The organism is Mesorhizobium sp. P2_A12 (genome assembly GCF_056405075.1).
The window spans coordinates 1-50,353 of the sequence record NZ_JBFUCU010000031.1; the positions used below are offsets into that span (position 1 = coordinate 1).

34 protein-coding genes are annotated in these 50,353 nt (G+C 59.7%); 19 read left to right on the forward strand and 15 right to left on the reverse strand.

What is annotated here, in order from left to right:
- From AC1DZU_RS33000 to AC1DZU_RS33010, 3 genes are all read right to left on the reverse strand, one after another.
- The coding region (locus AC1DZU_RS33000; RefSeq protein ID WP_477291310.1) for a hypothetical protein at positions 1 to 869 on the reverse strand (869 nt) is incomplete at its 3' end.
- Between the two features lie 41 nt (positions 870 to 910).
- Positions 911 to 1,483, reverse strand: a complete 573-nt coding sequence (locus tag AC1DZU_RS33005; RefSeq protein ID WP_477291312.1) for a hypothetical protein — start codon at positions 1,481 to 1,483, stop codon at positions 911 to 913.
- 308 nt (positions 1,484 to 1,791) lie between these two features.
- Complete coding sequence (locus AC1DZU_RS33010) at positions 1,792 to 2,502, reverse strand: response regulator transcription factor (protein WP_477291314.1); 711 nt, start codon at positions 2,500 to 2,502, stop codon at positions 1,792 to 1,794.
- A gap of 279 nt (positions 2,503 to 2,781) precedes the next feature.
- On the opposite strand from AC1DZU_RS33010, the gene AC1DZU_RS33015 reads away from it, so the two are divergent.
- Positions 2,782 to 4,950 (forward strand): adenylate/guanylate cyclase domain-containing protein, encoded by a 2,169-nt coding sequence (locus AC1DZU_RS33015; RefSeq protein WP_477291316.1) that lies wholly within the window; start codon positions 2,782 to 2,784, stop codon positions 4,948 to 4,950.
- Positions 4,951 to 5,128: 178 nt separating this feature from the next.
- Entirely contained in the window at positions 5,129 to 5,533 is a 405-nt protein-coding gene (locus AC1DZU_RS33020) for a LysR family transcriptional regulator (protein WP_477291318.1), read from the forward strand.
- A 90-nt stretch (positions 5,534 to 5,623) separates the two neighbouring features.
- On the opposite strand, the gene AC1DZU_RS33025 is transcribed toward AC1DZU_RS33020, so the two are convergent.
- From AC1DZU_RS33025 to AC1DZU_RS33035, 3 genes are all read right to left on the reverse strand, one after another.
- A complete protein-coding gene (locus AC1DZU_RS33025) occupies positions 5,624 to 6,907 on the reverse strand; it encodes an adenylate/guanylate cyclase domain-containing protein (protein WP_477291320.1) in 1,284 nt (427 codons plus the stop codon).
- 66 nt (positions 6,908 to 6,973) lie between these two features.
- Positions 6,974 to 8,323 carry a tetratricopeptide repeat protein gene (locus AC1DZU_RS33030; RefSeq protein WP_477291321.1) on the reverse strand — a complete coding sequence of 450 codons (1,350 nt, stop codon included), beginning with the start codon at positions 8,321 to 8,323 and terminating at the stop codon, positions 6,974 to 6,976.
- 259 nt (positions 8,324 to 8,582) lie between these two features.
- Positions 8,583 to 10,364, reverse strand: a complete 1,782-nt coding sequence (locus tag AC1DZU_RS33035; RefSeq protein WP_477291323.1) for a B12-binding domain-containing radical SAM protein — start codon at positions 10,362 to 10,364, stop codon at positions 8,583 to 8,585.
- 1,263 nt (positions 10,365 to 11,627) lie between these two features.
- Between AC1DZU_RS33035 and AC1DZU_RS33040 the strand changes: the two genes are divergently transcribed.
- Positions 11,628 to 12,782: a sulfite oxidase gene (locus AC1DZU_RS33040; protein ID WP_477291371.1), complete on the forward strand. Its 1,155-nt coding sequence runs from the start codon at positions 11,628 to 11,630 to the stop codon at positions 12,780 to 12,782.
- A 515-nt stretch (positions 12,783 to 13,297) separates the two neighbouring features.
- The gene (locus AC1DZU_RS33045) at positions 13,298 to 14,341 is read left to right on the forward strand and encodes an MBL fold metallo-hydrolase (RefSeq protein WP_477291325.1); all 1,044 of its coding nucleotides are present in this window, start codon (positions 13,298 to 13,300) and stop codon (positions 14,339 to 14,341) included.
- Between the two features lie 15 nt (positions 14,342 to 14,356).
- Here the strand turns inward: AC1DZU_RS33045 and AC1DZU_RS33050 are convergent, their stop codons facing one another.
- Positions 14,357 to 15,304, reverse strand: coding sequence for a LysR family transcriptional regulator (locus tag AC1DZU_RS33050; RefSeq protein ID WP_477291327.1), 948 nt, complete (start codon positions 15,302 to 15,304; stop codon positions 14,357 to 14,359).
- Between the two features lie 158 nt (positions 15,305 to 15,462).
- Here AC1DZU_RS33050 and AC1DZU_RS33055 point away from each other — a divergent pair, with 158 nt between their 5' ends.
- The 5 genes from AC1DZU_RS33055 to AC1DZU_RS33075 all read left to right on the forward strand — a co-directional run bounded on the left by AC1DZU_RS33055 (position 15,463) and on the right by AC1DZU_RS33075 (position 19,819).
- Entirely contained in the window at positions 15,463 to 16,209 is a 747-nt protein-coding gene (locus AC1DZU_RS33055) for an RraA family protein (protein WP_477291329.1), read from the forward strand.
- The gene (locus AC1DZU_RS33060; RefSeq protein ID WP_477291331.1) at positions 16,202 to 17,212 is read left to right on the forward strand and encodes a D-2-hydroxyacid dehydrogenase family protein; all 1,011 of its coding nucleotides are present in this window, start codon (positions 16,202 to 16,204) and stop codon (positions 17,210 to 17,212) included. Before AC1DZU_RS33055 ends, AC1DZU_RS33060 begins: the two co-directional genes overlap by 8 nt.
- A gap of 1 nt (position 17,213) precedes the next feature.
- Positions 17,214 to 18,002: an SDR family oxidoreductase gene (locus AC1DZU_RS33065; protein WP_477291333.1), complete on the forward strand. Its 789-nt coding sequence runs from the start codon at positions 17,214 to 17,216 to the stop codon at positions 18,000 to 18,002.
- Positions 18,003 to 18,039: 37 nt separating this feature from the next.
- Entirely contained in the window at positions 18,040 to 19,350 is a 1,311-nt protein-coding gene (locus AC1DZU_RS33070; RefSeq protein ID WP_477291335.1) for an MFS transporter, read from the forward strand.
- Between the two features lie 82 nt (positions 19,351 to 19,432).
- Positions 19,433 to 19,819, forward strand: coding sequence for a RidA family protein (locus AC1DZU_RS33075; protein ID WP_477291337.1), 387 nt, complete (start codon positions 19,433 to 19,435; stop codon positions 19,817 to 19,819).
- 21 nt (positions 19,820 to 19,840) lie between these two features.
- On the opposite strand, the gene AC1DZU_RS33080 is transcribed toward AC1DZU_RS33075, so the two are convergent.
- On the reverse strand, positions 19,841 to 20,356 hold the full coding sequence (locus AC1DZU_RS33080) for a MarR family winged helix-turn-helix transcriptional regulator (protein ID WP_477291339.1): 516 nt from the start codon (positions 20,354 to 20,356) through the stop codon (positions 19,841 to 19,843).
- 91 nt (positions 20,357 to 20,447) lie between these two features.
- On the opposite strand from AC1DZU_RS33080, the gene AC1DZU_RS33085 reads away from it, so the two are divergent.
- A complete protein-coding gene (locus AC1DZU_RS33085; RefSeq protein WP_477291341.1) occupies positions 20,448 to 21,911 on the forward strand; it encodes an MFS transporter in 1,464 nt (487 codons plus the stop codon).
- 417 nt (positions 21,912 to 22,328) lie between these two features.
- On the opposite strand, the gene AC1DZU_RS33090 is transcribed toward AC1DZU_RS33085, so the two are convergent.
- The 3 genes from AC1DZU_RS33090 to AC1DZU_RS33100 are packed head-to-tail and all read right to left on the reverse strand — an operon-like array spanning position 22,329 to position 25,142.
- Positions 22,329 to 23,144, reverse strand: a complete 816-nt coding sequence (locus AC1DZU_RS33090) for an oxidoreductase (RefSeq protein ID WP_477291343.1) — start codon at positions 23,142 to 23,144, stop codon at positions 22,329 to 22,331.
- A 5-nt stretch (positions 23,145 to 23,149) separates the two neighbouring features.
- Entirely contained in the window at positions 23,150 to 24,517 is a 1,368-nt protein-coding gene (fabF, locus tag AC1DZU_RS33095) for a beta-ketoacyl-ACP synthase II (protein ID WP_477291345.1), read from the reverse strand.
- A 46-nt stretch (positions 24,518 to 24,563) separates the two neighbouring features.
- On the reverse strand, positions 24,564 to 25,142 hold the full coding sequence (locus AC1DZU_RS33100) for a TetR/AcrR family transcriptional regulator (RefSeq protein WP_477291373.1): 579 nt from the start codon (positions 25,140 to 25,142) through the stop codon (positions 24,564 to 24,566).
- A gap of 130 nt (positions 25,143 to 25,272) precedes the next feature.
- On the opposite strand from AC1DZU_RS33100, the gene AC1DZU_RS33105 reads away from it, so the two are divergent.
- Both AC1DZU_RS33105 and AC1DZU_RS33110 read left to right on the forward strand, forming a co-directional pair.
- The gene (locus AC1DZU_RS33105; RefSeq protein ID WP_477291347.1) at positions 25,273 to 26,337 is read left to right on the forward strand and encodes an efflux RND transporter periplasmic adaptor subunit; all 1,065 of its coding nucleotides are present in this window, start codon (positions 25,273 to 25,275) and stop codon (positions 26,335 to 26,337) included.
- Entirely contained in the window at positions 26,337 to 29,447 is a 3,111-nt protein-coding gene (locus tag AC1DZU_RS33110; protein ID WP_477291349.1) for an efflux RND transporter permease subunit, read from the forward strand. The genes AC1DZU_RS33105 and AC1DZU_RS33110 overlap by 1 nt, the downstream gene beginning before the upstream one ends.
- Before the next feature lie 177 nt (positions 29,448 to 29,624).
- On the opposite strand, the gene AC1DZU_RS33115 is transcribed toward AC1DZU_RS33110, so the two are convergent.
- On the reverse strand, positions 29,625 to 34,871 hold the full coding sequence (locus AC1DZU_RS33115) for an nSTAND1 domain-containing NTPase (protein WP_477291351.1): 5,247 nt from the start codon (positions 34,869 to 34,871) through the stop codon (positions 29,625 to 29,627).
- A gap of 586 nt (positions 34,872 to 35,457) precedes the next feature.
- On the opposite strand from AC1DZU_RS33115, the gene AC1DZU_RS33120 reads away from it, so the two are divergent.
- Positions 35,458 to 36,069: a glycoside hydrolase family 19 protein gene (locus AC1DZU_RS33120; protein ID WP_477291353.1), complete on the forward strand. Its 612-nt coding sequence runs from the start codon at positions 35,458 to 35,460 to the stop codon at positions 36,067 to 36,069.
- 226 nt (positions 36,070 to 36,295) lie between these two features.
- Here the strand turns inward: AC1DZU_RS33120 and AC1DZU_RS33125 are convergent, their stop codons facing one another.
- Positions 36,296 to 37,204 (reverse strand): DUF4231 domain-containing protein, encoded by a 909-nt coding sequence (locus tag AC1DZU_RS33125; protein WP_477291355.1) that lies wholly within the window; start codon positions 37,202 to 37,204, stop codon positions 36,296 to 36,298.
- Positions 37,205 to 37,541: 337 nt separating this feature from the next.
- Between AC1DZU_RS33125 and AC1DZU_RS33130 the strand changes: the two genes are divergently transcribed.
- Genes AC1DZU_RS33130 through AC1DZU_RS33140 form a run of 3 tightly spaced genes read left to right on the forward strand, consistent with a single transcriptional unit; the run spans position 37,542 to position 41,300 of the window.
- Entirely contained in the window at positions 37,542 to 37,766 is a 225-nt protein-coding gene (locus AC1DZU_RS33130; protein ID WP_477291357.1) for a TIR domain-containing protein, read from the forward strand.
- A gap of 47 nt (positions 37,767 to 37,813) precedes the next feature.
- Positions 37,814 to 39,691 (forward strand): NB-ARC domain-containing protein, encoded by a 1,878-nt coding sequence (locus tag AC1DZU_RS33135; protein WP_477291359.1) that lies wholly within the window; start codon positions 37,814 to 37,816, stop codon positions 39,689 to 39,691.
- Positions 39,692 to 39,743: 52 nt separating this feature from the next.
- The gene (locus tag AC1DZU_RS33140) at positions 39,744 to 41,300 is read left to right on the forward strand and encodes a WD40 repeat domain-containing protein (protein ID WP_477291375.1); all 1,557 of its coding nucleotides are present in this window, start codon (positions 39,744 to 39,746) and stop codon (positions 41,298 to 41,300) included.
- A 313-nt stretch (positions 41,301 to 41,613) separates the two neighbouring features.
- Here AC1DZU_RS33140 and AC1DZU_RS33145 read toward each other — a convergent pair whose 3' ends face one another.
- Positions 41,614 to 42,459 carry a hypothetical protein gene (locus tag AC1DZU_RS33145; protein WP_477291361.1) on the reverse strand — a complete coding sequence of 282 codons (846 nt, stop codon included), beginning with the start codon at positions 42,457 to 42,459 and terminating at the stop codon, positions 41,614 to 41,616.
- 35 nt (positions 42,460 to 42,494) lie between these two features.
- Positions 42,495 to 44,255 carry a toll/interleukin-1 receptor domain-containing protein gene (locus AC1DZU_RS33150; RefSeq protein WP_477291363.1) on the reverse strand — a complete coding sequence of 587 codons (1,761 nt, stop codon included), beginning with the start codon at positions 44,253 to 44,255 and terminating at the stop codon, positions 42,495 to 42,497.
- 389 nt (positions 44,256 to 44,644) lie between these two features.
- Here AC1DZU_RS33150 and AC1DZU_RS33155 point away from each other — a divergent pair, with 389 nt between their 5' ends.
- The 3 genes from AC1DZU_RS33155 to AC1DZU_RS33165 all read left to right on the forward strand — a co-directional run bounded on the left by AC1DZU_RS33155 (position 44,645) and on the right by AC1DZU_RS33165 (position 50,227).
- Complete coding sequence (locus AC1DZU_RS33155; protein WP_477291365.1) at positions 44,645 to 44,818, forward strand: hypothetical protein; 174 nt, start codon at positions 44,645 to 44,647, stop codon at positions 44,816 to 44,818.
- 169 nt (positions 44,819 to 44,987) lie between these two features.
- Positions 44,988 to 49,337, forward strand: a complete 4,350-nt coding sequence (locus AC1DZU_RS33160) for a toll/interleukin-1 receptor domain-containing protein (protein WP_477291367.1) — start codon at positions 44,988 to 44,990, stop codon at positions 49,335 to 49,337.
- Positions 49,338 to 49,642: 305 nt separating this feature from the next.
- Positions 49,643 to 50,227: a hypothetical protein gene (locus tag AC1DZU_RS33165; protein WP_477291369.1), complete on the forward strand. Its 585-nt coding sequence runs from the start codon at positions 49,643 to 49,645 to the stop codon at positions 50,225 to 50,227.
- Positions 50,228 to 50,353 lie beyond the last annotated feature (126 nt).

Here is a 50,353-nt window from a genome sequence, read left to right on the forward strand (position 1 = left end):
TTTTGCGCAAAGCCAGTTGGGCTCAGATCGGTGCTGACATTGGTGACACCGGCAAACAGCCCCACCACCCCCGCCGCGGTCGTGTCGTTCGCATCCGCCTGGACGCCCGCGGTCTCGTCATGCGCCACCGTGGGAGCGCCCTGGACGATGCCCGCCGTCGGGCCGTCGTCTTCGATCACGATCTGCTGGCCGACGAACTCCGAGGCGGAGTTGGATGTCACGATGCCGAAGCCGCCGATGTCGAAAGTGTTGTTGTCGTTGCCGGGATCGCTATCCGCGTTGCTGATGTTTTCGATCAGCACCCGATTATGGGTTCCGCTTGTCGTCCACTGCACCGTGTCGCCGCTGCTTAGGCCTGTGATGATCAAGTCGCCGTTGGCGTCGATCGAGGCGGCCGGAGTATATTGCGTATTGCCTGTCTTGACGACGACGTTGGTCAGCGCGAACGACGTGATGGCGACGTGCGTGTCGTTGGTGAGTCCGTCGACGAAATTCACTCCAGACTCCGCGGCTGTGGTGAAGGCAGAGATCTTGACGGTCACGGGTCCGATGCCCGGATTGGTCTGGTTGACGGTGAAGGATGCTCCCGTCGCACTGACGACATTCTGGAAGTCGATGTTGGCTTCGACATCGGCCTCGTTCTGGTCCAGATTCGGCACGAGGACGTTCGTGTTCGTGCCCGAGACGTAGGTGATGTACGCTCCCTCGGTGGGGTTGATCGCGTTGCCGTTGACGCCGAACGAGGTGGTGCTGCCGGCCTGGCTGATATTGAGTACATCCTTGGTCGAGATGTTTCCGCCCTGGGACTGGTTCAAGGGATCTTTCCCTATCACCACGATCTGGGTGGAGTTTGGATCGCCGAAGGTCATGAACAGGTTGCTGCCGGAGGGCGCTCCGGCAAAGCCGAAGTTCAGCGTCTCGCTCGCCGCGAGCTTGAGGGTGTTGCCGAGATCGACCGCGTCATCCGGTTGGGGTTGCCGCCATGGGAGATCGGAACATAGGTGACGATGTTGAAGGTCACCTGGTCGCTGGTCCCGCTGGCGTTCATCACGTCCTGCTTGAAGACGACAAAGGCGATCGCGTCCAGATTGTTGACAATGCCGTTGCCATCGCTGTCATAGCGACCGATCACGGTGTTGTTCCCATCGGCGAAGAGCAGAATATCCTTGCCGCCGAGGGTGTTGAGCCCGCTATCGTCGCCATTGAGGGTGCCGCCGTTGCCGTCGGTGAACGTAGTGCCGACGAGCTGGGAGCCGGCGGTGGCGTTGACGGTGACTGAATTTGTCTTGGTCGCGACGCCGATGCTGGTCGGGAACGCGGAATTCAGGCCGAGAGTCGACTCGAGATAGGTCCGGAACGAGGCCGGCAAAGCGGAGTACGCGACATCGGTATCCGTAAAGGCATCGTCGACGTTGTCGCCGGTTTGCAGCCCGGTGGTCTGGTCGTTGACGGCCTCGTCGTTGAGAATAAAGCTGATGGTCATTGCTGTGCTCCCCTATCGCATGATGGGGGCCCAGCCCCCAGATGCCGGATGCCGCCACCCAAGTGCATCCACTGGCCCACTGAATTTGCGGCCTTCAATCCTTCAATGTGCCGCCAATGAAGAGGGCGCGTCCATTCCCGGTTCGATAGTGTTATGGTGAATGCCCGTACCTGATCGAACGGTATATATCCTTCGATAGATCAGGCCGGCGTGGGCGCTGCCGACGATCGCGACGGCATCGAGGCCGATGCCGTCAGGCGGCTTTCGTTTTGTAGCCGCACCCTGTCGATGCCAGCGGAAAGCGATGATCAGAGCAGACCGGTTCCTGGACGCTCGGCGCCCTTGCCATGCGCCACCCAGGCCAGTTCAGCCCGGCCGTCGAGATGCAGCTTCTCGTAGACATGATGCAGGTGCATCTTCACCGTGCCTTCGGATACATGCAGCTGTTGCGCGATGGTCTTGTTGCGCAATCCGCGCGAGACGAGATCGGCGATTTCGGTCTCCCGCCCGGTGAGCCTGGACGTCGGCTGGTGCTGCGGTTCTGGCATCAGCAGTTGCTGGACGATCTTGTTGTCGATCCATTTCTTGCCTGCCGCCACCGCATTCACGCATTCGAGAAGATAGCGATGGCTGATCCCGTCCAGAAGCAGGCCGTCGCCGTCGAGCGCCTGGATCTCCTTGATGTCGAGCCTGCCGTTCGGCTGCACGATGAAGATTATGCCGAGAGCGCTGTCGCAGGCCTTCAGTCGGGAGGAAATACCGGCCATGCGCGGGTCCGCAATATCCAGGCCGACGATGACGATATCGGGCCGATGGCGCTCCACATTGGGGACAATGTCGACAGGGCGGCGGCACTGGGCGACGACATCGTGCCCAGCCTTCCGCAGAACCCATTCCAGACCGGCGAGATACACCCCCCGCGGGTCCGCGACAACCAAGGTCGACATGCGAACACCGTCCGGAAAAAACGCAACCAACTTACCCAATACCCGTAAATCAGGAAACCAGAGCTTAGGCATGTTGTCAAGTAAACACTAATATACCTTCGGCTATAATATAAACCCGAGGCTGTCAGGCGATCGTCGCGGACATGGCCACGGGCCATAGACCAGGCTGACGCCGCAGGATGGTGCGGCAAGTGCATTCCGACGACGATGGGGGTCCGAGGTCGTGGACGCTATGCTCGCAACCGCTGACACAACTCCCCATGAGTTCGCAGCGCAGCTCATGTCTGGAGAGGTCGGTCGTTTCAATTCAGTATGACCAGGTCTATACTCCATGGGGGACAGGCCAGATCGATGGACCGCAAGCTTTCCGCCATTCTCGCCGCCGATGTTGTGGGCTATTCCACCCAGATGGAACGCGACGAGGCCGGCACGTTCGAGCGCCTTCGTGCTGGACGCAAGGAACTGTTCGAGCCCGAGATTGCCCGCCACCACGGCCACATCTTCAAGCTGTTAGGCGATGGACTGCTGGCCGAATTCGGCAGCGTCGTCGACGCGGTCGAATGTGCCGTGTCGTTGCAGCGCGGCCTGGTGGAACGCAACGCCGCCGTTTCCGAAGACCATCGGATTCGCGTCAGGATCGGGATCAATCTCGGCGAGGTGATTGTCGAGGGCGAGGACCGGTATGGCGAGGGCGTCAACGTCGCTGCCAGGCTTCAACAGCTAGCGGAACCTGGCGGCATCTGCGTCTCAGGAAAGGTCGCCAAAGAGGTCGAGAAGAAGTTGGCTTTCGGCTTTGAGCCGATGGGCGAACAGAAGCTGAAGAACATCGCCGAACTGGTTCAGGCATACCGGGTGCTGCTCGATCCCGCAGTGGCGGGAAAGCCTAGGGATGATGTCAATCGACACCCACGTTTCTGGCGCAATCTGGCCGTCTCTGTTGGGGTCTTTGTGGTCGCGGTCGGCCTTGCAGCAGCCTGGTGGCGACCGTGGGAGCCGACGATTCGGCCCGTCGCTTTGGAGGCCAGCGCGAAGGCCGATGCCCGGCCGTCCCTCGTCGTGCTTCCATTTGACAATCTCAGCGACGACAAGGCGCAAGGCTATCTGGCAGACGGTTTCACCGAAGACCTGACCACAGAACTTGCACGCATACCGGGCCTGTTCGTCGTGTCGCGAAACGCGGCTTCCGCCTACAAGGGCAAGGAGACTAAACCCGCAGAGATCGCCGCAGCGCTTGGCGTCCGGTACATACTGGAGGGCTCTATACGTCGGGTCGGCGACGACATGCGTATCAACGCTCAATTGGTCGACGGCTCGACCACCGGTCATCTCTGGGCGGAACGTTTCGACGGCCAGTGGGCGGATGTCTTTGCGCTGCAGGACAAGGTCGTCGCCAGCATCGCAGGCGCGCTCAAGCTCCGTCTCGTCAGCGCCCAAGGTAAGGCAGACTTCGCGGGAGGCACGCGCAATCCCGCAGCCTACGAAGCTTACCTCCAGGGCATGGAAATCTACAATCGTCGCAATACTCCAGACGAGTTTGCACAGGCGGTGAAGTTTTTCCAGCAGGCGCTGGAACTCGATCCGAATTTCGGCGCGGCGGCCGCCTCGCTCGCATGGGCCTATTGGGACATGGACGGGCCGCGGGGTAAAGCATTAGTCGTTTCGGACATCGGTGCGCTGTACAACGTCTACAAGTATCTGGGGGAGGCGGCCAAGCATCCTTCGCCGTCCTACTATCAGCTCGTCGCCAGTTTGCTGGTTCGCGAGCACCGGTCCGACGAGGCAGTCGCGGTTATGTTCAAGGCAGTGGCGCTCGACCCGAGCGATCCCCTGAACTATGTCGGGCTGGCAGAAGCCCTGAATTTCAATGGCAGGCCGGACGAGGCGCGCGATTATCTCGTCGCCGCCAACCGTGTCGATCCAGGCGGCAATGACCATCGGCACTACCAGGCCGGGCTGGCTGAATTTGGCCAGGGTCGTTTCGAGGAAGCCGTCGACTACCTTGAAAGGATCGATCTCCAATCACCCGATCCATGGCCGAAATTCTACGGCCTGCAGGTGTTGGTTTCGGCCTACGCACATCTCGGGCGCAGCGACCAGGTCGCGGCCTATAGCGACAGGCTAAGGAACGTCATGCTGGAACGAAAGGATGGAGGGGCAAATCAGCTGGTCACGCAGAGGTATTTTGTGTTCAAGAACCCGGCTGACATCGGGCGTCTGCTGGACGGCCTGGACAAGGCCGGTCTGCCGGAGTTGCCGGAACAGGTCGATCTGGATGCGAAGGACCGGCTTAGCGGTTCGGAGATCAGGTCGCTCATCCTCGGTCGTGACCTGCGCGGGGGAGGCGCATGGATAGACAAAGGAACCAGCTGGGTGCAGCAGAACTTCCTATGCGACGCCATTCCGAAAGTTCAGACAACCTGCGGCGCGATCTTCCGCAATCCTGCCGGGACGCCGGAGCGACACAACGAGTACACGGCAGTCTTCCGTTTCGATCGTTTTGAGTTTTCGACCGTCAAATAAGACCGCCCGGGACCTGCCGGCGAATATCAGAGCGGTTCGCGATTTGCTCCTACAGGCCAAAGGTCGCGTTCAAGTCACCCCTGTGCCTGCAATGGCATCGTTCGTCGGCATCGTTCGTCCGGCGCGTTGGAAACGATGTTAGTGTGCATGCGAGGCATAATGAAAACGGGAAGGTCTCATGAGTTTCGATGATATGGACCTCAATTTGCTCAGAGTGTTCGATGTGATGATGCGTGAAAGGAGCGTAACGCGCGCAGCCAGCGAATTGGGCAGAACTCAATCAGCTGTAAGTCATTCCCTATCAAAGCTTCGGTATCTCTTGAAGGATGAACTGTTTACGAGAGATGGTGGCGAGATGCGGCCAACTCCTCGGGCAGTGGGAGCGGACGGGGTCGCGTTGGGTTGCGCGGGCATGGCCGAGTTTGCGTCCGCCCTTCAGCGCAAGCACGATATTCCCGTGGTGGACGGAGTCGGCGCTGCAGTCGGTCTTGCGGAGACCCTGATACGTTGCGGCCTCGCGCCTTCCAAACGTGGCGTGTGGGCCATGCCGGCGCGCGCGAAGGGGCTGGACAGGTTCGAATGACCCTGAGCGAGTCCTCGCAAGGCGTGCGTCCAACCGGGAATATGACCGCGTGCTCAACGCCGATGTCAAAGGCATGGCTCCCAGCCGCGTTCAGGCACCTGACCTCCCGTTGAGAAAAAAGAGCGGCATCGGCCCCTTTCCCTTGACGTCGACTATGCCGCGCTCCTCGAAGCGATAGCGCCCGCCCAGGAGGCTCATGACCTCCGACGTGATTTGGATGCGCCCCGGCAGTCCCAAGGACTCCATCCGCGCGGCCACGTTGATAGTATCTCCCCAAACGTCGTAAAATGGCTTTCTGCGCCCGATCACACCGGCGATCGCTGGTCCGGCATGGAAGCCTATGCGCACCGACACGTCCTCCCCGAACTCCTCGGTCAACCTTTCTGCTGCCTTAATCATGTCGAGCGCCATGTCCGCAACAGCGGACGTGTGATCGCCGCCGCTTACCGGCAGCCCTCCGGCCACCATGTAGGAATCGCCGATCGTCTTGATCTTCTCGAGACCGTGCTTTTCCGCGAGAGCATCGAACTCGCCGAACACGCGCTCAAGGAACCTGACGGTAGCGTCCGGCTTGCGGGTCGCCGTGCGCGGCGTAAAGTCGACGACGTCAGCGAAAAGCACAGTGATCAAGTCGAACTCGTCTGCGATGACGCGGTCAGGCTGGGCCTTCAGCCTGGCCGCGATCGAACGCGGCAACAGGCTCTGGAGAAGCATCTCCGAACGCGCATGCTCGCGTTCCAGCGCGGCCTCGGCGCGCTCCGTCGCACGGAATGACGCGAACGTGAACAACGCGAGAACCGTTTGAAGCGCGGCCATCACAAGGATGAAAATGCTGTCGCTGTAGTCGAGGTCCAGCGGTTCCCTGAACGGGATGCGCAGTTGGGGCAGCAGAGGCCTTTCCACTACGGCGTACATGGGAACGGTAAACTCGACCGTCAGGAAAACGGCGAGGCACGCAACGCTGACGGCCGCCATCCCCCACGGTCGCCGCGTTCCGTACAGGACCGGCATCACGGGGCCAATGCTCAGCAGGAAATAATGCAGCCCGGCGTACCTTCCGATCTGAATCGGAAGAGCGGTCGCAAAAACGAAAACGATGAGTACGAACAGGCTGGCAGCAAGCCCGTAGTGACGCTTGGTCAGCAGTGCCACAATAGCGAACGCGACCGCTAACGACAGCTCCCAAACACGGAAGCGCAGCATGGCGCCGTAGGGATTGAAGCTGGTCTCGTGAATGAAGAAGAGCAGGGCAATGAGCGACGTGCCTGCCGAAACGATGGCCAGCACCTGCGCACGTCTGGCAGAAAGCGAATCTCCAAGGTCAGGAAGAAGGCCGGCTAGCTTGGCAAGCAAGGCTCGGAGCGGCGCGAGCATAGCGGCTCCGTGAGCTGCTGGCCTACTAATTTTCCCCCACTCCTGCAAACGGTGCCAGGTCGCCATCTATCGAAAGCTCATCTTCCTTAGCCAGACAGCGATTTCGGCCTTGTCCTCGGGCATCGCGCGGCCGGTTCTGTAGAGCCAATCGAGATTGCCCTGCGACCATTGGTTGCCCGCCTTAATGGCCTTGCGATACCACTCGGCCGCTGCGGCGTTGTCGAGCGGCACGCCAAATCCGCTTTCGTACATCCAGCCGATATCGTTCATCGCCAGCAGGCTCCCATTGGCCGCCGCCTTGCGGTACCAGAACTGCGCCTTGTCGTAGTCGATTTCGGTGTTCACCCCATTCAGGTAGCGCCGCCCCAGTTCCGCCTGAGCGTCCGTGTAGTCCTGCTCCGCCGCCTTGGTCAGCCAGTAGATGGCCTTGCTATCGTCCTGCGGCACTCCGTTGCCGTCGGAATAGATGAGGCCAAGGTCGGACTGCGCGACGTCGTAGCCTTGCTCCGCCGCTTTGACCAACCACTGCGCGCCTGTCTCCTGGTCAGACTCGACGCCCACGCCTCGATAGTACGTGACAGCCAACCTGTGCTGCCCCACAGGGTCGCCCTGGGCGGACGACTTCCTGAACCAGACGAACGCCTGCGCTTCATCTTTGGGCAGCCATTCCCCCTCCTGCAAAATGTCTCCGAGGTCCGCTTGCGCTCTGGAATTCCCGCCCTCGGCTGCTTTCCGCAGCCATTCCATGGCTTTCGGTACGTTCTTGGAGGTACCCGCGCCGTGGAAATAAGCCAGGCTTAGGTTCTGTTGGCCGTCGCGGTCCCCGAGTTCCGCAGATTTCGAGAACCATGTGAAGGCTGTCGGCTGATCTTTGGCGACGCCTCGTCCTTCGCGGTACATCCAACCCACGCCATTCTCGGCTTCGGCAACACCCTGTTCTGCCATGGCCTTCATGAGGCGGAAGGCAGCCGCCTCATCCTTCTCCATGCCGATACCTTCGAACCGGGCCCAGACAAGCTCGGTGCGAGCGGCGGAACTCCCTCCGTCCGCCGCCTTTGTCATCCAATGCAGGTAGAGCGCTTCGTCCTTCGGCGTACCCAGGCCCTTGAGATAACAATTGGCGAGATTCTGTTGTCCGTAAAGATACCCCTTCTCGGCAGACTGCCGAAACAGCTCGATCGCTTTCGCAAAATCCTGCTCGACGCCAAGTCCGTATCGATAGGAATGCCCCAAACGGTTCAATGCTGCGGGATCGCCCTGTTTGGCCAGGGGTTCAATGAGTCCGTCCGCACCAGCGTAGTCGCCGCTATCCCAAAGCGTCTGGGCATCCTCTAGCGGTCCGGCAGGGCCGCTGAAGGAAAGCAAGCTAGCTACCATCGCGAGTCCAAAAGCAAGGAACAGCTTCGCAGTCTTCATCTTGCGAAATCCCCTTCGGGCCGAAGAATCTTAGGATATTTGCAAACGAACCGGAAAGGCCAAAGAGAATGGCGGCCTCGACTTGAGGATGGTCGCTTCTCGCACCGAGATGCGGAGGTTTGCGAGGCGCGCTGGCGTATCAACTTCGAAGCCACATGCAACCTGTCCTCGATCCCCTCGAAATATCGCCCTGGCTCGCCATGCCCTACAGCAAAAGGCGATCCGGCGGGTCATCGACGTTCCTCACCAAGCCTTGCTGTCAGGCGGCATGACGGCCCCTCGTCAATCCCGCGACCTTCTTGGTGTGCGTTACTGCTGCGTCGCCGCCAGTCGTCTTTGTGAAAAGATCAAGTGTCTCGTCGCCGTCATCACCGACCGGCATGAGCGCCTGATCCATGTAATCCTTTGATGCAGAATTTCGCGAGATCGCACGTGCCGCTACCATAAGACGCACAATTGTGTTGGCGAGCACGGCGTGTTTCCGAAGAGTTTCCCATATGAATCGAGGCCAGAAGTACCAAGGGTTTTCGCGGGGCATGCCGGGGCGCCGCTCCGACGGCCGCTTGAGACGCAGAAGACCAGTTTGCAACGGATGCACCTTCTCGAGAGGGACTACGGTTGCGAACGTCACGAGGAGCTTGACCAGACTGCCGAGTGGAACGCCAGTCGCGACCGCACGGCGCAACAGCGTACGCATATGCTTGGGCGTGTAGTAGAGCGACCATGCTTCCTGGTAGATGCTCTCCCATTCCTGGCTGGTCATTCTCGGATGTGCTGTGCAGACATGCTCAAGGTCGTAGACGTTGAGATCGGAGTCCATCTCGACCCGCTTCCTCCAAAGGCTCTGATGGTCCTCCGATCCCGGCAGCGGCGTCAGGTTAAAAAACTCTATTATGTCGAGAGGGAGCTCTTCCTGTATGATCGCGATATCGCGTCTGATCGTCTCGGGCGTGTCCGACGGAAAGCCGAGAATATAGCCCGCCAAAGTCATGATGCCCTGTGCCTTCCAGGCGAGCAGCATCTTACGGTATTCGGTAATCTTGTTCTGCCGCTTTTTGGCCGCAGCGAGATTGTCCGGATTGACGTTCTCCAAGCCAATGAAGACGCGCGTAACACCAGCTCGCTTCGCCTTCTCCACGAAGTTCTCGATCTTGTGGCACAGCGTGTCCACTTGGATCATGAGGCCGAGAGGGATGCCGTCCTTCTCACGCAACGAGATAAGGCGGTCGAAAATCGCTTCCCATTCCCTGTTGCGCGCGAAATTGTCGTCAGTGATGAAGAACTTGTGGACCCCCTGCGTCCAGTTCATCCGCACCAGCTTCTCCACATCATCTGCGGAGCGGAAGCGTGATTTTCGACCTTGCACGTTGATGATGGTGCAGAACGAGCATTGATAGGGGCAGCCGCGACCCGCATCGAAACTCGTGCTGAGGCCCATAGTGTGTTCGACGTACTGTTTGGGAAGGAACGGTACCGGCGAGCCCTCAATGCCGGGCATGTCCTTCAGGAAATCGTATAGCGGCGCCAGCTGGCCTGATGCTGCGTCGCGCAGTACCGCTTCGAATCTGCCTTCGGCCTCGCCTGCAAACATGGAAATGCCCATTTCTCGGCAAGCGTCGAGTTCGACCGCGCGCCCGTCCAGCATGGCCAGGCATCCCGAGACATGGAAGCCGCCCATCGCGACGGCCATTTTCGCGTCGCGGAAGGGTCGAGCAATATCGAGCGCGCGGGGATACTGATTCGACTGGACGCCAATCAGAGCGATCATTCCGAAATTGTCGTGCTGCCGGAGCTTCGCCAACAGCGCCGGAATATCGACCCGCGTGTTGGTCTCGTCGATCGCCATGATGTCGATGGCAACGTCTGAACCGAGGATTTCGCGATCCGCACAATCGGCGGCGATGCCATAGACAGCGGCGAGCGAATTCGACGGAATCATCGCTCGCCACCAGCGAATGACGTATCCGTCGTCGTCGTAGTGCGATGGCTTTATCAGGATGAGCTGGAAGCGTCGGCCCCCAGCTTTTGGAGAAGCGGACAAAACACATATCCTCACGATCAAAGCCGAAAGTAACACACAGGATTACGCCTGTCGCGTTGCGAGGTCACAATTACTAAGGGGCGGGCCGATGTTGCCGCTTCAACTCACAGGTGAAGAGGGCGCAGGCCGTGTCGCACCACGGCGCAATCTCCACCGAAGAGCCAGCACCTAATGCAGGCCCAACATAAGTACAGTGTTGCGCTTGGCCTTCGTGCCATCTTGCCTAAGTACGGATCCAGCAAGCGTCTTTACACCTTTCAAGGTCGCCTTGGCTGTGGTCATGACCTTCCCGGTAACTGGGGAATTCTTGCTGCCAGATGGTTTTTTCGAAGCCGTTGGCTTCGCTGATGCCGTTGCTTTCGCCTTGGGTGCAGCAAGCTTTGCCTCGAGGCAGCCGAATGCAAGAACTACTTCGAAAACGCCGGTTACGCTTCCGTCAAAACGTGAAAGGCTCTAACGTAGCGCTTTGGGGCCATTCGCGGAATGTGCAACGGCTGACGTTATGAATGTCTCCTTTACCCGGTCTCAACCCCGTAGGCTGCCTGTCCGCTTCCGGCCCAAACGCGACGTCTGAGTAGTGACTTGGCGATGTCCGTAGGTGGGCAATCCGGACCTAACGTGCGACGGCTAGTTGTGGTCCTTTTTGACAGGCGAGCGAACCGCAAACTGCCCGCAGCAAGGCCGGCGCTAAGGCATTGATATTGCTGTTGCCAAAACCTGGGGATTTTTGGTCCTACTCCCCAGCTTCGGAGAAAGATGGGCATTCGGAGAGCCGTTTGGGCGGGAACGTTGTTTCCGCTCCGCCCGGCTTTCGGCCACACATCCCGGAAACGCTGGGCCTTCGGGAACGCATGGGCGCATCGGAGAATTGTTTGGAATTTGAGGATGGTAGAGGGGGAGCAACTGAGATCCAACCTTACTCGCACTGGTTCCGCGCAAGCTGGCGTCCGCATCATTGTCTTCGCTCTTGAAACCAGGTGCTACCGAGCTCCGACTTTTTGCAGGACCGGGAATCCAGCAGGAATGCCGCAAAGCCACTATCCCGTCCAAGTTGTGGACACTTCAATTTCAAAGGCGCACTCTCCAAGGACGAAACCCAAGCAGAGTTTCGTCCAATGCCTCACATGCTTGAGAAGCCTCACTGATCGCCTGACCTGTCCGGACATCCGGATGGGCAGTCGTTCAATAGCGCCTGTCCGTGATCAGGCTACGGCCCAAAAGGCACGCTGCAGCCCGTTCCGGATCAACTGGGAGGGAAACAGCATGCCTCATCTTCAACGCAGAGAACTTATTCAAGGGAGCGCGGCTCTTGCCGCAATCGCCGCCCTTCATGCCTCGCGGGCTTACGCTTTTCCGACACGGCCCGGCGAGGAAGTCGTCAAATGGCTCGATCAACTGCCACCGAACCCGGTGCCAGAGGTCATCAAGAATCAGATTGTCTGGGAGGACCTCGATTCGTGGGTGACACCCAATGACAAGTTCTTTTCAATCGCGCATTTCAACAGGCCGGTCATCGACGCAGGCACGTGGAAGCTCGAAATCGCCGGCCTGGTCAAAAAGCCGATGGCCCTGACGCTTGTCGATATCAAGGCCCGGCCGCGCGAGGAAGTCACCTTCACAATCGAATGTTCGGGCAATACCGGCCTGCCGTTTTTCAACGGCGGAATCGGCAATGCCCGCTGGGCGGGTACGCCGCTCGCCCCGATCCTGAAGGAGGCCGGGGTCCTCGACAGCGGCATCGAGGTCGTCTTCTGGGGCACAGACGAAGGCGAGATCAAACGAGCCGACGAGGTCACGTTCAAGCAGAATTTCGCGCGTAGCATGTCGCTGGCCGACGCCATGGATCCAAAGAACATCCTTTGCTACGAAATGAACGGAACTTCCTTGCCGGCCGACAACGGCTTCCCGCTGCGGCTGATAGCGCCGGGCTGGTACGGGATCGCGAACGCGAAATGGCTCAAGCGCATCGAGGTGCGCGACCAGCGATTCGAGAGCCGGTTCATGGGACGCGACTACGTCACGGTCCGCGAGGAAGACCATAATGGCGAGACCGTGTGGGCGGAAACCTCCGTCGGACGGGCACGCCTCAAATCGGCGCCGGCTCGGGTGACCCATATCGGCAGCGACTATCGGATCGTCGGAGCCGCCTGGGGTGCGCCGATCGACCGGGTCGAGGTGAAGATCGACGATGGGCCGTGGATGCCGGCGACCGTGGACGGCACCGAAGAGGCGGAGTTCGCCTGGAAGATGTGGTCTCTGGACTGGCCCAAGCCGTCCGCCGGGGAGCACACAGTCACCTCGCGCGCGATCGATAAGAGCGGCAACATTCAGCCGGCCATGAACGATCCGTGGATTGCCAAAAAACACACCTATTGGGAGAGCAACGGACAGGTGACCCGCCGTATTCAGGTCAGTTGACGGCTCGGCGCCGTGAGCGAAGCCGCCTGGAAAGCTGTGTGGCGACCGGATTGAACGCGACCCCGTTGCGCCCGTGGGCATAACCAATTTGCAGTGGTTGAAAACCTATCAGAGAGCGATTTGGTCGGTGTTGCCGAGTGTAGATCCCCAGCTATTGACTACAGACCGCGCCATCGCTCGGCGCCATGGGCGCGTTCCTCGCCACAGAGAAATGTTCGTTTGTGTGGAGTGGTAGCGGGAGAGCGCTACCGCCTTTCCCCCCACTCATCGGATTGCCAGTTTTGGCTTCGCTGCTGCAATTGAGCAAAGTGAGACCATCCTAACTGCGGCAGCGACAAACGGCCGTTATTCAACGGAATTATGATGTTGATCTAAATTCTGAATTGGACGGGGTCTGCCATCTTGGGAAGGGTGCGCACACAAGAGCCCGGCCGAGTCGTGCGGAATTTCGCGTCGACCAAGGTGCCAGCGGTCCGTCCGCAGTGCTCGACAGAACGTAGATAGAGATCCGAAAAATGGTCACCCCCCGAATAACGCTTGATCGCTTGTTCAACGGCAGCAAAGGCTCCGCCCAGCCGGAGGTGAGCAAAAGTGACGCCATCGATCCGGCCCGTCGTTTCTTTTTGGCCGCCGGCTGTTTTTGCCTGGCCTGCGGTTTTACGACGCCTCTTCTTGCGGATGCGCCCATGGTGAAAAGCCAGGCACCCGGGTTTTATCGCCTGGCGGTCGGCGATTTCGAGATAACGGCGCTGTCCGACGGCAGCAATATGCTGCCTGCCACGAAGCTGCTGCAGGGCGACCCGGCTCGGATCGAAGAAGCACTGAAACGCAATTATCTCGACGACCTCATCGAGACCTCCCACAATTGCTTTCTCGTGAACACCGGAGCCAAGCTGGTCTTGATCGACGCTGGTGCAGGCGCGCTGCTGGGGCTAGGCACGGGTCATCTGTTAAGCAATCTGCGCGCGTCGGGGTATCGGCCGGAGCAGATCGATGAGCTTTACCTCACACATCTGCACGCCGATCATGTTGGCGGTCTCATGGTCCAGGGCCAAAGAGCCTTCCCCAATGCGATCGTCCGTGTCGACAAGCGGGATACCGATTACTGGCTAAGCGAGGCAAACATGCGTGCTGCTCCGGCTGAAGCGAAGCGATTCTTTGAGGCCGCCATAGCGTCGATCACGCCATACATGCGCGCTGGCAAGCTCGCCATTTTCGATGGCAACACCGACCTCGTGCCTGGCGTGCGCGCGCAAACAGCATATGGACACACGCCCGGACACACAATGTACGTGGTCGAAAGCAGGGGCGAGAAGATAGTCCTGTGGGGCGACGTCGTGCATGTCGCCGCGGTGCAGTTCAAAGACCCTTCCGTCACCATCCAGTACGATGCGGACGCATCGGAGGCCCAACACGTACACCAACTCGCATTCGCTGATGCGGCGGAGAATGGCTACATAGTGGGCGGTGCGCACATATCGTTTCCTGGGCTGGGCCGCGTGCGCCGCGACGGAGAGAACGCCTACACCTATGTGCCGCTGGATTACAGTCAGGGATAGGCCCCATAAGCCACACTATGTTTGCGTGGCCGGGGCAGCATCTCCAATCGGCGGGCCGTCGAACGGCGATCCGCAGACATCTCCCACCAGCGACCGAAACCATTGGTGGGCAGGGTGGGTGTGCAATCGCTCGTGCCAGATCAGCTTGTAGAGCAGTTTTTCTGTTTCGAACGGCAAGTCGCGCACTACCAGTTCATGCTCATCGGCGATAGCGCGCCACGGTCCGTTGAAGAAGCCAAGCGGGACGCAGGTAAGAAGATCGCTCCGCGCGACAATCCTCAGCGCATCGGCAAAATGATTGACCACGGCGACGATCGTTCTTGTCCGCCCCGTCAGGCTGAGCCAGCCATCCACAAGTCCCAGTTCCAGACCGGATGGAGTTGCCAGCACGTGCGCCGCGGCGGTGAACTGATCGAGGGTCAGGGATTGCGCCAATTCGTGCCCGCCGCGCATGACGCAGACATAGCGATCCGTCCGCAGGCTTTGCACATGCACTTCTCTCGGCAGCGAGGCAAACATGCCCACGGCGCAGTCGAGTGTGCCGCGGCCGATCCCGTCCAGCGACCCCTCATGCGTATGAACGGCAAAGGAAACACGGGCTCGCGGGGATGCGGCCTGTAACTTCAGCGTGATGGCGCTGACACCTTCCATGGCAAGACTGTCCGTGACCGCAACCCGGAAACTGGTCGCATTTGATCCGGGATCGAAGTCGTCGGGGCTGAAAGAGGCACGGATTGCCGTCAGCGAGCGATGAAGCTCGGGCCACATCGCGACCATGCGAGACGTTGGTTGCACGCCGGTCGCCGTCTTGAGGAACAGCTGGTCTTTCGTCAGCTTGCGGGCGCGACGCAACGCGTTGCTGACGGCTGGCTGACTCATCGCCAGGCTCGCGGCCGCGCGTGTGACGTTCCTTTCCAGCATGATGGCCTCAAGGACTGCGATCAGGTTCAGATCGAGGCGCACGTTATTCACCCAGGAAATGATGCTTGTGTCTAATTCTAAATTGGACGGGCTGGCCGCTACAAGCAATCGTGTTTCGAACGAGCCACCGAACACATGCGAGTGAATACGCCCAGGTCGCAACCGGTGATAAAAGCTCCGCACAAACTGGAGGACACGCCATGGATGACGTCGCTTTTGCCGACGTATTGCCGAAACTGACCGGCAAGATCAGCCCTGACCGCATCCGGTTGATGCGAACCCCGCGTCCGCCGCAGCGGCTGATCGACGGGTTCAAGCGGATCGGCGACGCGACGAGCGTTATTTCGGATATTATGGATGAACTGGGCATCACCGGCGCGATTGGCGCATCGCTTCTGAAGCCGACACTGCCCTCGACCTCGATTGTCGGTCCTGCGCTTACGGTGCGCAACATCCTGCAGCGCGAGCATGTCTACGAAACGGCGCGAAACCACGTCAATCGGATGGCGGAATTCGAAGCCCATAATTTGGCATTGCCGGGCGACGTGGTGGTCATTGACGGCGTTGCCGGCGTTTCGAACATGGGCGGAATTTCGGCCCAGACAGGAAAAAGACAGGGCGAGGCGGGCGCGGTCGTCTCCGGTGGCATTCGCGACCTCGGCCATTCGCGGCGGGTCGGATATCCGCTTTGGGCCACCGAGATCACGCCCGTCACCGGCAAATGGCGGATCGAGACCGTGGAGATCAACGGCGATATCCAGATCGCCGGCGTCCGGGTTGCCCCCGGCGATATTGTCGTCGCGGACGAAACCGGTGTCTGTTTCATCCCGATTGCGCGCGCCGCCGAAGTCCTCGCTATGGCGCTGAAGAAGTCAGCTTTTGAATGGGCGAAGTGCGAAGCAATCGACGCCGGTACCGCCGTCGCGGACCTGCCCGGCAATGCATAGAGCGATAGGTCATCCGGTGAAGAAGCTCCGCGTCGCCATCATCAACGATTACCAGGATGTCGTGCGCACGCTCGACTGCTTTTCCAAACTGCAAGGCCATGACGTCACCATCTGGACCGACATTGTCGAGGACATCGACGTTCTGGCAGATCGTCTGGCCGATGCCGATGTCCTTGTGCTGATGCGCGAGCGCACCCGGATCGATGAAAACCTGCTCAGCCGCCTGCCCAAGTTGAAGCTCATCAGCCAGAACGGCCACATCCCCCATATCGACCTGGCGGCCTGCGACAGGCATGGCGTCGTCGTCTCGTCCGCTCTCACAGCGCGCCCGTCCTATTCGACGGTGGAATTCACCTGGGGGCTGATCCTCGCGGCGATGCGCAACATTCCGTTCGAGAGCGCTTCGCTGCGGCAAGGCCATTGGCAGACGACCATTGGGCTCGGCCTGAGAGGCCGTGTCCTGGGCATCTATGGTTTTGGCCGGCTGGGCTCGATGGTCGCACGCATCGGCGTGGCCTTCGGCATGGATGTGCTGGTGTGGGGCCGCGAGGGCTCGCTGGCTCGCGCCAAAGCGGAAGGGTTCAACACCGCGCCGGACAAGGACGCGCTGTTCAGCCTGTCGGATGTCCTCAGCCTGCACCTGCGGCTGAATGCCGACACCAACGGCCTGGTCACATCAGGCGATCTGGCCCTGATGAAACCAACCGCCCTGCTTGTGAACACCAGCCGTGCCGAACTGATCGAGCCGGGGGCCTTGGTGGCGGCACTGACGAATGGCCGCCCCGGAAAGGCGGCCATCGATGTGTTCGAACGCGAGCCGCTCACCAATCCGGACGACGCCTTGCTCAGGCTGCCCAACGCACTGTGCACACCGCATCTCGGCTACGTCGAACGCGACAATTACGAATTCGCCTACGGCAATGCATTCGACCAGATCGTGGCCTTCGCGGCGGGAGCCCCGATCAACGTCCACAGCGCCCATGGCCAGAAACAGGATCACTGAGATGAACCTCGAACTCGACGGCAAGATTGTCCTGATCACCGGGGGCAGCAAGGGCATAGGGCTGGCTTGCGCGCGCGCCTTTGGCCGGGAGGGCGCCCGCGTCGCGATCGTATCGCGCAGCCAGGAAAATCTGGACAACGCCAAGGCAATACTGGCCGCCGAGGGCCTGTCGGTCGCGAGTTTCGCCGCCGACCTGTCGGACGGGCTTGCGGCAGAGGACATGGTCGCAGCGCTCGAGGGACAGGTGGGTCCGATCGCGTCCTTGGTCAATTCGGCCGGCGGCGCCAGGAGAGTTCCTCCGGGCGAGCTGACGCCAGACAAATGGCGCACCGCCATGGACGCGAAATTCTTCACCTACATGAACGTCATGGACTGCGTCCTGCCGCTGATGGTGGCACGGCGCGCCGGCACGATCGTCAACATCGTCGGCACCGGCGGCAAAATCGCATCACCCATGCATTTGCCAGGAGGCGCCGCCAACGCCGCGCTGATGCTCGCCTCGGCGGGACTGGCGGCGGCCTGGGGCTCCGCCGGCGTCAGGGTCAACGTCATCAACCCCGCCGCCACTATGACCGAGCGCCTGCAAATGTCGCTTGAAGTCGAATCCAAAATGACCGGCAAGCCGACGGAAGAGCTGCTGCGGCTAAACGAGCAGCGCATTCCCCTGCAGCGCTACGCAAAACCGGAAGAAGTGGCCGACGCGGCGCTTTTCCTCGCCAGCGCAAGATCCTCCTACGTGACAGGAGCTTCGCTGACCATGGACGGAGGTCTGACGCCACTGGTCGTCTAGCCGGCCCGACAACCAAAAGAAGCGATGGGAGGAAAGAATGTTCACCTGGTACAAGCAGTTGACGGAGCGGGAGCGGAACACCTTCTGGGGCTGCTTCGCTGGCTGGGCCGTGGATGCGATGGACGCGCAGCTCTTCAGCTTCGTGCTGCCAATTCTCATCGCGGCCTGGGGAATGACGACGGCTCAGGCCGGCTATCTGGCCACGGCGACGCTGCTCTCCGCAGCGATCGGCGGGTGGGTCTGCGGATATCTCGCCGACCGTTTCGGCCGTGCCCGCATCATGCAATTCACGATCCTGTGGTTCTGCGCCTTCACCTTCCTTGCCGGTTTTGCGCAGGACTTCCAGCAACTGATGGTTCTGCGCATCCTGCAGGGGCTGGGCTTTGGCGGCGAATGGGCGGCCGGCGCAGTCCTCATGGGCGAGATCATTCGCGCCGAGCATCGCGGCAAGGCCGTGGGCACCGTCCAGAGCGGGTTCGGTGTCGGATGGAGCGCGGCCGCCATTCTGGCGGGCGTGGTTCTGGCCCACCTGCCCCAGGACTATGGCTGGCGGGTGCTGCTGATGATCGGCGTTCTTCCCGGCCTGCTGGTGCTCTATCTGCGCCGCAGAATTGAGGAGCCCGAGGTTTTCGTCAAAACACGCGAGCTTGTCGAGAGGTCCGGAACCCGTCCGGGATTGGGGGCGATATTCCAGCCGGAAACGCTGCGCATTACCGTGCTGTCCTCGTTGTTGGCATTCGGTGTTATTGGCGTCGGCGGCGCCATCGTCAACTGGCTGCCGACGTTCCTGAAGACTGTGCGCGAACTGTCGCCGAGCACTTCGGGCTACTACGTGTTCGTGGTGACTGGCGGCTCGTTTTTCGGATTTCTGACAAGCGCATACCTGGCCGACTATCTTGGGCGGCGGCGGACATTTCAGCTCTTCCTGGTGTGTTCCTGGCTGGTTACCATTGTCTATATGTTCTTGCCGCTATCGGGCTGGCTACTGGTTGTCCTGGGCGCGCCGTTCGGCTTCTTCACGATCGGCAACTATGCGGCGCTGGGGCCGTTCTTCACCGAGCTATTCCCGTCCGCCATTCGCGCCAGCGGCCAGAGTTTCGCGTACAACTCCGGCAAGGCCGCGGGCGCGGCCGCCGTGTCCACTATTGGAATCCTCGCGCAATATGTCAGCCTGGCCGAGGCGATCGGCGTGATTGCGCTGCTGGGTTACGGCATCGCCTTCGCCGCGACCCTTATGCTGCCGGAGACGCGTGGAATTCAACTGACGTCTGGCCCTCTGGCGCCGCGTCCTGACCCCGGCCTTTCCTCCCCGCCCGCGGAGGCCACGGCTTTACAGGCGAGACCGTAGCCAACCCAAGGTCCGACCGGTTGAGACCCCTGCCGTGCCGGAAACATCCCACAGATCAGATGTCGCGGAGGATCAGCAGACCATGCGCAAGAGCATTTCGGTGAAAGGACTGAGCCATCGGCATCCGGTTCCCAACGCCTGCCGGATCGCCAATATGGTGTTCTCCGGGGCGATCCATGGCGTCAATTCGATCACGCACGAGTTGCCAACCGAGATCGCTGATCAATCGGCAAACGTCTTTGCCAACATGCTTGCCATTGTCGAGGCCGCGGGCGGCAGCGCGCGGGATGTCATCAAGGTGGAGATCTATCTCCGCGACAGCCACAACAGGGATGCCGTCAACACGGAATGGATTCGAATGTTTCCCGATCCGGAGTCGCGTCCGGCCCGGCACGTTCGGCCACTGCCGCCGGATAGCCCCTCCCTGGTGCAATGCGAATTCATTGCGGTTATCGAGGAAAGTCCTTGATCCCAGCACAAGGCACCGGAGCTAGACGTCCCGCCGGCGGGTCGAGTCTCGTACCGTGCCGTCGTTGCCTTTCGGCCGCGTCGAGGTAAGGCCGGCTTCGATGGACCGGAGGAGGCCGAGCGCATCATCGAGCCCGCTGGCGTCGCCGCCGGCAGCGGCAGACACAGCGTCGCCCCATTCCTTGCGCACCAGGGCATAGTTTTCGGCCCCGCGCCGCGTGCGATGGACGCTGACGCCGCGGCGATCCGCGGGATCGACATGCCGCTCGATCAGCCCCTTGCCTTCCAGGTCGCGCAGCACCGTGGAGACGTTGGTGCGCTGCAGCCCGGTCGCCGCCGCGATCTGGCTGGGTGTGGCCGACGCCTGCGCCACAAGGTGACGCATCACCATGCCCTCCGATTGCGTAAGCGATAGCGCCCGGTCGTCGCTGTAGCCGCGAAACTGGATCTCGCGGGCGATGATGAGGATCAGGTCGGCCAGATCAGCCCACCGAACCGGTGAGGCCTTGCCCGCCGAGGATTCGCTGTCGGTCTTCATGAGCGGAGTTTACAGCGTCGAAGCAAGTATGTATATGTGCATAATGATTATGTGTACATAACTATCGAGACATAAGCAAATGGAGACTCGCGTGACCCATTCAACAGCCGCCGCCCGCCGGCACTCACCCCGCTCCATGGCCCTTGCCGGAGAGCTGCACGCGGTCGGCGTTTATGTGTTGCTCGCCGGTGCCTTCCTGCCGATCGCCGACTTCTTCATCGTCAACGTGGCGCTGCCGACGATCTCCGCCTCGCTCAAGCCGACACCGGCCGCACTCGAGCTGGTGGTTTCCGTCTATGGCGTGGCCTATGCCGCCATGCTTGTGCTCGGTGGCCGGCTTGGCGACCGCTTCGGCCGCCACACGCTGTTCGTGGTCGGGCTTTCCGGCTTCATCCTGGCGTCGCTGGCCTGCGGCCTGGCGCCGACCATCGACGTGCTGATCGCGGCCCGACTGGTCCAGGGCGCGACGGCGGCGATGCTGGTGCCGCAGGTTCTGGCGACCTTCCAGGCGTCGCTCGCCGGCGAACGCAAGACCCGCGCCATCGCGCTGTACGGCGCGACCTCGGGCATTGCCGCGGTCGTCGGTCAGCTCGCTGGCGGATTGCTGGTGAGCGCCAATCTGTTCGGCACATCGTGGCGGCCGATCTTCCTCATCAACATCCCGCTCGGCATCGCCGTGTTCTTCGCCTCGCGGCTTGTCGTGCCGGCCAGCCGCTCGCCGCACCCGGCCGGCATCGACCTGCCCGGCACCGTGCTTTTCGCCGCCACGCTGACGGCCCTTCTGGTGCCGCTGACCGAAGGCCATGCGCTCGGCTGGCCGGCATGGACATGGGTGATGCTGGCTGGCGCCGTGGTGCTGGCGGTGCTGACCGTGATCGTCGAAAGGGCCGCCGAGGCGCGCGGCGAGGTGCCGTTGCTGCCGCCGTCGCTGCTGAAGCTGCCCTCGATGTCGCGGGGGCTCGCCATGATCACGCTGTTCAGCCTTGGCTTCGGCGCCTTCATGTTCGTCTTCGCACTCACCGTGCAGAACGGACTCGGCGCCAGTCCCCTCCAAAGCGGCCTCGCCATCCTGCCGATGGCGGCCATGTTCTTCATCGGCTCCATGGTCAGCCCGCGCATGATCAGCCGCTTCGGCCGCGGCGCCCTGGCGGCGGGCGGCATCGTGCAGGCGCTTGGACTGGCGCTGTTGATCGGCATCATCGTTTCCGGTTGGCCGAAGGTCAGCCTGGCCGAGATGGCGCTGCCGCTGGTGCTGATCGGCGCCGGACAATCGATGCTGTTTTCAGGCCTGTTCCGGGCCGTGCTGGCGGATGTTCCCGCGCACCTGGCCGGCGTCGGCAGCGGCGTTCTCATCACGCTGCAGCAGTCCGGCTTGGCGCTGGGCGTCGCAACGCTGGGCACGCTCTATCTGGCACTGGAGCCCACGGGCATCGCGCAGGCATTCGGCACCGTCATTGCCATCCAGCTCGCGATCATCCTGATGCTGGTGTTGTTGACCGGCCTGTTGCCGCGCTTCACCAAGCACCAGACCATCGCCCATCCGGTGGAAATATGACCTTCCGACGAAACCGAACTCAGCCGGTTTATCGCCGAAACCAAGCGCAATCTTTGGTGCCACATGCCTGCCTAAGCTGAGTTTGGCTATTCGTCGCGCGCGTGCGGAGCGTTTGCCTGCGGCTGCGTTCAGTCATTACTCTCGTCGACGAGGTCCGTTCAGGCGCGTTTCGACGTCGGCGAGAGTGCTCAGTGCGGCTGACGGTAGCGGATGCCAACGTAACCGATTGATCTTATTGATTAAGTGGTAGCGGGAGAGCGCTACCGCCTTTCCCCCCACTCATCGGATCGGCGGTTTCTGCTCCGTTGTCTAGGGTGAGGAGCCATTTTGAATTGCGCCCTCTACTCAATGTGAACGTTGGTTATCCAATACCAGCATCTGGATTCGAAGACCTCGTTTTGTCTGCAGCCGAAATCGTCAGACCGGCAGCCCGAGCTGCTTTCGCAGGCTCTTGTCGAATGCGGACGCGGGGACGAAACGGCGCAGGAGACTGACCTGGCGCGCCATTTTTCCCGCCGCATAGCGTTTCTTCGGAGCGGGATCGATCGCAGCGGCCAAAATGGTCTTGGCTACCACTTGGGGCGCATCGCCTTTTTCCATCGATTTCCGTACGGCTAAGGTCATGCCGGCGCGCGCGGAGTCGTAGATATCGAGCAACTGGTCGGGGGCGGCGAGATTGTCCTCGAATGACGTACGGGTATAGGCGGGCTCCACCAACGAAACGCGAATGCCGAACGGGCGCAATTCGTGATCGAGCGATTCGGAATAACCCTCGATGGCATGTTTGGTCGACGCGTAAAGCGCGAAATAGGGGGCGGGGATGAACCCCTGTACCGAACTCAAATTGACGATTCTGCCCTTCCCTTGGCGTCGCATTGCCGGCAACACCGCGTTGGTCACGCGAAGGACGCCGAAGACGTTCACGTCGAACAGCGCCTGAGCCTGGGCGGTCGAGGACTCCTCCGCGCCGCCAAACAGACCTATGCCGGCATTGTTGACAAGCAGGTCGATGCGTCCGGCCTTGGCCAGAACGTCATCGACCATTTTCGCAACGGACGCGTCGTCGGTCACGTCGCAGGTCAGCATGGTAACGCTGTCGGATTGGTTGGAGGCTCCACGACGGCTGGTTCCGAATACGCGAAAGCCAGCGCTTAGCAAGGCTTCGGCGGTAGCCCGCCCGATGCCGGAAGATGCCCCTGTCACCAGGGCGACGCCAGGATTGGTCTTGTTCATGGAAATCATTTCTTTCTTCGTGTTGGATCGGAGTTGGAGAAGCATGAAAGGTCGGTGTGAAGGGTGCCAATCATTAGCGCCCCTGGCCCTCGCGTCGGGCCGCCGGGGGCGGTCCAGCGCCTGAACAAGGCGCTGGCATTCACGCCGCCAAAGCCGAAGCCATTGGAGATCGCGTATTCCATCTCCATTGGCCGGGGCTCGTTTGCGACGAAGTCGATGCCGTTCGCAGCCGGATCGGGAGCGCTCAGATTGAGTGTCGGTGGTGCCACCTGGTCCCGGAGCGCCAGGATCGCGAAAATGGCACCAAGCCCGCCGGCCGCACCCAGCAGGTGTCCGGTCGCCGATTTCGTTGCGCTGACAGCTATCGCGAAATCGCGCCCGAATACGCTCTTGATCGCTTCGATTTCACCCAGGTCACCGACTGGCGTGGAGGTCGCATGCGCATTGAGATGACGAACCTCGCGCGCCGAAATCCCTGCCTGGGCAATCGCGATCTCCATGGCCCGGCGCGCACCGCCGCCGTCCTCGGGGCCAGAGGTGACGTGGTGGGCATCCGCCGTCGTGCCGTAGCCGACGAGCTCGGCGAGCGGTGTTGCGCCGCGCGCCAGCGCGTGGCTCAACGCCTCGATGACCAGCACGCCGGCTCCTTCGCCCATGACGAAGCCGTCCCGCGATATGTCGAAGGGACGCGAGGCTTGAGCCGGCGCCCAATTGAAGCCGGTTGAAAGAGAGCGTGCCGCAGCAAACCCACCGAGACTGACTATGTTCATGCATGCTTCCGTTCCCCCGCACACGGCAATATCAGCCTCGTCCGCGCGGATGAGACGGGCGGCGTCGCCGATCGCCTGGATGCCGGCCGCGCACGCCGTCACTGGCGCGCCGAGCGGACCTTTGAAGCCATGACGGATTGAGATCTGGCCTGCTGCGAGGTTCACCAGGAAGGACGGCACCGTAAAAGGCGACAGGCGGCGGGCGCCACGCAGGTCGACCGTACGCACGGCTTCTGTGATGGCGGGGAACCCGCCGACCCCCGAAGCGATGACCGTTGCCGTGCGTAGGCGATCCGTTTCCAAGGCAGGCTTCCATTTCGCCTGTGCAAGCGCCTCCTCTGCAGCAGCCAGCGCAAAAAGAATGAACCGATCCACCTTGCGCTGATCCTTCGCAGACAGGATGACATCGGGATCGAAACCGGCGTCCGGATCTTCTTCCAAGGAGGGCACCACGCCGCCGATCTTCGCCGGCAGGTCTCGCACCACATCGTCCGGAAGCCTACGGATGCCCGAACGACCGGCCAGCAGGCGCGACCATGACGCTTCGACATTGGCAGCTAGGGGAGTAACCGCTCCCATGCCTGTAACAACAATCCGTCGCATCTATTCTCCTGTCACTTGGGTGCGGCGCCAGCACTGCGCACGCCGTTCAAGCGCCGGCTGCTTCGCGAACCTGATCGGTCGCCGCATCCAGAAAAGCCTGCGCAAGATCGGGATCGTTGACGACGCGCGAGAGGAGGACTGCGCCGACCATTGTCGAGAGAATGGCCATCGCCTTGCCTTCGGACTCCTCGCCATTGGTCCCGGCAATGAAACGGCCGAGGATCTCGAGATGCTCCTTGACGCCGGCTTCGAATGACGCCTTCACCTCAGCGCCCTGCCTGGCAGCATCCGAACCGAGCGCCACGATCGGGCAACCGTCCATCTTTTCTCCGCGATGATCCATACTGAGGTAGAACGCGGTCACCGCGCCGAGCGGATCCTCAGGGTTTGCCGCAGTCGCGACCGACCAGCGGTGGGTGGCGCTCTCCATCGCCCGCCTGGACGCCTGCGCCGCCAGGTCGTCCTTTGACTCGAATTGCTTGTAAAAAGCGCCCTGGGTCAGCCCTGCACCCTTCATCAGATCCTTGAGGCCGATGCCGTCAAAGCCGCGCTCGCGAAAAAGGCGGCTTGCCACATTGATGACGGTCTCGCGGTTTTCCGCGGCTTGAATTCGGCTCACTCGCATCATCGGCCTCCTTTTTTGATTGAGTTCGTAATCTATAATCGATATAGAAGGCGAACGCAATCTATTTTGAGATGAGGCGACGAGCGTGAAAAAGAGAACCGTTATCGTATTGGGATCGACCCTGACGGCGATGTCATGGGCGGCGGCATTCGCCACGCTTGCTACTCCTGCGCAGGAAGCCCCTTTGGTGACCGACCCGAGGCAGGAAGCACCATTCGTCAGACTTGTTTCGGCTGCGCCGGTCACCGAATCAGAACGGGGCTTCACCGGCATCATTGGGGCGAGGGTGCAGAGCAATCTCGGCTTTCGGGTTCCCGGCAAGATCGTGGAACGGTTGGTGGACGTCGGTCAGGAGGTCAAAGCCGGTCAGCCGCTGATGCGGATTGACGATACCGATCTGCGCCTTGCGCTTTCGGCGAAACGCAACGCCGTTGCGGCTGCGCGGGCAACAGTCGCTCAGACACAGCCGGATGAACGGCGATACGCCAGCTTGCTCGCCAGTGGGTGGGTGCCACGGCAGCGCTACGAGCAGGCGAAGGCTGCGTTGGACACCGCCCAAGCGCAACTTGCCGCCGCCGAAGCCGACGCACGGGTCGCCGAGAACGAGGCGGCCTATGCAGTCCTGTTGGCGGACGCGGATGGAACGGTGGTTGAAACGCTTGGCGAGCCGGGGCAGGTTGTCGCTGCCGGCCAGCCCGTGATCCGGACCGCCAAGGCAGGCCCGCGCGAAGCGGTTGTCGCGCTTCCCGAAACGATCCGGCCGGCGATCGGCTCGGCAGCCGAGGCCAGCGTGTATGGTGGCGACGAGCGTCGATATTCAGCGCATCTCCGGCAGCTGTCGGACTCCGCCGATATCCAGACCCGCACTTATGAGGCCCGCTATGTGCTCGACGGCGAGGCTGCCGCGGCACCGCTTGGTGCGACGGTCACCATTCGGCTCGCAAACCAGGTGATACAGCCGGAGGTCCAGGTGCCGTTGGGAGCCGTGCTCGATGACGGGCGGAAGACCGGCGTTTGGGTGTTGGACAGTGCCACCTCAACCGTGCACTTTCAGGCCGTCCAGCTTGTTCGTATAACCAGCGAAACCGCTGTGATCTCCGGATTGAACTCCAACGTGCCCATTGTGTCGCTCGGCGCCCATCTCCTGCAGGAGGGCGCTCGCGTCCGGACTGCTTCTGAAAGCGGGAGCAACTGATGAGCTTCAATCTTTCCGCGATCGCCGTTCGCGAACGCGCCGTCACCCTGTTCTTCATCCTCCTGCTGGTGGCCGCCGGCGCCTACGCCTTCCTGATGCTCGGCCGGGCGGAGGACCCTAGCTTCACCATCAAGACCATGACGGTCACGACGGCGTGGCCGGGCGCGACGGCGCGAGAGATGCAGGACCTCGTTGCCGAACCGTTGGAGAAGCGCCTTCAGGAGCTGACCTGGTACGACCGGGTGGAGACGACCACGCGGCCGGGTTACGCCTATATGACGGTCACGCTGAAGGACGGCACACCGCCATCTGCCGTGCAGGAGGAATTCTACCAGGCACGTAAGAAGCTCGGGGATGAAGCCCGCAACCTGCCGCCCGGCGTGTTCGGCCCCTTCATCAATGACGAATATTCGGATGTGAGCTTCGCCCTTTATGCGCTGAAGGCTAAGGGCATGCCGATGCGGGAACTGGCGAGGCAGGCCGAGGTGATCCGCCAGGACCTCCTGCACGTGCCCGGCGTCAAGAAGATCAACATCCTTGGTGAACGTCCTGAACAGATATTCGTGGAGTTTTCCTACGCCAAACTGGCAACCCTTGGCGTGTCGGCACAGGACATCGTCGCTGCCTTGCAGCGGCAGAACACCGTCACGCCCGCAGGCTCGATCGACACCCTGGGGCCGCGCCTCTTCATTCGGGTCGACGGCGCCTATGACAGCGTCCAGGCGATCGCGGACACGCCGATTGTCGCTGGGGGGCGGACGCTGAAGCTCTCCGACATTGCCGAGGTCAGCCGCGGCTACGAAGACCCTCCCACATACCTCATCCGACGTCAGGGCGAGCCTACCATCATGCTTGCAGCGGTTATGCAGGAGGGCTGGGATGGTCGCGCGCTCGGCAAGGCACTGGAGCACAAGACTGCCACGATCGCACAGACACTCCCGCTTGGGATGACGTTCGACAAGGTGTCCGATCAGGCTGTCAACATCACTTCGGCGGTTGACGAATTCATGTTGAAGTTCGCGATGGCGCTCGGCGTCGTGCTGCTGATCAGCCTGCTCAGCATGGGCTGGCGCGTTGGGATCGTCGTGGCGGCTGCCGTCCCTCTGACGCTCGCCGTCGTGTTCCTCATCATGCTGGAAACCGGCCGGTTCTTCGATCGCATCACGCTCGACGCCCTCATCCTGGCGCTTGGTCTTCTCGTGGACGACGCCATCATCGCCATCGAGGTGATGGTGGTGAAGATGGAAGAGGGGATGGACCGCATCAAGGCGGCGGCCTATGCGTGGAGCCACACTGCGGCGCCGATGCTATCTGGAACGCTGGTGACGATCGCCGGCTTCGTGCCGGTGGGCTTTGCGCGCTCGACGGCCGGCGAATACGCCGGCAACATCTTCTGGGTCGTGGGGTTCGCCCTCATTGTCTCCTGGATCGTCGCGGTAGTTTTTACGCCCTATCTCGGTGTGAAGATGCTGCCCGCGATCAAACCGGTCGAAGGCGGTCACCACGCTATTTACGACACGCGCAATTATCGACGTTTGCGGCGGGCCATCACGTTTGCCGTGCGCCATAAGTTCGTAACCTGCGGTATCGTTGGCATCGCCTTCGCGTTTTCCGTCGTCGGGATGGGCGCCGTCAAACAGCAGTTCTTCCCGACGTCCGATCGCCCCGAAGTGCTGGTGGAGGTTCGCCTGCCGGAAGGTGGCAGCATCGAGACAACGACCGCCGCGGTCGAGAAGCTCGAACATTGGCTGGACAGACAGCCCGAGGCCAAGATCGTCACGAGCTATGTCGGTCAGGGCGCTCCGCGCTTCTTCTTCGCAATGGCCCCGGAGCTTCCCGATCCCGCTTTCGCCAAGATCGTCGTGCTGACCCCGGACGCCGAGGCGCGTGAGGCGTTGAAGAACCGGCTCCGAGAGGCGGTGGCGCAGGGGCTTGCACCCGAGGCGTATGTCCGCGTTACGCAGCTCGTGTTCGGCCCCTACACGCCGTTCCCGGTCGAGTTCCGGGTCATGGGACCCGATGCCACACAACTCTACAGCATTTCCGAAAAGGCCCTCGACATCATGCGGGGCGTCCCGGACGTGCGACAGGCCAACCGCGATTGGGGCAATCGCACGCCCGTGCTTCGCTTTGTCCCGGATCAGGATCGACTGAACCTCATCGGCCTCTCGCCGGCGGAGGTGGCTCAGCAACTGCAATTCCTTCTCACCGGCATCCCCGTTACCCAGGTCCGCGAGGACATTCGCAGTGTCCCCATCGTGGCGCGCAGCGCCGGCGGCGAGCGGCTGGATCCGGCACGTCTGGCGGATTTCTCACTCGTGAGCCGAGATGGCCGCTCGATTCCGCTCGACCAGATCGGGCATTCGGAAATCCGTCAGGAGGAGCCAATCCTGAAGCGCCGCGACCGCATGCCCGTTGTCACGATCCGCGCGGACATCAATGAGGCGAGCCAGCCTCCGGAGGTCTCCAAGCAGATCATGAAGGCCCTTCAGCCGCTGATCGCGTCCCTTCCGGCCGGCTATCGCATCGAAATGGGCGGATCGATCGAGGAGGCTGAAAAGGCCAACACCGCGCTAGGCAAGGTCTTCCCGGCTATGATAGCCGCCATGTTGATCGTCATCATGCTGCAGGTGCGATCCTTCTCGACGATGTTCATGGTCATGCTGACGGCGCCGCTTGGCCTTGTCGGCGTCGTGCCGATGCTGCTCATCTTCAACCAGCCCTTCGGGTTCAACGCCATTCTGGGCATGATAGGACTGGCCGGCATCCTGATGCGCAATACGCTGATCCTGACCGAACAGATCAATGAGAACCGTGCTGCCGGCATTGATGACTATCACGCTGTCATCGAGGCCACGGTGCAACGCACACGGCCCGTCATCCTGACAGCACTTGCAGCCGTGCTGGCCTTCATCCCCCTCACGCACTCCGTCTTCTGGGGATCGATGGCCTATACGCTGATTGGGGGAACGGCGGCCGGCACGGTGTTGATCCTGCTCTTCCTTCCCGCGCTCTACACCGCGTGGTTCCGAATCAAGCCGACCGCGGATGAGATCCAGGAGGCTTCGAAAGAGGAACCGGAACAGCGACTAGCAATGGCTGCCGAGTAGGGCACTGTTGTCGAGCCTCATTTGTCTGCACGGGGGCGACTGGCGGGTTCGCGGCGTCGATGTGAGTGAGAGTAATCAGTGTGGCTGGCGGTAGCGGATGTTCACGTAACTGATTGATCTTGTTGACAAAATGGTAGAGGGAAGGACGCTGAAAACCAACCTTCTCCAGTAATCGTCCTACTTTCCTGTCGACTCTTTCGCCAAGTCGGCCGATAGAGCCGCAATGCGCCGTCGAATTTGGTCGGTCGCATCGGTGGCCGCCGACGCTTTTTTCAGTAGATCCCGAGATGTCTCGAACGCGGTAGTCGCCTCTTGCCAATTTCCAATCTGAAGAAGGAGGTCGCCAATCTTCTTATGCAGTGCAGCCTCTTCAAGGTAGCGCCACGCATTAGCCTCGGATATGTCGGAATACTCGTCCAGACCTAGTCCCTCTCCGTTGCCCAGCAACTCGAGCGCCTGTCGGTACTCGGCCACAGCCTCCGCTGACTTGCCCAGGTTCGCGTTCGCCAACCCCGCAAGTTCATGCGCCAGCGGGGTGCTGTCCATGGCGGCATGCTGCAGGACGCCGTCCCACCGCTTCAGTGCGCTCAGCGCCAGTGCGAGGCGGAGATGAATCTCCGCTTTGGCGTTCTTTTGCAAACTCCAGGACAAAGCGGCTATTCCCTCATTGATCCCAAGAATTCCAGCGATCACTCTCACGTTTGGCAAATAATGAGGCAGTGCCAGCGCGGCGTCGAAATCATCCGCGGCTCCGACCTGATCGCCTTGTGAGGCGCGAACCTTGCCCCTCACATAGTAGGCCATTGGATTGTAGGGATCGCCCGCGACGGACTCTCCATAGAGATTCAGTTTGAAGGCGGTTTCTTCCGGCGTTCGATATTTTGCTGCGTTCGCAGACAACAAAAGCACCGTCGGATCGTTCGGGAATTGCTTTCTGGCCTCTTCCAGAATCGTCCTTTTGGTATCCCAATCTGCGGCCTCTAAGGATTTGTCTAGGAAACTCGTGCGTGCGCTTTCCAGGGACCATTTCTGCAGGCGGGACTCACTTCGGTCTACCAGGGTTGCGACGTCCAAAGTCAGCTGGAATCGATAATCGTCGGTCACGCCTCGCAGGATAGTTCCGTCGTCTGAAAAGTGCAGGCTCCTGCTGCCCGCCGGAATCTCCGGAAGAGACATGATCGTCTCGAGATTTCTGCCCAGTAATCGATACCGATTTCCACGGTCGGGCGAATGCTCGTCGCTGAACTCGCAGATGATCCGATTGGCATGAGAGCTATACGCAAGGGGAGAAACCCAAAAATCAAATGCAATCGATGGCCCCTCGGGGATGAGGTTGTCGTCGACGATTGAAAGCCTCGTCTGTCGACCGTCAACCACCGCAATCAGGAGTCTATCGCTTTGTCCGCCTGGGAGGATCGCATTTATTGTCGCCGACCCCGTCGCTCCGAGTGCTTCGGGGCGGAGCTTCCTTTCCTCTACATGATCAAGCCAGACAAAGTAGACGCTGTTTTTCGATCCCGCGACACACACGAGCCTGCCGTCCTGTTCATATCCCGCCAACGTCGTGAGTACGATTCCGTCCGCCGGCGACCAGAGTCGCTCTATCTTGCCGCTTGCCAAGGTGACCATCGCGAGTTGAACTACCGTGGTTGTCTGCCGGCCCTCGTCTTTCGACTCCTGATAGTTGGTGATTGTGCAGACGCGTCCGCCAATCTCGTCAGACAGCAGGGTCGAAACGTTAATCTCAGCCGCGCTGTCGGCAATGAACGGGAGCCAGCTACGTGAATTTATCCGCACGACACGCGAAATGCCCTTTTTGAGATCTATCACATCGAGATTGTGGTCTTGGTTCGAGGCGAAAACGAACCGACCGTCTCGGGAAGCTTTGCCCGCCTGACGGTATAATTCCAATATTGGTCGCCCAAATTTGTCCGCGAGGTCGTTGTCGCCTGACCTACCGGCGGCGCCGAGGGTCGGCCAGAGCATCTGCTCCAGCGCAACTCGCGCTGTTCGGCTGGGATCTTGGCGGTAGGCTTCGGGCGGACGCAACAGCAATCGGATATCCTCTATATCCCAAGTGCGGACGTCATATGTCTCGCCGGTGAGAAGGAGCGCAGTTCGGTCAATGAAGCCTACTGCGTCAATTTCCGACGTGTCTGATCTCGTCGAGGGCTGCATTTCGCTAACAAGCGTGCCACTCTCCTTCAGCCATATCCTGACTTTGCCGTCCTTGGAGGCAGTCGCAATCAGAGGAGAATCCGGAATCATAGCGACGGCAGTCAACTCCGCATAGCCGGTACTGAAGCGTGTCCTAGGCTCTTCGAAGTTCCAAGTATCCCATACTGAGATTTTACCGCCCGGCTCACACAGGATTAGCGATTTGTCGAGCCTACTATCAGTGCTGGCGGCGCAAGGCGCCCCACGGTCGAATGCCTGGCCGATGTAGGCGACCTGCGCCGACCCGTCCAATCCAGCAGCACTACGAATCTCCTGCTGCCCTTTAAGCGGATCCATCCCAGGGTTTGCGCCATGATCAATCTCACTACGCAACCGCCTCTCCGCTTGGAGATCGACCGCTCCGAAGACTAGTGCCATGCCTCGGTAGCCATTGCCCCGAGTGAATGCTGCTATCTTTCGCACTGATTTCCTCAGACCAGTGGGGATTGTTCGAACTAGACCATCAACAGTCGACACGACGATGATACGTCCCGCGCGATCTCCTGCTAGGATGATTTTCTTGCCGCCTGAAGTATTGATCACAACCACGCTGTCGAAAGGCACATCGTGACCCTCGACAAGTGTTTTCACTAGATGCCCATGAAAATCGTAAATGCGCAGCGCGGCATTCAGAGGCGTTCGCGGCGGCTGCTTAGGCCCATCCCTTCGAGTATCCCAATCGCCGGTTGCCACGACGAAATGGTTTGCGTCAATCCATGCAGCATCGTTCGCGTTAACGTCTTGATCGTCAGGAGATGAAATCGGAGCGCCTGTAGCCTTACCCGAATCGTCGATGATGTTGATAAAATTGCCTCCGCCGACAACTGTAAACGGCCGGCGGAACTTGTCTCCCGGCGGCCCCTCAGGGGATGGCATTTCGTTACTTTGCTTCACGAAGAATGCGACGCGTTCTGCGTTGTAAACCGAATGGCTATACGGCTTCAGTTGCGGTAATTCGCGGGCTGTGCCAACGATACTATAGAAGCTGGCAAGTGCGTCGTCGCTGACACCAAGCGAACGCAAGCTTCCGACCGCGGCCAGCCCCTTTGTAAGCGCCAGTCTGGGCGAATCCTTTAAGGCGAATTGCGCCTGTGCAAGTTCGGCGCGTGCGTTCGATCGTTGGGCTTCCAGGGTTGCCTCATTGGCCTTGCTCAGCCCGTAGTAAGCCAAGGCGATTGAAACGAGCGCAAGGCAAGCGGCAACGATAGCGCCGAGGCGAGTGCGATTGACCACCACCCTCTGTGCCTCAGCCAGCTTCCCTGCTTCTTCAAGCTCGCGGCCTGCGCGCGCCGCCTCTCCGGCGCGCGCAGCATCGAGATAGGCGAGGTCAGTGGCGTCGAGGCGGCGGGCCAGATCGATGCGTGATTTGATCGCCTCGGCGTCCTCGAGCCGGCCTCCGGCGTGCGCCAGCCAGTTGGTGTCGCGATTGTTGGCATCCCAATCGCGCGCCGCGCGGCGCACGCCTTCGAGCGTGCCGAGAACGGCGATATCCTCCTTCAGCCAGCCGTCGAGCAGTGTCCATTGCCGGAGCAGGGCCTCGTGCGACGGTTCAATGGTGCGCTCTCCGGTGGCGGGCGAGACATCGGTTGCCAGCAGCCGTTGCTCCACGAAGTGCTCCATTAGCGGTCTTGCCTCGTCGGGAATGTCGGTGAAGCGCGCGACCTGCCGCCGCGCCGTCCGGGTGTCCGGATCGATGCCGGCGAGCCACGGGATCATCGCGCGGCGCAGCAATGCAAGTCGGGCTGTACGACCTTTCGGCACTCCCGGATCGCCGTCGGCATCGGCGAGTGCTCGCTCCACCGCAGCCTCGATGGCGCCGGCAATCCGCTTGCTCTTTTCATACTCGGCAAGCGTCAGGTCGCCGTCGCCACCATGGTCAGCAAACAGGCGCTCCAGCGTGAAGGCGAGCAGGGGCAAGGCGTCCTTGGCGCCACCTTCCTCGATGTCAGCCAGAAGAGCAGCTGTGAGCGCAGGCTCGATCTTCAGCGCCCGATTGGTCCCCGCAAGCCGCTCGGCCGGCCCCTCGATCACGCGTTGATAGGCGCCGCGTGCCAGCGCCGGCAGGTTGAACGGCAACTGTCGAACATCGGTCAATGCCGGGTTTAGCTGCAGCTTCTCGTAGGAATCCGTACGGATAGTGGCGAGCGCTATCAGCTTGGGACGGTCGGCCTTGAGGAGCGCTGTGACGAGGGCCAGCAACTGTTGCGATTCCTCTTGGCCTTCGGCGACGAACAACTCTTCCGCTTGATCGATTGGCAGAATGATGGCGGGCGTGGCGGCCTCCCCAGCGCCGGAGTTCGCGCGGGCGGCGGTTGAAGCGATGTCGAATAACAGGCCCGCTGCTGCCTCTGTCCCCGCCGCAATGGTCTCTTCGACCTTGGCGCGTGTGCATTTCAGGCCGAGCGCCTGAGTGGCTCCTGCGATGCTTGTTATCAGTCCGGTCTTGCCGGTGATCGCGGCACGCTCGGGGCGCAGGATTGGCAGCACGAAGAAATTGCAATCATTGCGCATCAGCCGTGGGATCAGCCCGGCGCGCATGAAGGAGGATTTCCCGGCGCCAGACGCACCGAGCACGACCATCAGCCGCGGCGGTGCTGCCTCGGCAAGCCCGCGCAGTTGATCGAGCGCGGCAATCGTCGCCGCCTCGCGGCCGTAGAAGATGCCGGCGTCCTCAGCCTCCATCGGCGCCAGCCCGCGATAGGGTGCGCGTTGGAGGTCATTGACTGGCGGCCACGCAAAGAAGCGCGGGTCAAGGCCGGCCTTGACTAGACCGGCTCGCAGACGGCCGAGGCCGGAGGCCGAGAAGGTGGCAAAGCCCTGCTGGCCATTAGGTAGTTCGACGTCAAGCCGAACGCCGTCGCGACCACTCTCCAGGTCGATCAGCTGCCATTCATCGCGCAGCCGTGCCGGCACGTCGTTAAGCACAACGGTATCGATGAGGATCCCGAATAGTCGCTTGTTTAACTTGTTAGCTAGCGCCAGCTCCTCATGACACCAGCGCGACTCTAGCCATTCGCGGCTGATCAGGAAGACGACCGCTTCGCAGCGGCCCGCGGCATCGTTGAGCGCCTTCTGCCAGCGCTCGCCGGGCGAGATCCCGCTCGTCGCATCGATGTCGAGGAAGATGTCGTCACGGCCCCAGCCATTAGCGGACAACCAATCGCAGAGCGCGATCGCCTGCGCATTGTTCCTGCTCGAATGGCTCAAAAATATTCGGGACACCGTACAATACGCCTCAAGAAAGCAGAGAATGATTGCACAAGCAGTTTGCGTTGTCATCGCGTCGTGTCGACGCTATTTCTTGCTCGGAACAGGATTCGTGAGCGGCCCAGCTTCGAGCATATAAGTCGACCTGGCGCCGAAGCTCGCATGCTCGAAGACGATCTGCGCCATGCCCTGTTGTAGGACTTTCGGGAGGAAAACTTGATCGGCCGCACTACCGTTCACGGTTCAGGCGGGGCCCTTCAATTGGGCATTGCGCCAACGAGGTTGGTCTTGTCTTGTTCACGCTGCCGCGACCCACTTCGCATCCCGGTCGGCTATCAGGGTGACCGCAATGTTCATTGCGTTGTCGCAATGGAACTCCGTGCTACCAAATTCGGGTCCCACGAATTAGGGTCGGATGGTTTCCGGCTGGCCCCACCCTATTACGGGCGGGGCCGCGTTTTCGAAGCTGTCTATTTCGACAAAGACCGACTAAGCTATGATAGGGGTGCTTAGTTGGCAAATTGCACCGGGAACGCTCCTACAGAAACTGATCGATTGTAGTAGTTATAGGTGGAAGGTACGTGTAATGCTAGGACATCTGAACTCCGGGTTCTTTTTCGACTATGTTCGCCTTCACCTGTTCGATGGACGCTTATCTCCTTCGCAGGCCGCGGGGTTGAACTACATTCTTGCCAAGTGGAACTCGAGCTATGCCGAGCAAGATGATCGCTGGTTGGCATATGCGCTTGGGACGACCCACCATGAAACCGGTCGCGCGATGCAACCGATCACAGAATCCGGGGGGCCAAGATACTTCTTCAAAATGTACGATCCCGCAGGGCAACGTCCTGACGTAGCAAGGCGACTAGGCAACACCGAGCAAGGTGACGGGGCACGTTTCTGTGGACGCGGCTTTGTTCAGCTCACCGGCCGAAGCAACTATAGAACTTGGGGAACTTTGCTAAATGCCGATTTGATCGGGAACCCGGAGTTGGTCCTGCAGACAGAATCTGCGACAGCTATCCTCTTCAAGGGCATGATCGATGGCCTATTTACCGGCCGCAAATTCGCTGACTATTTCATCGGAGAAAAGGCCGACTGGATAAATGCCAGGAGGATCATCAATGTTATGGACAAGGCAGAGCTGGTTGCGAGCTATGCGCTGCGATACTACGCAGCAATTAGCTACACAGTGTGATCACTGGGAGGAAGAGGCCTCCAGAACGTTAGTCGCACCAAGGGGTGGCCGTTACCTATTGGGAATTCGAGGAAAGCGCGATGGTAGCTAGGTGCCTTGCCTTTGGATACGGCCAATCCGATCATCCTTGTCGACGTCGGGCCGCCGCTACGCTTGTGCATTAGCGCGACGTCGGATTTTCCGTTGCTTTCCCCAGTCCGTCGTCAAACCAACGGCAACCAATTGATCAAGTCTTGCCGAATTTGGCGATCCAGCTACTGTTCTCGATGGAGAGGATCGTCTCGCACCGCTCGACAAAGCTTGACCAGTCGGACGACGGCATGGCGAATGCCGGAGGCGCTTGGTTGAGTTCGTGGCCGAGCCGGCGAGCCGCGGCGCGGTAGGTCGCAACAAGAAAGTCATATCGCGAGGCTTCGATATGGGCGAGGATGGCACCGCCGATCGTGGTCAACACCGCTGTCAATGCCACGAAATCGAACGAAAAACCGATGAAATTGGTTTTTCCCGCTACGCCTACGGCCGCAGTGACGATCGCGGCGACAAGCGACAACGTGAATTCGATCCAGCGAAGCGTCTTCGCTAGGCCGCCATATGTCCCAGCTCTGTCGTTGTACCATTTGATTTGGCTGTGGACGCGCTTTTCGACGTATTCGTCTGGAGATTGGAAGGGCGCGGTGGACGCGGAGCCCGGGCCGTCCTCCCGCTCCAGCAGTCCGATCAGGTCGTCGATGTCGCTTGCAATCTCCTCCTGCTCGGCGTTAAAGCGCGACTTCGCCTGCGCGGGATCGTCATAGGGCGCGGCCGATGCCGCATACTTGTAGATCTCGCGCTTTAAGGCCTCTGAAGCCGCGCGGATCCGCGTCCAGGCAGCGACCTGGGTACCACCGAGCAAGCGGGCGCTCAGGAAGCTGACGACGCCGAGGAGCACGGCACTGCCAACGGCGAGGGACAGACGCAAATGATCCTGTGCCGGTGGCTGAGGTGCTTGGATCTGGCTGGCGACTGCGGCGAGCAGGGCTGCGACCGCAGACAACGCAAGGGCGATCCAGCGTGTGCGATCGATCGTCTGCTTAAGCCGACTGGCGGTTCTGGACCAAGTTGACTGCAAGACGGAGGCTGAAGCGAGAGGCTCCATGACAATGTTTCCCTTCCCAACCGCTCGGCAGCGGCCGATCGCGTTCATGATCCCGAAGGTGATCGCAGCAGCTTTGCGTCAATCGTTGGAAGGGATATCGGCAAAGCGCGTTTGTAAAGGCTTTTCTATTGCTCCCTACCATGGCTGTCGCATAGCAAACCTAAAGCCTTCGCAGCGTGCAAGCGATACGTCCTAAAACTTTCGGTCGACGCGGAGGTGCGTCGCCAACTGAGCTTCGACCTTGGCTTCTCCTTTTGCTGCGTTTCTCGGCTTTCCCAAAATAAGAACTCTGACGCAACCTGCTAGTGAGACAAACCGTGTGGTATGATTACATTCGATGAGCCACGCTGCAGGGGAGCTTGTGACGACGGAGTTTTCGCCCAAGACGATCTTCATCTCCTACTCGCGCGCGGACGGTCGGGCGTTTGCTGAGAGTTTTGAGCAGCGTCTCGAGAAGGAAGCCGACATCAGGTCCTGGCGCGATTTGAAGAGCGTCGAAGGTGGCGAGGATATCCGGCCACAGGTACTGCGGGCGATCGAGTTACGAAGCATCTCGTCCTGATCCTTTCGCGGCGCGCGCTCGAGTCGGATTGGGTCAGGCGGGAGTGGATGCACGCGCGGATAGTGGGCCGCAAGGTCAGTCCGGTTCTGGCGGATCCCAGCATTCGACGAGGCGACCTCCCGCCCTGGATCCGACGTGCGGATGTCTACGATATCGCCGAGCCGGAACGCTGGACCATGCTCGTCCAGGTCCTCAGGGGACCGGGCGAGACCCGCCGCGTCCCCTACATGACGGGCATCTTGCCCGATCCCTTTGTGGAGCGTCGCGCGGAATACCAGGGGCTCAAGAAAGCGGTCCTGTCAGCCCACGGCGGCAAGGCGGTGGCAGTCACGACCGCGCTGCGGGGCTCCGGCGGCTATGGCAAGACTACGCTGGCGAACCAGCTCTGCCTGGACCCAGAGGTTCGGTTCGAGTTCACCGACGGCATCCTGCGGGTCGAGATTGGCAAGGAGCGCGGGGACGTCATGGGGCTCGTCCTCGACCTTATCGAGCGACTTGATCCACGGGAACGGCGCCCGGGGTTCCAGGACGTCTACACCGCCTCCGACTACCTGGGCGAACTGATCGGCGAGGCGCGCCTGCTGATGGTAATCGACGACGTCTGGCGAGAAGCTCAGCTCAGACCGTTCCTCAAGGGCGGGCCTAACTGCATCCGTCTGATCACAACCCGGTTGCAGCGGGTGTTGCCTCGCTCAGCCCAGCCGATCCCAATCGACAGGATGGTAGCTGAAGATGCAGTCAGGCTCCTCTCCGCCAATCTGCCCATGGCCGGGGATCCGGCTGTGCAGCGTCGTCTGACGGCGCTTGCAAGGCGGCTCGGATGCTGGGCCCAGATGCTCAGCATCGCCAATGGCTGGATAGCCGGCCGTATCAGACGCAAGGAAAAGCTTGGTGACGCTGTTGATCGGTTCGAGGCTCGTCTCGAGCAGCACGGGCTGACTACCTTCGATCCACAGGACGAGACCGAGCGGAATCGCGCCATCCGTGCCTGCCTTGAGGCCAGCCTGGAAGACCTAAGCACAGACGAACTCGTCCGGTTGGGCGAGCTCGCGATCCTGCCGGAAGATGAGGCGATTTCGTTTGAGGTCATCGAAGCACTGTGGGCCGAGACCGGCAGCCTGGATGAGGATCAGGTCGATGGTCTACTCGGGCGGCTTGATGCGCTGTCGCTAATTCAAAGCCTGGATCTGGGCGCTCGCACGCTTCGCCTGCATGACAACATGATTTGGTACCTAAGCGACCGGATCGGGCCGGCGGGCCGTCGCGCTGCCCATCAGGCAATGGTTCAGACCTTCCACCGAGCATGCGAAGGCAACTGGGCGACGCTTCCAGAGAAGCCTGCACGCCATGCCTATGGCTGGCAGTACCTGATCCGGCACCTTCGCGGGGCGGGGCAGGACGAGGAAGCCGATCGAGTCCTGACCGACTACGGCTGGATCAAGGCGAAGCTTCACACCTTGGCCCCGCCGGAGGTCTGGAAGCTTTTCGCCAGCTACTTGCCGGAGAGCGAGAACGAAGGTGTTCGCCTCGCCGGGCGGGCAATTGCGCTGTCGCTACCCGTCCTCGCCGCCAATCCGCGAGAGCTTCCCCGGCAGCTGTTCGGCAGGCTTGGCGGTTCCGAGCACAAGGCAGCAGCGTCGATTGTTGCGCGAGCGAAGGCGGACGGAGATTTTCGCCCCGCCCCACGCTGGCCGGGTCTTACGCCTCCTGGCGCGGAGCGGCTCCGACTGGTCCATGAAGGTTTAGTGGACGCCGCTGTGTTCTCTCCCGACGGCACCCGCGTCCTCACCGTCGGGGATAAGACGGCGCGGCTCTGGGACGCGCAATCTGGCGCCGAGATCAGCGTCCTGCGCGGACATGAACGCCACGTAACACGAGGGTGTTTCTCAACCGACGGCTGGCAGCCGCGTTGTCACCGCCTCTGACGACTTTACCGCGCGGATCTGGGACGCACAATCGGGCGACGAGATCTGGGTCCTGCGCGGACATAAAGACCATGTGTTCAGCGCGGGTTTCTCTCCCGACGGCACTCGCGTCGTCACCGCCTCAGTTGACCGTACAGCGCGACTTTGGGACGCACAATCAGGCGCGGAGATCGGCGTTCTGCGCGGACCGAACGGATATGAGCGCCTTATACATAGCGCGGTCTTCTCTCCCGATGGCAGCCGCATAGTCACCGCTTATTCAGACGGTAAAGCGCGGCTCTGGGATGCGACGTCGGCCGTGGAGATCAGTGTGCTACGAGCGCATGAATATTCGATATCGAAGGCAATTTTCTCCCCCGACGGCACTCACCTCCTCACTGCCTCCGACGACTTTACTGCGCGGCTCTGGGATGCAGCGTCGGGTGGGGAGATCGCGGTCCTGCGCGGACACGAGGGCGGCGTACACAGCGCGGTTTTCTCTCCAGACGGCAACCGCATCGTCACTGCCGGGGACGAGACGGCGCGAATTTGGGACGTGAAATCGGGCGCCGAGATCAGGATCTTCCGGGGACATAAAGGCCGTGTACATAGCGCAGTTTTCACTTCCGACGGTTCCCGCGTCGTCACTGCGTCCGAAGACCGAACAGCGCGGATCTGGGACGCGCAATCGGGCGCGCAAATCACGGTCCTGCGCGGACATGAAAGCCGGATAGCAAGCGCAGATTTCTCTCCCGACGGCAGCCGTGTCGTCACTGCCAGTGAGGGGACGGCGCGGATCTGGGATGCGCAACCGGGCGAGGGAATCAAGATCCTGCGCGGACATGAAAGCTGGATAGCAAGCGCAGATTTCTCTCCAGACGGCTGTCGTCTTGTCACCGCCGGTGACAAGACCGTCGTCACCGCCTCTGGCGACTTTACGGSGCGGATCTGGGACGCRCRATCGGGCGAGGAGATCAGGRTCCTGCGCGGACATGAGAGATCGGTAGAAAGCGCGGTTTTCTCTTCCGATGGCTCCCGCATCGTCACCGCCTCTGGCGACTTTACGGSGCGGATCTGGAACGCACAATCGGGCGACGAGATCAGAGTCCTGCGCGGACATAAAGGCAGCGTAAAAAGCGCGGTTTTCTCTTCCGATGGCTCMCGCGTCGTCACCGCCTCTGGCGACTTTACGGSGCGGATCTGGGACGCRCRATCGGGCGAGGAGATCAGGATCCTGCGCGGACATGACCAATCAGGCGCGGAGATCAGGATCCTGAGCGGACATGAAGGTTGGATAATAAGGGCCGTTCTCTCTCCCGACGGCAGCCGCCTCATCACCACTTCCGGCCATACGGTGCGAATCTGGGACGCGCAATCGGGCGCGGAAATTACCGTCCTCCGCGGACATCAAGGTCAGATAAACAAGGCGGTTTTCTCTCGTGACGGCAGCCGAATCGTCACCACTGGCTTTGATCAGACAATTCGTGTCTGGGATGCGAGGTCAGCAATGGAGATCACCCGGATCATCCCCGACGCAAGGGTCACCGCACTGGCAGTTCGCGACGGCGACATTGCTGCAGGCGACGCACTCGGCCGAGTTCACGTCTTCGCGGCCCAAGAGTTCCTCTGAGATAGGGTGATCCTATCTTCGCGCCATGGATCGCCTCATGAGTTCCGCAACGTCCGGGATGGTTTTGCGGGTAAAGCTCCGGCGCCCCAAGGCAGCAAGTCAGCTGCATTCGGTTTGTTTGGAGCTATCGACGCCCAGCGTTTCTTGGGGGGCGCTTCGTCCAGTCGCTAGCGACAAATTGGGGTTCGTTCTATAGCTCGCATTCGACTGGCCGCTTTTGGCGCAAGGCGGTCGCTGAGCTACGTCCCGTTTCTGACCCGTTGCCGAGGTCACGAGCTTTAAGATTCAAGATGCTCGCTTAGCCATTCTCGAGTCACTTTCCATACAAGATTTCCTTTAAGCGGTCTTCAGAAACCGTGCTACTTTGGTTGTCCTCGTCGGTTCCTGGGCCCGCTTCACCTCCGGCCTCAAGTTCTACGAGGCGAGGATCACTAACCTTCACGCCAGTAGTTGGGTGGTAGTGAATCTGGCAATTTGTCGGTCTCCATCGCAAAAGGTAGCCTGGTGTTTTGTTATCGACAATTTCGACGGTCCTAAAACAATCTGGAAGGTACAGAGGGTACAACAAATCAAAGACATCGCCCGACAACTTATATATTGGCAACCGCTTGCCGGTTGCAGGATCGAAGTTGACGCCATCCGTTCCTAGCCCCAGGCAAACCGCTTTTTCCGTAAATCCCCTCCCTTTGTAGTAGGAATAGAGCTCGTTACTGATAGAAACACCCCACCCATTGGGAACTATGTCGCAAGCAATCGGAAATTGCTTATAACTAAAAGCACCCTGCGGCAGCAGGCCAACTGAACGCAACGCTTTTACCGATATTTCTTCCCGCGGAAAACTATTTGTATCGACGCATCGCAGCGACGATCGGAAGACCCAACCCCATTGTCGCCATTCCCCATTGAAGCTGCCGGATACCAAGGCCCAGTGGCGGTCGCGGTTGTCCGCTTTTACTTCGTCTACGCGGACCATGCGTCCATTCACAAGCCTGTTTATTACAGTGCCGCCTGGTGAATCGCGGACGTTCAAAGTTGGGTCATGCGGGTCAGCAATGTGGCACAGTGTTTTGGCGTATCCGGTTCCGCAAAAGCTGCTGATTAACACCCATATGAAGAACACGAAGCCTAAAAGCCGATATTTCTTACCCCCGTCATTCATAACGTTCTCCACTTCGACTCTCAATTCCAAACAGCTCAATGGCATTTCTCGTCGAACACGCCATACTCCGCGAATTCCGGATAGCATAAGCCCGCTTTGAGCATCGATTGAAAATCAGCTTTAACCTCTTCTGGACGAGATTTCTTATATTCTTCTATGGACTGCACATTCTCACCGTTGAGCAAAAGCGCATGCGCGTAGTTCAATCTCAATGAGTTCAGATCAACAAAGTTAAACCGTTCTGCAATTTGGTTCACGATTTTCGCAGACTTAAGCGCCTCGTCCGGCTTGTTGGCAAGAATGGCGCACCAAGCTAAAAGTCCTTTAGATCTAGCAGTTAGCCGTGGCAAAGTTGCTTCTGCCGATGCGTTAGAGGAGATCTGCTGATCAATCTCCGATGCTAGGGCAAACGCCGACGCGTAGTCGCCCGACGATAACATAAAATTGACAGCGTAGAAATACGCACGAAATAGATTTTCATCTAGTTCTCCCATCAGATTTGAAATCTTTCGTAGGCCGCGAAGTCTTGTAAGTGCGTCAAAGAGCTCTTTGTTGGCCGCAGTGCGGGTGGATGAATCTGACTCCTCATTTAGCGCGGCGGTTGCGAGTCCAACGTCTGCTAGAGCGACATAAAAATTGATTGCTTCGGCGGCCTTGTCGAATGAATGCGCGAGAACATCTCCGCGATACTTGCTGAGATGCCGCCGAGCGTCGGAGTTTCTATCATTCCGGATTAAAGCAAAGCCGAGTCTAATTCCGGTTTCGAGATAGTTATCTATGCTTGTTTGCGAACTAGGCTGAGCATTTAGAACTGTCACGCTGGTCGTGAACTCATTGGTTATCGCCCGCAGTTCTGACTTCATCGCCTCTGTCTCAGCTCGATTGGCTGCCAACTCAGCGGTCATTGCGCGTTGCAGGTATGCAATCGCTTCCCTTTTCTCCTCTGCTGCCCGGAAGAGTAGAAATCCACTGAGAGCTGCCGCGACCACCACCACTGCGAACAAGAGGTTCCGCCATCGGGAACGTCTACGATGAGCATCAGCAGCTTGTTGCAGGGCGTTCTCGGCTTCCAACAGAGCTAGCGCTCGGGCGTCCTGAGCCGCCTTCATCTCCTCCAACCGTTTGCGTTCTGAGACCTGCTGTTCTATTTCTGCGGCTTCGCTGGCATCTAGGAATGCGCACTGCAGCGAGGTAAGCGCCGGTGCGTTCGCGGGACTAGTATTTCGCCAATGGCGCAGTGACACGAGTTCCGATCCGCGGGCTAGATAATCCGGTTGCTGTTTGCCTTTCTCCCAACGGCTTGCCAAACCAGCTACTCTGGTGTGTTCGCGTATCCAATCAACGTCTACAGACAGCGCAGTGCTTAATTGTGCCAAACCCGATCCCCAGCCAGAGCCGGGCACGGCGGGATCCGGAAAAAATCGAATGTAGTTTAGCTGCTGTAAAGCTGGATGAGGCTTCGAGCTCCCCAAAGGGCTAATGAGTACGGGAACGGTTCGTTTGTGAAGTTCGAGCGCTCTGTCGACTTCCCATCTACAGACTTCCGAGCCAGTCGAATTCGGTGTCAGCAGAAAGACAACAGTATCGACTTCAAGTATCATCTCTCCGAGACGCTCGCGCCAATTTTCGGCGGCGTGAATCCCTGTGCGATCGATCATTATTTCATAGTTGAACGCTTCCAGTGCAGTCACGAGCTGCTCAGCGAAATCTATGTCTTTTCGAGAGTAAGACAGGAATACACGGAACTTATCTATGTCGGCTCGCCGCAGAGCAGTTTCGTTCGCCCCCCCGGCCATTCGAGCGTCTCCCCAGAAGACTAGATGACTGCTTTTGGCTTCATGCTGAGCGCGAAAGTCGTTGCACTGCCCGCGGCGATGACAGAGAGGGCGAGGAACTGAGTTCTATGTCTGAGAGTCGAAGATCGCGTGGTAGCGCCGAGTGCCACCGGATCGTAGTGGTTCAAGCAATCGGCTGCGCAGCCGGAGATAAGCACTACGGACAACACGTACGAATTTTCGTGCACCCGCATGTATGAATTCCCCGACCCGAGCCTAGATCATACGCTATTTGCCTTTTGTTTTCGAATCCAAAAGAGGCTCGACGTTTTCCGTGAAGGCACCATTGTCGTCATTGCCGCGTCGTTTGCAGTTGAAAGATCAGCAATGTTGGCTTCGGGGCGGAATACATGCGTGGTGCTCTCATCTTTAGTTCCGTTCTTTTGTTGATCCTGTCGTCGGCGCCAGCCTTGACCTGGTGGGACGGCGGCCACATGCAGATCGCTGCCCTCGCTTATTCAACCCTCCACCGCCCTCAGGCGAAGGCCAAGGCCGATGCTCTGATCAAGATGAATCCCGATTAGCGCACTCTGCTTCATCCGCTTGAGGCCGAAAGTCATCTTCCGCACGATGCGAGAAGAAGCGCGGCGCGCCGGGACGCCTTTGATCCGGACGTGTTCTGCAGTCGATGTCCCTGTTTCTTGTCCAAGGAATATGCTTACAATCCTGCGAAACCTGATCCAAGAGGATTGTGTGGCGGCCATTTTTATCAGTCATTCCAGCAAAGACCCCGAAGCGGCCCGCAGAGTCAACACTTGGCTTCGCAGACAAAGTTTTGAACGAATCTTTTTAGACTTCGATAAAGAATCTGGAATTGGTATCGGGGAAGATTGGGAGCGGCAGCTTTATGCGGCACTGGATCGTTGCAGTGCAGCCATTTTTATTGTTACCTCGTCATGGCTTGCATCGAAGTGGTGCTTTGTGGAGTTCGCCCAGGCGCGGGCCCTTGGCAAAACTATCCTTCCTGTATTTCTTACTCGCGATGACAGAAAGCTAGCTGGAGCCGAATTGCGCATGCTCCAGGCCGAGTTGTGGAACCGAGACGGTCGGGCATCGCTAGCGAGGCGTCTTCGGGCGATCGTTGAGGAAGTTGCCCAAGGTTACCACTGGGACTCTCGACGGCCGCCGTGGCCCGGGATCTTGTCGTTTGAAGCGGCAGACGCCGGTGTGTTCTTTGGCCGAGACCTAGAGACGATCGATATTGCGCAACGGCTTGAAGCTAAGCGCGTCCAAGGTGGACCTCCACTAACCTTTATCATAGGCGCTTCGGGAGGTGGCAAGTCCTCTCTGATGAAGGCGGGGGTACTGCCGTACTTAGGGCGGAATGCTGAAAATTGGATTGTTATTCCACCCTTCAAGCCTGGTGCGCATCCTACGCGATCCCTGTTGAAGGCGGTTGCGATCGCAGGTGGGCCGGAAGTGGACCTGGCGGGCGGCGGCGCGCAAGAGCTCTTATGCGTCGCCGAACAACTTCGGCGTAGGACCTCACGACAGGCAACGATTTTGATAGCGATTGATCAGTTTGAGGAACTCTTCACTGTTGCAACAAAATCGGAACGTGAAAAGTTTTTCCATGCATTGGAAATGGTCACCGGTCCGGCATCGAAGGAACCGTTCTTGATCATTGCGACCGTGCGCTCAGACCGACTGGGTGATATTCTGGCGTCCGAGGAGTTGGTCATTCATCATGAGGCTCTGACTGTAGGATCAATGCCCGCAAGCCGCCTTCGAAGCGTGATCGAGGGGCCGGCTCGGGTCGCCTCGATACAATTGGGGCACGAAGTTGTTGATCGTATCCTAGCTGACGTCAGTTCGTCGCCCGATGCGCTACCGCTTTTGGCGTTCGCCTTACGCGAAATGCATGAGCGCCAACCAAAAGACACCCCCCTGACATCTAGCGACTACGAGCAGTTGGGAGATACCAAGCTTGGTTTGCGGCCGATGGAGAATGTCGTCCGGCGCAAGGCAGAGCAGACGATCGCAAGAGCGAACCCTACTGATCGTGAATTGAGGGCGCTTAAGGAAGCGTTTGTCGGCTCGCTTGTTCAAGTTGACGAGGACGGGGCTCGAATGAGCCGTCCAGCGCCTCTACACGAATTGCCCACTGCATCTCGACGCCTCATCGATGACTTGGTCCAGGCTAGGCTCCTGACGACGAGGGGATCTGAAGATCAGAAAGAAGTGCAAGTTGCTCACGAGTCTCTCTTACGAGCCTGGCCGCTACTGGCAGATTGGCTCACCGGGGAGCAAGATTTTCTCCTCGGCCGGCGGCAGATCGAAGAGGCTTCCCGGCTGTGGGCGAGCGCCCCACAAGAAGGAAAGGCCGAAGCCCTACTGTCGGGGTTGCTCCTTGAGCGTGCCCGTGACTGGTATTCCAACTATCCAGCGCGACTGTCGAGCGTAGAGGATTTTATTTCCAAGTCGCTGCGAAAAAACTTCCTGCTTACGAGGCGAAACCGCTTGGTCAGGAGAGCCGTGATTGTCGCTGCCGTCACCGCGCTGTTTTTGCTGAGTGGGCTTAGCGGATGGGCATTGTGGGAGCGATCGAACAAGAAGATCGAAGCAAGTCTTGCTAACAAACACCTTGTTCAAGCGCTGCATACCCGATCCCTATTGCTCGCTGACCTCGGTAGACAGAGTGCGGCCCACTTTGACTATGGGACTGCGATGTCGCTCGCGGTGGCGGCATTAACAGACCCAAGCACCACCAAAACGATCGATTCTGCTGAGGGTGAGCGCGTCCTGCGAGACGCATTATGGAATCTCGTAGAGAGAAATGTTCTCCCGGTAGGGGACAAAACTGCCGTTAATATTGTGCTGTTCTCCCCTACCGGTAACAAAATCCTCACCGGCTCTAGCGATGGGGTGGTGCGCCTTTGGGACAGCGTTACCGGGCGACTGATAGCCAACATGATTGGGCATCCCACTGTTATTACGAGCGCCGTGTTCTCAGCAGATGGAACAGTGATCGCAACAGGTGACAGTAGCGGCGGCATGCGATTGTGGAGCGGCGAAAATGGAGCATTGGTTCGCGTTCTGAGGCCACATGACGACTACATCACATCGCTTATGTTTTCGAAGAATGGCAAATATCTGGTGTCTACGTCATGGGACCAGACTGCGCGCATCGACGATCCGACGGGCGACCGCCGAAGCACAGCGTTGCATGCTCGCCGAGGTCACTTATGGGCAGCAGGCTTTTCTCCTGACGAGAAAACTGTTGTCGTCGGAGGAGAAGGGGGTGTCGACTTTTACTCGGTAGAAAATGGCCAGGCTTCATCGCGTTACGCTGCTCCTGAACTGGTTTCGGTAATGTACGTTGCGTTCTCTCCAAAGGGAGACGCGATTCTAACGACGGACCGCGGCGGGAGCGCAAGGATATGGGATGTCGCAACCGGCAAAATGCGCAGTGAGCTCGGCGATATCTCGGTCGCCTGTATCAGATGTGCAAGCTTTTCACCTGATGGAAGGCTCGTCGCGGCTGGTGGGACAGGTTCCATCGCAATCTTCGACCCTAATACAGGCACGGTCACGGCCAGAACTCGACTGCTTGATAGCAGTACCGATCATGTGAAGTTCAGCGCCGATGGACAGTATCTCTTAAGTGGCTGGTATGATGGCTCTGTTCGCCTCGATCGTGTCGTGGATGGATCGAACATCGAGGTCGTTGGGGGTCATGTCGGAGGCGTAAATGACATCGATCTGACAGCTGACGCCCAGACCTTCGTTTCGGGTGGCGCGGACGGAGTGGGACGAATATGGGGGAGACTCCCTTTCGCAGGTTCCAGTTATGTTCCCTCGTCGAACTCAGTCACTTGGGCTTCTTATTCGCCAAACGGATCGACATTGGCCGTGGGAGAGACGATGACGGGCACAAAGTTTGGTCTTGAGGGAGGATTGGCATTCTATGGGACCCATGAGCGTAGCTACCAGACACTTGCTCCACACCATCATGATAAAATAAAGCTTGGTGGCTTTTCCCCGGACGGTCGGCGTCTTGTCACAATTTCAGAAGGCGACGGTGTATTCCTTCGCAGCGGACAACAGGTTCTTGAACCTCCGACAATGATTCTTTGGGACGTCGCGACTCGAATGGAACTGGCGGTTCTCTTGGGCCACACTGATCGCATAGACGATGCTGTGTTTTCTCCCGACAGCAAATTGTTGGTTTCCGTCTCCAATGATGGATCGGCCAGACTCTGGGATACGACCAACGGAAAACAGGTTGCAACGCTTGTCGGTCATCATGGAGTTATCTACCGGGCTTTATTCTCCCCAAACGGGCACAAGATACTTACGATTTCACAAGATCATACCGCGCGACTCTGGTCTCAAAAAGGTGATTTGCTCGCGGTTCTTGCAGGCCATCAAGGACCGGTTGGCGTCGCTGCATTTTCCCCCGACGGGGAAACAGTTGCCACCGGGTCAGACGACTTTGACGTTCGCATATGGTCGGCAAATGACGGCGCGCTGATTACAACGCTTTCGGGCAGCGGTGGCACAATCAGCGCAGTGTACTTCCCGCGGCCTGATCGGGTGGTCTCAGTTTCCGCCGATGGTTTAGTGCGGTTGTGGGCAATTGGCCGTTCACTGCCGCTCGTGACAAGCTACAAGAGAAGCTTCAACGGTGGCGAAGCGGCGGTATCTGACAATGGCTCGCTGGTATCTATGAGTTGGGGAGATCATGAGGTGAGGGTATTCGGTTGCAGCGATGGTCAGCTCATTGCAACCCTTAGCGGCCTTACAGTCGGGCAGTTCCAAACCTTTGTCCCACGATCCAAGCTTCTCATGGTCACGAGCAACTACGGTATCCAGATCTGGCGATTGCCCGAGGGCGAATTGATTGGCGAACGCGATCTGCCTTTCGCTCAAGGTAACCATATCTATATTCCCGATTCGGGTGATCGTTTCGCTGGCATGGACGACGGCGGGTTGCGTGATTTTGCAATCTGGCCAGAAATTTCCGAAATGCTTGCCGCGGCGCGTCGATACGCTACCCATGATCTTCACAATGACGAGCGGTATCAACGTTTCTTGAACTAGGTCGACAGTGTATCAATTCACGGGCCAGGCAAGGAATCGCATCGGGCGATCCAATCTAAGGCGCTTGCTTGGCTAATGTAATCACTTCTGCGGACCGGGTATGCCTCTATGGCGGGACTGATCTGTCCACAAAGTTCATATCCGCGCCGGCCCATAAGGCCCTCAGCCCAATGTCAGCGGTGCTGGTGACCGAAGGATTTCGGGTTCCAACAAAAATCCGACCGCCATTTCCACTGGTGTTGCCGCTTTCCAAGGGTCATTGACATTATGTTTCACCTACTCAACAAAACTGTGAGGCGAAGAGTTTGCGAGACGGAACCTGCCCAGTTTGCCAGTTAGCGGCAACGACGACCAGCGTCAGGGATGACCTGATCACCGTCGCTTGTACGCGGTGTGGCGCATTCAAGCTCAGCCGAAGCGTTGATTCGGCGTTGGAGGCAAAAGCCAAGAACGGCACTTCTGAAAACTATTTCGCCCGCCTGAGCTACGCCATTCAACGTCGCCATCTGACTGAGTGGTTGCCCTACCTAAACACGAACAATCTCGTTGACTGGAGCGCCGAGAAACTCCCCCCACCCGAAACTCAAATCGATAATCTTGTTCAGCGGATTGCCGACGAGTTAGAGGCCGACCGGACGGGATGGGTAGCGGTTCCGAACTACCATCATATGGCCGGTCTGATAGGCGCCATCGACGGCAGCGCCGTATACCAGATTTTCAGAGAGGCGGAAAACTTAGGTTTGCTCCGGTCCAAGCCAGGACAATTGGAGTTCGGCTTAACCGCAACAGGCTGGCAACGCGCCGATGAGAGTGCTCGCGGACCGACTAGGTTTAGATTGTCTAAGGTTGGCAACAAAGCCGCGGTAACTCAGAGCGACGCCGGTTGTTAGACCGATGATCGCCGCAACGATTTCAAGTGCCCACGCACCGCGATACGTCCACTGGCCATAGCTCGCCAGTTTCTGGCTCATTGCCGTGTGCATGTACAATCCCCACCCTTTGCCCAGCCCATCTTG

Bases quoted from the DNA above. Each gene is read 5' to 3' on its own strand.
- AC1DZU_RS33130 (WP_477291357.1), top strand. From the start codon at position 37,542: ATGAGCCACGCTGCAGGGGAGCTTGTGACGACGGAGTTTTCGCCCAAG.
- AC1DZU_RS33010 (WP_477291314.1), bottom strand. From the start codon at position 2,502: ATGCCTAAGCTCTGGTTTCCTGATTTACGGGTATTGGGTAAGTTGGTT.
- AC1DZU_RS33070 (WP_477291335.1), top strand. From the start codon at position 18,040: ATGTTCACCTGGTACAAGCAGTTGACGGAGCGGGAGCGGAACACCTTC.
- AC1DZU_RS33105 (WP_477291347.1), top strand. From the start codon at position 25,273: ATGTCATGGGCGGCGGCATTCGCCACGCTTGCTACTCCTGCGCAGGAA.
- AC1DZU_RS33090 (WP_477291343.1), bottom strand. From the start codon at position 23,144: ATGAACAAGACCAATCCTGGCGTCGCCCTGGTGACAGGGGCATCTTCC.
- AC1DZU_RS33135 (WP_477291359.1), top strand. From the start codon at position 37,814: ATGCACGCGCGGATAGTGGGCCGCAAGGTCAGTCCGGTTCTGGCGGAT.
- AC1DZU_RS33055 (WP_477291329.1), top strand. From the start codon at position 15,463: ATGGATGACGTCGCTTTTGCCGACGTATTGCCGAAACTGACCGGCAAG.
- AC1DZU_RS33045 (WP_477291325.1), top strand. From the start codon at position 13,298: ATGGTCACCCCCCGAATAACGCTTGATCGCTTGTTCAACGGCAGCAAA.
- AC1DZU_RS33040 (WP_477291371.1), top strand. From the start codon at position 11,628: ATGCCTCATCTTCAACGCAGAGAACTTATTCAAGGGAGCGCGGCTCTT.
- AC1DZU_RS33120 (WP_477291353.1), top strand. From the start codon at position 35,458: ATGCTAGGACATCTGAACTCCGGGTTCTTTTTCGACTATGTTCGCCTT.
- AC1DZU_RS33060 (WP_477291331.1), top strand. From the start codon at position 16,202: ATGCATAGAGCGATAGGTCATCCGGTGAAGAAGCTCCGCGTCGCCATC.
- AC1DZU_RS33015 (WP_477291316.1), top strand. From the start codon at position 2,782: ATGGACCGCAAGCTTTCCGCCATTCTCGCCGCCGATGTTGTGGGCTAT.
- AC1DZU_RS33030 (WP_477291321.1), bottom strand. From the start codon at position 8,323: ATGAAGACTGCGAAGCTGTTCCTTGCTTTTGGACTCGCGATGGTAGCT.
- AC1DZU_RS33075 (WP_477291337.1), top strand. From the start codon at position 19,433: ATGCGCAAGAGCATTTCGGTGAAAGGACTGAGCCATCGGCATCCGGTT.
- fabF (WP_477291345.1), bottom strand. From the start codon at position 24,517: ATGCGACGGATTGTTGTTACAGGCATGGGAGCGGTTACTCCCCTAGCT.
- AC1DZU_RS33005 (WP_477291312.1), bottom strand. From the start codon at position 1,483: ATGACCATCAGCTTTATTCTCAACGACGAGGCCGTCAACGACCAGACC.
- AC1DZU_RS33025 (WP_477291320.1), bottom strand. From the start codon at position 6,907: ATGCTCGCGCCGCTCCGAGCCTTGCTTGCCAAGCTAGCCGGCCTTCTT.
- AC1DZU_RS33065 (WP_477291333.1), top strand. From the start codon at position 17,214: ATGAACCTCGAACTCGACGGCAAGATTGTCCTGATCACCGGGGGCAGC.
- AC1DZU_RS33150 (WP_477291363.1), bottom strand. From the start codon at position 44,255: ATGGCCGGGGGGGCGAACGAAACTGCTCTGCGGCGAGCCGACATAGAT.
- AC1DZU_RS33145 (WP_477291361.1), bottom strand. From the start codon at position 42,459: ATGAATGACGGGGGTAAGAAATATCGGCTTTTAGGCTTCGTGTTCTTC.
- AC1DZU_RS33110 (WP_477291349.1), top strand. From the start codon at position 26,337: ATGAGCTTCAATCTTTCCGCGATCGCCGTTCGCGAACGCGCCGTCACC.
- AC1DZU_RS33020 (WP_477291318.1), top strand. From the start codon at position 5,129: ATGAGTTTCGATGATATGGACCTCAATTTGCTCAGAGTGTTCGATGTG.
- AC1DZU_RS33100 (WP_477291373.1), bottom strand. From the start codon at position 25,142: ATGCGAGTGAGCCGAATTCAAGCCGCGGAAAACCGCGAGACCGTCATC.
- AC1DZU_RS33125 (WP_477291355.1), bottom strand. From the start codon at position 37,204: ATGGAGCCTCTCGCTTCAGCCTCCGTCTTGCAGTCAACTTGGTCCAGA.
- AC1DZU_RS33155 (WP_477291365.1), top strand. From the start codon at position 44,645: ATGCGTGGTGCTCTCATCTTTAGTTCCGTTCTTTTGTTGATCCTGTCG.
- AC1DZU_RS33080 (WP_477291339.1), bottom strand. From the start codon at position 20,356: ATGAAGACCGACAGCGAATCCTCGGCGGGCAAGGCCTCACCGGTTCGG.